At 61.3% G+C, this 40,986-nt stretch carries 30 protein-coding genes; 18 read left to right on the top strand and 12 right to left on the bottom strand.

Annotation, left to right across the window (positions count from 1 at the left end; translation table 11 throughout):
- The first annotated feature begins 524 nt into the window (after positions 1–524).
- The 3 genes from RIG82_09880 to RIG82_09870 all read left to right on the top strand — a co-directional run bounded on the left by RIG82_09880 (position 525) and on the right by RIG82_09870 (position 7,552).
- Positions 525–3,971 carry a transglutaminase family protein gene (locus tag RIG82_09880; protein ID MEQ9461247.1) on the top strand — a complete coding sequence of 1,149 codons (3,447 nt, stop codon included), beginning with the start codon at positions 525–527 and terminating at the stop codon, positions 3,969–3,971.
- 66 nt (positions 3,972–4,037) lie between these two features.
- Positions 4,038–6,677, top strand: coding sequence for a circularly permuted type 2 ATP-grasp protein (locus RIG82_09875; GenBank protein ID MEQ9461246.1), 2,640 nt, complete (start codon positions 4,038–4,040; stop codon positions 6,675–6,677).
- An 8-nt stretch (positions 6,678–6,685) separates the two neighbouring features.
- Complete coding sequence (locus RIG82_09870; GenBank protein ID MEQ9461245.1) at positions 6,686–7,552, top strand: transglutaminase family protein; 867 nt, start codon at positions 6,686–6,688, stop codon at positions 7,550–7,552.
- Between the two features lie 21 nt (positions 7,553–7,573).
- Here the strand turns inward: RIG82_09870 and RIG82_09865 are convergent, their stop codons facing one another.
- The 3 genes from RIG82_09865 to RIG82_09855 all read right to left on the bottom strand — a co-directional run bounded on the left by RIG82_09865 (position 7,574) and on the right by RIG82_09855 (position 9,815).
- Positions 7,574–8,170, bottom strand: a complete 597-nt coding sequence (locus RIG82_09865) for an exopolysaccharide biosynthesis protein (protein ID MEQ9461244.1) — start codon at positions 8,168–8,170, stop codon at positions 7,574–7,576.
- 100 nt (positions 8,171–8,270) lie between these two features.
- Complete coding sequence (locus RIG82_09860) at positions 8,271–9,110, bottom strand: alpha/beta hydrolase fold domain-containing protein (GenBank protein ID MEQ9461243.1); 840 nt, start codon at positions 9,108–9,110, stop codon at positions 8,271–8,273.
- Positions 9,111–9,167: 57 nt separating this feature from the next.
- Positions 9,168–9,815 (bottom strand): hypothetical protein, encoded by a 648-nt coding sequence (locus tag RIG82_09855; GenBank protein ID MEQ9461242.1) that lies wholly within the window; start codon positions 9,813–9,815, stop codon positions 9,168–9,170.
- A 305-nt stretch (positions 9,816–10,120) separates the two neighbouring features.
- Between RIG82_09855 and RIG82_09850 the strand changes: the two genes are divergently transcribed.
- Positions 10,121–10,987 carry a PEP-CTERM sorting domain-containing protein gene (locus RIG82_09850; GenBank protein ID MEQ9461241.1) on the top strand — a complete coding sequence of 289 codons (867 nt, stop codon included), beginning with the start codon at positions 10,121–10,123 and terminating at the stop codon, positions 10,985–10,987.
- Positions 10,988–11,175: 188 nt separating this feature from the next.
- Here RIG82_09850 and RIG82_09845 read toward each other — a convergent pair whose 3' ends face one another.
- The 6 genes from RIG82_09845 to RIG82_09820 form a co-directional block, all read right to left on the bottom strand.
- Entirely contained in the window at positions 11,176–12,999 is a 1,824-nt protein-coding gene (locus tag RIG82_09845) for a chondroitinase-B domain-containing protein (protein MEQ9461240.1), read from the bottom strand.
- Positions 13,000–13,019: 20 nt separating this feature from the next.
- Positions 13,020–14,519 (bottom strand): sialate O-acetylesterase, encoded by a 1,500-nt coding sequence (locus RIG82_09840; GenBank protein ID MEQ9461239.1) that lies wholly within the window; start codon positions 14,517–14,519, stop codon positions 13,020–13,022.
- Positions 14,516–16,279 carry a hypothetical protein gene (locus tag RIG82_09835; protein MEQ9461238.1) on the bottom strand — a complete coding sequence of 588 codons (1,764 nt, stop codon included), beginning with the start codon at positions 16,277–16,279 and terminating at the stop codon, positions 14,516–14,518. Before RIG82_09835 ends, RIG82_09840 begins: the two co-directional genes overlap by 4 nt.
- Before the next feature lie 90 nt (positions 16,280–16,369).
- On the bottom strand, positions 16,370–17,179 hold the full coding sequence (locus RIG82_09830) for a prepilin-type N-terminal cleavage/methylation domain-containing protein (GenBank protein MEQ9461237.1): 810 nt from the start codon (positions 17,177–17,179) through the stop codon (positions 16,370–16,372).
- Positions 17,180–17,288: 109 nt separating this feature from the next.
- Positions 17,289–18,656, bottom strand: a complete 1,368-nt coding sequence (locus RIG82_09825; protein MEQ9461236.1) for a hypothetical protein — start codon at positions 18,654–18,656, stop codon at positions 17,289–17,291.
- A 93-nt stretch (positions 18,657–18,749) separates the two neighbouring features.
- Complete coding sequence (locus tag RIG82_09820) at positions 18,750–19,865, bottom strand: LacI family DNA-binding transcriptional regulator (protein MEQ9461235.1); 1,116 nt, start codon at positions 19,863–19,865, stop codon at positions 18,750–18,752.
- A 259-nt stretch (positions 19,866–20,124) separates the two neighbouring features.
- Here RIG82_09820 and RIG82_09815 point away from each other — a divergent pair, with 259 nt between their 5' ends.
- The 6 genes from RIG82_09815 to RIG82_09790 all read left to right on the top strand — a co-directional run bounded on the left by RIG82_09815 (position 20,125) and on the right by RIG82_09790 (position 27,107).
- On the top strand, positions 20,125–21,363 hold the full coding sequence (locus tag RIG82_09815) for an alginate lyase family protein (GenBank protein MEQ9461234.1): 1,239 nt from the start codon (positions 20,125–20,127) through the stop codon (positions 21,361–21,363).
- A gap of 53 nt (positions 21,364–21,416) precedes the next feature.
- A complete protein-coding gene (locus tag RIG82_09810) occupies positions 21,417–22,409 on the top strand; it encodes an aldo/keto reductase (protein MEQ9461233.1) in 993 nt (330 codons plus the stop codon).
- 25 nt (positions 22,410–22,434) lie between these two features.
- Positions 22,435–23,496 carry a Gfo/Idh/MocA family oxidoreductase gene (locus RIG82_09805; GenBank protein ID MEQ9461232.1) on the top strand — a complete coding sequence of 354 codons (1,062 nt, stop codon included), beginning with the start codon at positions 22,435–22,437 and terminating at the stop codon, positions 23,494–23,496.
- A 103-nt stretch (positions 23,497–23,599) separates the two neighbouring features.
- Positions 23,600–24,457, top strand: a complete 858-nt coding sequence (locus RIG82_09800) for a sugar phosphate isomerase/epimerase family protein (protein ID MEQ9461231.1) — start codon at positions 23,600–23,602, stop codon at positions 24,455–24,457.
- A gap of 5 nt (positions 24,458–24,462) precedes the next feature.
- Complete coding sequence (locus tag RIG82_09795) at positions 24,463–25,707, top strand: enolase C-terminal domain-like protein (protein MEQ9461230.1); 1,245 nt, start codon at positions 24,463–24,465, stop codon at positions 25,705–25,707.
- A gap of 74 nt (positions 25,708–25,781) precedes the next feature.
- Positions 25,782–27,107 carry a radical SAM protein gene (locus tag RIG82_09790; GenBank protein ID MEQ9461229.1) on the top strand — a complete coding sequence of 442 codons (1,326 nt, stop codon included), beginning with the start codon at positions 25,782–25,784 and terminating at the stop codon, positions 27,105–27,107.
- Positions 27,108–27,114: 7 nt separating this feature from the next.
- On the opposite strand, the gene RIG82_09785 is transcribed toward RIG82_09790, so the two are convergent.
- The 3 genes from RIG82_09785 to RIG82_09775 all read right to left on the bottom strand — a co-directional run bounded on the left by RIG82_09785 (position 27,115) and on the right by RIG82_09775 (position 30,123).
- The gene (locus tag RIG82_09785) at positions 27,115–27,948 is read right to left on the bottom strand and encodes a sugar phosphate isomerase/epimerase family protein (GenBank protein MEQ9461228.1); all 834 of its coding nucleotides are present in this window, start codon (positions 27,946–27,948) and stop codon (positions 27,115–27,117) included.
- Positions 27,945–29,135, bottom strand: coding sequence for a Gfo/Idh/MocA family oxidoreductase (locus RIG82_09780; protein ID MEQ9461227.1), 1,191 nt, complete (start codon positions 29,133–29,135; stop codon positions 27,945–27,947). The genes RIG82_09785 and RIG82_09780 overlap by 4 nt, the downstream gene beginning before the upstream one ends.
- A gap of 121 nt (positions 29,136–29,256) precedes the next feature.
- Positions 29,257–30,123, bottom strand: coding sequence for an AraC family transcriptional regulator (locus tag RIG82_09775; protein MEQ9461226.1), 867 nt, complete (start codon positions 30,121–30,123; stop codon positions 29,257–29,259).
- A 136-nt stretch (positions 30,124–30,259) separates the two neighbouring features.
- On the opposite strand from RIG82_09775, the gene RIG82_09770 reads away from it, so the two are divergent.
- The 8 genes from RIG82_09770 (at position 30,260) to RIG82_09735 (ending at position 40,790) form a co-directional block, all read left to right on the top strand.
- Positions 30,260–31,681, top strand: coding sequence for a glycosyl hydrolase (locus RIG82_09770; GenBank protein MEQ9461225.1), 1,422 nt, complete (start codon positions 30,260–30,262; stop codon positions 31,679–31,681).
- Complete coding sequence (locus RIG82_09765; GenBank protein MEQ9461224.1) at positions 31,678–32,454, top strand: 3-ketoacyl-ACP reductase; 777 nt, start codon at positions 31,678–31,680, stop codon at positions 32,452–32,454. Before RIG82_09770 ends, RIG82_09765 begins: the two co-directional genes overlap by 4 nt.
- Positions 32,455–32,478: 24 nt before the next feature.
- On the top strand, positions 32,479–33,123 hold the full coding sequence (locus tag RIG82_09760; protein ID MEQ9461223.1) for a bifunctional 4-hydroxy-2-oxoglutarate aldolase/2-dehydro-3-deoxy-phosphogluconate aldolase: 645 nt from the start codon (positions 32,479–32,481) through the stop codon (positions 33,121–33,123).
- A gap of 12 nt (positions 33,124–33,135) precedes the next feature.
- On the top strand, positions 33,136–34,182 hold the full coding sequence (locus RIG82_09755; protein ID MEQ9461222.1) for a sugar kinase: 1,047 nt from the start codon (positions 33,136–33,138) through the stop codon (positions 34,180–34,182).
- Between the two features lie 74 nt (positions 34,183–34,256).
- Complete coding sequence (locus RIG82_09750) at positions 34,257–34,952, top strand: potassium channel family protein (GenBank protein ID MEQ9461221.1); 696 nt, start codon at positions 34,257–34,259, stop codon at positions 34,950–34,952.
- A 153-nt stretch (positions 34,953–35,105) separates the two neighbouring features.
- The gene (locus tag RIG82_09745) at positions 35,106–36,224 is read left to right on the top strand and encodes an efflux RND transporter periplasmic adaptor subunit (GenBank protein ID MEQ9461220.1); all 1,119 of its coding nucleotides are present in this window, start codon (positions 35,106–35,108) and stop codon (positions 36,222–36,224) included.
- Positions 36,221–39,355, top strand: coding sequence for a multidrug efflux RND transporter permease subunit (locus tag RIG82_09740; protein ID MEQ9461219.1), 3,135 nt, complete (start codon positions 36,221–36,223; stop codon positions 39,353–39,355). The genes RIG82_09745 and RIG82_09740 overlap by 4 nt, the downstream gene beginning before the upstream one ends.
- Positions 39,348–40,790 (top strand): efflux transporter outer membrane subunit, encoded by a 1,443-nt coding sequence (locus tag RIG82_09735; GenBank protein MEQ9461218.1) that lies wholly within the window; start codon positions 39,348–39,350, stop codon positions 40,788–40,790. Before RIG82_09740 ends, RIG82_09735 begins: the two co-directional genes overlap by 8 nt.
- Positions 40,791–40,986: the final 196 nt, after the last annotated feature.

The following is a 40,986-nucleotide window of genomic DNA, read 5'->3' as shown; positions in this document are numbered from 1 at the left end:
ACCGACCCCGCCGCCGACATCACCAACCTGGCCGAACCCTTCATCGCCACAGGACCCTCGCTCAAACCCAACCCCGACAACGCCAAAACCTACGCCAGCCTCTTGGATCGCTTCGTTGATGCACTGGAAGACCATTACGGGTCACGTGATTGACTGTCAGCAGGCCGTCCGTTGTGTGTGAAGGCGGCTTGGATCCTTTATTATTGATGACCACCGGGGGTGTATAATCCTCCTCATCCCTAGCGCATTCATAAGTAGAGGCGGAGGGGTTACTGGCTCGTTTGGTGAGTGCCGGACCCCATGCTTGTGGCGCATGGGGCTCGTAGTTGATGGCTTTTGGGTGGTTTTTGGGGTGGTTAACAGGTATCTGCTGGTGATTGGGCTGTGGCCCTGCTTCGCACGCTGCGCGGGCTTCGCAGGGTTCGGTGGGGCTAGGTTCGGGTAGGATGGGCGTGGCTTGTGTTGGGGTGGGGTTTGTGTGGTGATGGTTGTGGGGTGTGTTTTTTTGTGAGGCGGTTGCTTGGATGGCGATACGTGTTGGTTTGCATCATCGGACGGCTTATCGGTATGACCGGGCGGTGGCGTTGGGGGCGCAGGTGGTGCGGTTGCGGCCGGCGCCTCATTGTCGGACGCCTGTGGTGTCTTATGGGATGAAGGTTCGTGTTGGTGAGGGTGAGACGCAGCCATTTATCAACTGGCAGCAGGACCCGCAGAGCAACTATCTGGGGCGGCTGGTGTTTCCGAAGCCGGTGACTGCGTTTGGTGTGGACGTGGACCTGGTTGCGGATATGACGGTGATCAATCCGTTCGACTTTTTTCTTGAGCCTTATGCGGAGCAGTTTCCGTTTGTTTATGACGGGGCGCTGGAAAAGGAGCTTCGGCCTTATCTGGAGACGTTGGGGGATGTGGGGTGTGGGGCGCTGTTTGAGGGGATGCTGGCGGAGGTGGATCGGACGAAGCGGAACACGGTGGATTTTCTGGTTGATGTGAACCAGATGGTGGAGCGTCGGTTGAAGTATTCGCTGCGGTTTGATCCGGGGATTCAGACGCCTGAGGAGACGCTGGAGAAGGGTGTGGGGTCGTGTCGGGATTATGCGTGGCTGCTGGTGCAGTTGCTGCGGCGGAGCGGGTTGGCGGCGCGGTTTGTGTCGGGGTATTCGGTGCAGTTGGTGGCGGACCTGAAGCCGATTGAGGAGGGTGCGGCGGCTGGGGTGGGTGAGGATGTGGCGGACCTGCATGCTTGGGCGGAGGTATTTCTGCCTGGGGCTGGTTGGGTGGGGTTGGATGCGACGAGCGGGATGATGTGTGGTGAGGGGCATATTCCGCTTGCGTGTTCGCCTGATCCGGGGAGTGCGGCGCCGATCACGGGGAAGCTGGGTGAGTGTGAGGTGACGTTTGAGTATGGGATTGAGGTGACGCGGGTGCATGAGGACCCGCGCGTGACCAAGCCTTATACGGAGGTGCAGTGGTCGGCGATTGACGGGTTGGGGCGTGAGGTAGATCGGCGGTTGGAGGCGGGGGATGTGCGGCTGACGATGGGTGGCGAGCCGACGTTTGTGTCGATTGATGATCAGGAGGGGGCGACGTGGAACACGGCGGCGGTGGGCGGGGGCAAGCGGGGTTATGCGGAGAAGCTGGTGAGGCGGCTACGGGAGCGGTTTGCGCCGGGGAGTCTTTTGCATATTGGTCAGGGCAAGTGGTATCCGGGTGAGCCGCTTCCGCGTTGGGCGTTTGGGATGTATTGGCGTCGTGATGGGAAGGCGGTTTGGAAGCGGGACGATCTGATTGCGGATGAGACGAGGGATTACGGGTTTGGGCATGACGTAGCGAAGCGTTTTATGGATCGTTTGTCGCGGAAGCTGCGGGTCGAGGGTGGTTATATCCGGGCGGTTTATGAGGATGCGGAGCATTACAAGCGGGCGCGGGAGCGTTTGCCGGTGAACGTGACGGCGGAGGAGAACAAGCTTGAGAATCCTGAGGATCGTGAGCGATTGCGGAAGGTTTTTGAGCGGGGGTTGAATACGCCTGTGGGTTACGTGCTGCCGTTGTATCGGGTGCAAAAGGAGGGTGATGCGGCGTGGCAGAGCGGGATGTGGATGGTGCAGGCAGATGGATCGGGTCGAGGGGAGACTCAGCCGAAGGGTGAGAAGAAGCGGCTGGGTCGTTTGAAGCTGATTCCGGGTGATTCGCCGATTGGTTTGCGGCTGCCGTTGGAGTCGTTGCCGTGGGTGGAGGATGAGGATTATCCGTATGTGGTGGAGGCGGACCCGACGGCGACGGCGGGTGTTGCGCTGCCGGATGACTGGCGTCATGGGGGTCAGCGTCGGGCGGCGAGAAACGAGGAAGCGGAGGGGTTGCGTCAGGATGTGAATGAGCAGGAGGCGATTGGTGAAAACCCTGCGGATGCGGTTCCAGGTTTGGGTCAGTCGGCGAAGTGGGTGATTCGTGCGGCGATGTGCGTGGAGCCGAGGGAGGGTCGGTTGTATGTGTTCATGCCGCCTACTCGAAGGCTGGAGGATTATCTGGATCTGTTGGCGGCGGTGGAGGCGACGGCTGCGGCGTTGGAGGCGCCGGTGGTGATCGAGGGGTATACCCCGCCTACGGACTCGCGGGTGTTGAACATCAAGGTGACGCCTGACCCTGGTGTGATCGAGGTGAACATTCATCCGAGTGCGACGTGGGTGGAGTTGTCGGAGATCACAACGACGCTTTATGAGGTGGCGCGTTCGTGTCGTCTGGGGACGGAGAAGTTCCAGGTGGATGGTCGTCACACGGGGACGGGTGGGGGGAATCATGTGGTGGTGGGTGCGGCGAAGCCGTTGGACTCGCCGTTCTTGCGGCGGCCTGATCTGCTGCGGAGTCTGCTGGGTCACTGGCACAATCATCCTTCGCTGAGTTATCTGTTTAGCGGGATGTTTGTGGGTCCGACGAGTCAGGCCCCGCGGGTGGATGAGGGTCGTGCGGATGCGACTTATGAGTTGGAGATTGCGTTTGGTCAGATTCCTGATCGTGATGAGGAGCGTGTTCCGGCGTGGCTGGTGGACCGGGTGTTTCGGCATCTGCTGGCGGACCTGACGGGGAACACGCATCGGTCGGAGTTTTGTATTGACAAGATGTATTCGCCAGACTCGGCGACGGGGAGGTTGGGGCTGGTGGAGTTTCGAGGTTTTGAGATGCCGCCTCATCCTCGGATGGGGTTGACGCAGGCGTTGTTGTTGCGGGCACTGATTGCGCGGTTCTGGGAGACGCCTGGGAAGCACCGGCTGATTCGTTGGGGGACGATGCTGCACGATCGTTTTTTGCTGCCGCATTTTGTGGAGGAGGATTTCAAGGATGTGCTCGAGGATTTGCGGGAGCATGGTTTTGGGATCGAGGCGGATTGGTATGACGCGTTTTTCGAGTTTCGTTTTCCTCGGCACGGGACGTATACATGTGACGGGGTGACGATTGAGCTTCGGCAGGCGATCGAGCCGTGGCTGACGCTGGGCGAGGAGGCGACGGCGGTGGGGACGGCGCGTTATGTGGATTCGTCGTTGGAGCGGATGCAGGTGAAGGTGACGGGGTTGGTGGGGACGACGGCGGGTCGTCGTCATGCGGTGGCGGTGAACGGGGTGGAGCTGCCGTTGACGGCGACGGGTCGTCAGGGTGAGTTTGTGGCGGGGCTTCGGTATCGGGCGTGGCAGCCGCCGAGTTGTCTGCATCCGACGATTCCGGTGCATGCGCCGCTGGTGTTTGATCTGGTGGATACGTGGGCGGGTCGGTCGATCGGCGGGTGTACGTATCATGTGTCGCATCCGGGGGGTCGGAACTACGAGACGTTCCCGGTGAATGCTTTGGAGGCGGAGGCGAGGCGAGCGAATCGGTTTTTTGGTCACGGGCACACGCCTGGGGCGATGTCGATGCGGGCGACGGAGCGGAGCGAGGAGATGCCGGTGACTCTGGACCTGCGGCGGGCGGCTGGGTCCCGATAAGCGAAGCTGAGATGGGTGGGGTTGGGGGTGGTCTGTGGCCGATCGTTGGTGAGCTAGAATGGGCCGATGAGTATGTCGGATGCTGCTGCTGAGGTTGGGTTGTCGTTGGTGGGTGGCTATGGTGCGCTCGGTGCCGGGGTGTTTGATGAGATGAAGGATGGGGATGGGGTGGTGCGTGAGGGATGGCGGGGGTTTTCGGATCAGCTTGAGGGGATGGGTGGTGAGGTGTTGGATCGGCGTTGGCGTCAGGGTCAGCGGATGCTGGCTGATAACGGGGTGACGTACAACGTGTACGACGATCCACGGGGGATGGATCGGCCGTGGGAGTTGGATCCGGTCCCGATGATCTTGTCGGCTGGGGAGTGGGCGGGGATCGAGGCGGGGTTGATCCAGCGGGCGCGTTTGCTCAATGCGGTGTGCGGGGATCTTTATGGCCCGCAGCGGTTGCTGACGGAGAAGAAGATTCCGGCGGAGCTGATTCTAGGTCACCCGAACTTTCTGCGGCCGTGTCATGGGCTGGCGGTGCCGAGGGGTCAGTATGTGACGGTGTATGCGGCGGATTTGGCGCGGTCGCCTGATGGTCAGTGGTGGGTGCTCAATGATCGGGCGCAGGCACCTTCGGGTGCGGGGTATGCGATTGAGAATCGTCTGGTGGTGTCGCGGACGATGTCGGGGGCGTTTCGGGCGTGTCGGGTGACGCGGCTGGCGCGATTCTTCTCGCGGCTGCGGGACTCGTTGCGATCGATGTCGCCTCGGACGGGTGAGAACCCTCGGGTGGTGTTGCTGACGCCGGGGCCGTTTAACGAGACGTTTTTTGAGCACGCGTACTTTGCGCGTTACCTGGGGTTCACGCTGGCGCAGGGCGACGACCTGACGGTTCGTGATGACAAGGTTTTTTTGAAGACGCTGGGCGGGCTTCGTCGTGTGGACGTGATTCTGCGTCGATTGGATGACAGTTTCTGTGATCCGCTGGAGTTGCGTGGTGATTCGGCGATTGGTGTTCCTGGATTGTTGCAGGCGGTATGGGCGGGGCACGTGACGATCGCGAATGCGTTGGGTTCGGGTGTGCTGGAGACGCCCGGGCTGATGCCGTTTACGGCGGGTTTGTGCAAGTCGCTTCTGGGTGAGGAGCAGAAGCTGCCGAGCGTGGCGACGTGGTGGTGTGGTCAGCCGAAGGAGCTAGCGTATGTGGAAGAGCATCTGGATGAGCTGGTGATCAAGCCGGCTTATCCGGGTGCGCCGGCGCCGGGGCTTGGCGGGCTGGCGATTGATGCGGTGTTTGGTGACGCGTTAGGCGAGACGGAGCGTGCGGAGATGGTTGGTCGGCTGCGTGAGCGGCCGGAGGCGTATGTGGCTCAGGAGAGCGTGGACATCTCGACCGGTCCGGCGTGGCGTGACGGGAGGCTGGTGCCTCGGCATGTGATGGTGCGGGCGTATGTGGCGGCGACGGATGAGGGGTATATCGTGATGCCGGGCGGGCTGACGCGGGTGTCGAGCGGTGCGGATTCTCGTGTGACCTCGATGCAGAAGGGTGGCGGGAGTAAGGATACTTGGGTGTTGTCGGAGGGGCCGGTGTCGAGTTTCAGTCTGGTGCAGGCGGACGCGAGCGGTCGGGTGACGCTGCTGGCGAATGACAGTTTTGATCTGTCGAGCCGGATCGCGGACAACCTGTTCTGGCTGGGTCGCAATCTGGAGCGGAGCGAGGGGTTGGTGCGGTTGTTGCGGGCGATCGTGTCGCGGATGACGGATGAGACGGCGAGTGGAGAGAGCCCGGAGCTGTCGAAGCTGCTGGAGGCTCTGGATTCGGTCACTTACTACGAGCCGGAGGAGGGTGAGCTAGCGTCGAGTCCGGAGAGGCGGGTGATGGGGGTGTTGTTTGATGCGGAGGCGTCGTTTGGATTGCCCGAGGCGTTGTCGCGGGTGCGTCGTCTGGCGGCGATTGCGCGGGACCGGATTTCGGTGGATGCGTGGCGGATCCTGAGTCAACTGGTGCGTGAGTATCAGGAGGCGTCGCCGACCGATCTGGGCGGGGTGGTTTCGATGGATCGGCTGACGGAGGTGCTGGGGTTACTTAATCGGATGCTGATTACGCTGGCGGCGTTTACGGGGTTGGGTACGGAGTCGATGCTGCGGAATCAGGGGTGGCGTTTTCTGGACATGGGTCGTCGGCTTGAGCGAACGATGAGTACGGTTGGTTTGCTGAGGCTGCTGACGGTGAGTCCGGACAAGAATGAGGGTCCAGTGTTTGATGCGCTGCTGGAGGTGATGGCGAGCGCGATGAGTTACCGGCAGCGTTATCTGGCGGTGCCGACGGCGCTGCCGACGATCGACATGCTGCTGCTGGATGAGACGAACCCGCGGTCGGCTGCGTACCAGTTGGCGGCGATCGCGGAGCATCTGGATCAGCTGCCAAGGGAGCATCAGGTATGTGGGCGGCGGGGTGAGGATCAGTTGTTGGTGCTGCGGATGCTGACCGGTTTGCAGCTGGCGGACCCCGGGCGGCTGGCTGGGTTCAACGACGAGGATGTGCGGGATGCGCTGGCGTTCGAGCTGGCGGGTCTTTTTGCGCAGTTACCGGCGTTGTCGGACTCGATCACGCGGCAGTTCCTGAGTCATAACGTGATGGCTACGAGGCTGGGTCAGGTGGAGCAGGGTGTTTTGCCGGCGGAACCGGAGCAGGATGAGCATGAGGGGGATGGGCGATGAGGTATCGGGTGCGTCACGAGACGGAGTATCAATACGCTTCGCCGGTGGGTCTTGGGCACAGCCAGTTGTTTTTGCGGCCGAGGGACCTGCCGGGCCAGCGTTGTCTGTCGAACATGATCGTGCTGGACCCGGAGCCCGAGGTGATGCACACGCGGGTTGATTACTTCGGGAATACGACGGTGCTGTTCATGGTGGAGGAGCCTCATTCGCGGATGCTGATCACGGCGGAGAGCGAGGTGGAGGTCGCGGTGTTTGATGGCCTGGAGGGTGGGGGTGATCCGGCGTGGGAGACGGTTCGCGACGGGGTGCGTGGTGATGTGACACGGGCGGGGCTGCACGCGATGGAGTTTTTGTTTGATTCGCCGATGGTGCGCGAGCAGGCGGATGTCACGGCGTATGCGATGAGTTCGTTTACGCCTGGGCGTGGGGTGGTCGAGGCGACTCGGGAGCTAACGCATCGGATTTACACAGATTTCAAGTATGACCCGACGACGACGACGGTGACCACGGCGGTGTCGGAGGTTTTTGAGCATCGATCCGGGGTGTGTCAGGACTTTGCTCACCTGCAGCTTGCGATGCTGCGCGGGGTGGGTTTGCCAGCGCGGTATGTGTCGGGGTATCTGCGGACGTTTCGGGATCAGTCGGCGGGGGATCCGGAGCTGGTGGGCGCGGATGCTTCGCATGCGTGGCTGTCGGTGTATGCGGGTGGTGGTCGTTGGGTAGATTTTGACCCGACGAACGATCAGATTCCGGGTGAGTATCACGTGACGCTGGCGTGGGGGCGGGATTACGGTGATGTGACGCCTGTGAAGGGTGTGATTGTTGGGGGTGGTGAGCAGGTGATTGAGGTGCGGGTTGAGGTCTCCCCGGTGTGAGGCGTGGGTTTGCTGTGATTCTCAGAGGAGTGTGGTGTAGATCAGGTAGACGGAGGCTGCGATGCCTGTGATGGCTATGAGCACCAGCAAGCCGTCGTGAGCGGCGATGGCCAATCCCAGGAGTAGGAGCGTCGTTCCCGGTATGAATACGGCGAACGGGATCAGTTCGAGCGGTGGCATGCAGGTGGCGAGGGCGATCGCCATGAGGCTGATAACGTATTCAGCCCGGCCCTTTGCGAGCCAGATGAGGCGCGGGCTGATGAAGTGATCGATCCTAGTGGCCCAGGGTTTGATGGTGCTGTAAGCATTGTCCCACTTATCGGCGGGGACTTCGAGGTCACGGAGTTTTTCGGGTATCCAGGGGTATTTTCGGCCAAGGAGGTGCTGTGCGGCGATGAGGATGGTCAGGAGTGCAAAGGTGGTGGGTAGTCCGGGGATGAAGCCAAGTGGTGAGACCACCAGCAGGGCGGGAACGGCGAGGAGTGGTCCGAAGGCTCGGCTCCCGATCGCGTCGAGCAGATCATCGATGGAGATGGTTTTGTTGTCCGAGACCTGTTGGTTGATGTCATTGAGCAGGTCTTCGAGGTCCTGCGGGGTATCATTGACGTTGTTGGCCATGGCTCTCAAGCTCGCGGCGGTTTGGGTGACGGACGCGATTGTGCCATAGATCGGCTGGGGGGTCGGTGTTGTGCGTGGGGTGCTGGTCGATGATCGGGCGTTACGGGGAGGGGGTGCGCTCGCGCATGAAGCGGAGGATGAGGGGATAGGAGGGCGGGACCATTTCGCCGTGGTTGGTTCCGTCGATCTCGAAGAGGGTGGTGTCCTGGTGTCCGACGAGTTTCATCATGCGCCAGAGGTAGGCGGTTTCTTCATAGCGTCCGAGGAGTTCTCGTTCGCGGTCGCCGGTGATGAGCAGGAGGGGTGGTGCGTCAGAGCGGACGTGATAGAGGGGGGCGAGGTCGTCGATGATGGGTTGAGTGCCGGGGATTCCGCGTTCGGCGCGGACGGTGAAGTGGGTGATGGTGTGTCCAGAGAGGGGTGCGAGTCCGGCGAGTTGGTTGGCGTCAAGATCGTGGGCGGCGAGCCAGCGTTTGTCGAGGCCGATCATGGAGGCGAGGTACCCCCCTGCTGAGTGTCCGGAGACAAAGACGAGGTCGGGGTCTCCGCCGAGGTCTTCAATGTTGTTGAGCGTCCAGGCGACGGCGGCAGCGGCGTCTTCAATGTAGACGGGAGCTTTGACGTTGGGGCTGAGTCGGTAGTTGGGAGCGACGATGGCGATACCTTTGTCGCGGAGTTCCTTGGGGATGTAGCGGTTACCGGAGGTGAGGCCCCCACCATGGAACCAGACGAGGGTGGCGAATCCGGTGCGATCGTTCGGGTGGGCGATGTCGAGTCGGCAGCGCTGTGTCTGGTCGTCGTCGAGGTTGGCTTCGGTGCGGTAGAGGATGTCGGTCAGGAGGGTTTCGGTGGTGTGGGTCGCGGGATTGTGGGCGACAGCGACGAGTGACATGGTGAGGAGGGTGAGGGCTGTGAGGGTCAGGATGAGGGTGCGTGGCATGAATCAACCTCCTGTGGAGCGTTGGCTCGCTTGTCGGATTTCGGGTGACCGTGTTGATCAGCGGCTAAAGAGTTGGCCGAGGATATCGGTGAAGGAGATGTCATCGATCTCGGCGTTGGCGGTGGCGACGGGGTCGTAGTCGTGGACTTCGGGGGCGGTGGCCAGGTCCAGACTCTCGAGAGAGGCGTTGGTGGGTGCGGGACGTAGGGTGAGGGCGCCGTCGCCTGAGACAGAGAGTCGCCAGCGTCCGGGTGTGAGTGAGCGGTAGGCGGCTTTGCCGTGGTCGGCGTCGGGGTTGTTCCAGTCGATGTGGGCGAGATCGGGGTTGATGACGACGCCTTGGTTGGGGGGTGTGTGTTCGTCGAAAACGCGGCGGATCCAGAGGCGGCCGTCGAGGACGACGTAGTCGAGGAAGATCTCGCCTTGGGGGTTGTAGGGTGTGGGGAAAGACTGGAGGACGCCGGCGGGGGTGCGCACGGTCACGGTGACGGTGGTCGAGGTGACGTCGAGTTCGGTGACGGCGGAGCGTGTCACGGCTTGGTTGTATTGGTTCGCGAGGGCGTTGTAGTCGGTGTGGAGCTGTTCGAGGCGGTCTCGGTAGACGCTGACGGCGAGGCGGTCTTTGCCGGCGCGATAGGCGAGTCCGGAGGCGATGCCGAGGAACAGGAGGGTGATGAGGGTGGATGGTTTGATGAGGGTGAGCATGAGTTGAATCGTTATCGGCGAAGGGAGGTGTGGGGCCGTAGGCATGGGGTGTTAAGCAGTACGCCGCCTTGGGTGATCGCTATCTCGATCAAACATGCGGCGATACTGATTATTTTTCCTTTAAGTTATTGTTTTATAGATATTTATAATATTATTTTCATGCCTGATCTGGCCTCGTGCCGCAGGACCGAATTAACAGCTAAATTAACAGTGGGCTAGCTGATAAACAGGTGCCAAACTATGGTTGTACCTCGGTTTAATGTTCTGCACATTTCGTATCAACCCTTGAAGAGGAGAGACTTTCGATGACTAAGACGACGATGACTTTACTGGCCGCGAGTGCGGCGACGGCGTTGATGGCTTCGGCCAGTTCGGCGGCGATCATTCCGCTTTACACCGAGGCGGCGGTTGCTGACCTGGGTGACGTGTGGAACGCGACGGTGGACGCGGGCGATGGCTCGACGTTCGGGATTGAGTTGCTGGATGCCGGGACGGTGCCTGCGTCGCCATTTGGTACGGGCAATGCGCTGCGGTTGTATGACTTCAGCACGGAGGACAAGCCGGAGTTGCAGAAAGATCTGGACGCGCCGATTACGGGTGCGTTCCGCGTGGACTTTTCGAGTTTCGATAACTCGGTGAATGACAGTTCGAGTGCGATTCGTTTCCGGATGGCGAATACTGGCGACAGCATTTCGTCGGAGTCGCGTTCGGCGTTTTCGCTGTCGTGGCAGGCCGACGGCGAAGTGACGGCTAAGTCCGAGGGTGGTTTTGGCAGCGTGGCGACCAAGAGCAGTGATGCGTTGGTTGGCGTGCAGCAGATCACCATGGTTGGTAATGCGGCTGTCGCGGGCAACTACGATTACACTTTGTTTGGAGTGAGTCGTTCGCTGAATCCGCAAAGCTACGATGTTTACATCAACGGCGTGCTGTTCAACGATTCATCGGATGCGGATGAAATCAATGGTCTTGAGTTTACGCTGACGAAGTCGGCTGGTAACTACGATCCGGCTTTGGGTCTTGGTCGTCTGGGTCTGATTGGCTCGTCGAACAGCAATGTTGATCCTGACGTGTTTTACGACAACATCATCCTGCGGACTGGTGATGATGTGATCCCTGAGCCGGCGAGTGCGTTGTTGCTGGGTCTGGGTGCGATGGCATTGCGTCGTCGCTGAGGGTGTTAATTTGAGTTTTGATGAGCCCGGCTTGCTTTGGCGAGTCGGGCTTTTTTTGCGCTTGGGGTGTTGTTGAGCGTCGATTGTTGATGAGGGGATGGGCCCGTGAGGCTTGCGCCTCAGGCTCGTGTCGCGCTTGGATTGATTGTTGTGGGTGGTCGCGCTGGCCAACACTGGGGGTGTTGGTTTTAGCGGCGGAGGGTGAGGAGCAGGAGGAGGAGGGGCGAGGTGGTGGGTTCGGGGACGGTGGGGGACTGGCCGAAGCTTGTGGCGAGGATGGAGAGGTCGATGAGGTTGACGGCGAAGTCGAGGTTGAGGTCGCCCTGGGCGTAGCCATTGATGATGCTTTGTCCGAAGCTGGCCGCGAGGGCGGAGAGGTCGATGAGGTTCACGGCGCGGTCGAGGTTGGCGTCGCCAGGGAGGGTGCCGTAGAGGTCGGTAAGCCAGAGATTGAGGTCGGTGATGTCGACGATGCCGGAGTTGTTGAGGTCGAAGGCGGGGTCGGAGGTTGCCATGGCTTGTTGAATGAGTTGGATATCGCTGAAGTCGAGAGACCCGCTAGCGTCGAAGTCGCCGACGAGTGGCTGGATGGGTCCCACATCGGCGGCGGTGAGGGGTCGGATGAGGAAGGGGGTGCTGAGGGCTTCATCGGCGCCGATGTCGATGAGGCCCGTGCGTGTCTGTCCGTCCATGTCGGTGGTGACGATGGCGGAGCTGAAGGGAATCATGTTGAGCGCGGGGCTGTTGGTATCGGGCCGGAAGAGGCCGTCGGGGGCGAGGATGAGGTCGGGGTCGGCGATGGTGATGCCTGGGCGTGGTGTGATGCCGAGGGGGGCGCCGAAAACGAGGTTGTCTTGCCAGGTCCAGCCTGGGCCTTCCTGTCCTTCGAAGATGGAGTCGGAGACGCCGGTGATGAGGTTGCCGGCGATGGTGAGATTTTCGGCGAGGAGAGTGCGGTCGCGGTCGCCGAAGCCCCAATCGAAGGTGATGCCGGGCATGTCGGCGCTGACGATGGTGTTGTGGGCGATGATGGCGTTCTTGACCTGCTGGTATCCGGAAGGCTCAGTGTTGGGGATACCGGCGGTGATGGAGATGACGCCATCGGCGCGGTCGTCGAGATCGGCGAAGTAGTTGTTGGTGATGACGTGGTCTTCGCCGATGACGCGGATGCCGCCTGAGCCGTCTTTGTTGTTTCCGAGGAAGAAGTTTCCTTCGACGGTGGCGCGGTGGCCGTGTCGGAGGGTGAGAGTTCCTTTGGAGTCGCGGAAGGTGTTGTATCGGAAGGTGTTGTCGTTGGATTTGTTGGAGATGATCTCGATTTCGCCGTCGACTCTTTCGAAGAGGTTGTGTTCGACGATGATTTTGGCGTTGGTGTTTGAGACTTCGGAGGTTCCGAGTCGGATGGTTTCGAAGCCATTGTCGTTGCCTTCGGGTCGGTCGAGGAAGTGGTTGTTGTCGATGAGGTGTCGAGCTTCGATGTTGTTGTCGAGCCATGCGACGACGGTGACGCCGGAGTGGTTTTGCCCCTGGAATCGGGAGTGATCGACGCGATTGTCCTGTCCGTAGAGGGAGACCCAGAAGTAGCGGTCGTTGATGTCGGAGGGGTTGTAGTTGGTGATGGTGGTGTTGGTGAGTCTTGAGTTGGAGGCTTTTCCGAGAGGTCCGGTGAATCGGACGATGTGGCTGCCCTGGGGTGTTCCATCCTGGAAGGTGAGGCCGTCGACGACGAGGTGTCGGCCGGAGATGTCGAGGTTGGATGAGCCGGTGAGGATGACCCCGCCCTGGGTCTGAGCCTTGAGGGTGATGGGGTTGTCGGCGGTGCCGAAGCCGGCGAAGTCGATGTGCTGATTGTTCCAGACGCCATCGGTCATGATGAGGGTATCGCCGGGATTGGCGTTGGCCATGGCGGCGGCGATTTGCGACGCGGAGGAGACGAGGTGTTCAGCGGCCAGCGAGGGGTTGGCGGCGAGCAGCACCAGGAACAGCATGAGGTGGATGCGGGCGCGGCGCATAGTTTTGTCCTTTGTCTTTCTTAGCGGGCGTTGTCGGTGATGCCGGGCCATTTATCGGTGCGGAAGGGGGAGACGGGGAGTCCGTCGCCGGAGACCAGGTTGGCCCATGAGGGGTTGTCGTCCCAGGCGTAGCGGACGGCTCTTGGGTCGGTGACCTTGGCTTCTGAAACGTACACCGTGTCGCCTTCGATGCGAGCCTGAGCCCAACGAAATCTCATGTCGGGGCCTGCGATCACGAAGCCCCGTGGGGGCCCGCCATCGGAGGTGGTGAGCCCTGCGGCGGCGTTGGCGAACTTGAGCTCGACCTCGTTGGAGCCGGTGTCGAAGTTGACTTCCCAGAAGTGGGGTGCCTGTCCGTTGATGTCGTGGTTGTAGGCGGCTTCGAGGGCCCAGAGGGCGAGTCGTTTGCCGACGGTGTGTTTATCCAGGGGGTGTATGTCGGTGGGCTTGCCTACATCGATGGTGACGATGAGTCCGGTGTTGGGGAGTGACTGGGAGACACGGAGTTGTGACTCGCGGAGCTCTTCGAAGCTGCCGGTTGCTGGGGGGACGCGGGGTGCGTCGGAATAGTTGGGGAGTTGGACGATGCCGAAGGGGAGGGTCATGTCACCCCACTGGGTTCGCCAGTCGATGATCATTTCGGAGAGGAGGGTGTAGTACTGTCGTGAGCGCCAGACGTTGGACTCGCCTTGGTACCAGGCGAAGCCACGGATGGTGTAGGGGACGAGGGGGTGGATCATGCCGTTGTAGAGCCCGCCTACGGTGCGGCGGTCCTCGGGGGGTGTGGGCTCTGATCCTGTGGGGTTGTCTTTCCATGCGGCGAGGGCGTCGTTGTAGGTTTGCCAGTTGCGGTCGTGGCGGCGGACGACGGGTTGGAGGATGGGGTTGGCTTCGAGAACTTCGCGTCGTGTCCAGACTTCGGCACCGGTTCCGCCCCAGGCGGTGTGGATGAGTCCGATGGGTTGGTCGAGGTGTTGCTGGAGTTCGCGGCCCATGTAGTAGGCGGCGGCGGAGAAGTCACGGACGTTACGGGGTGTACAGAGTTCCCACTGTCCTTCGACGTCGTCGAGAGGTGTTTCGGAGGAGGAGCGTTCGACGCGGAAGAGTCGGATTTTGGGATGGTCGGCGGCGTCGATCTCGGCCTGGTCCATTTTGTACATCCGCATGTCCATGTTGGACTGTCCGGAGCAGACCCAGACTTCGCCGATGAGGATGTCGTCGATGACTTTCCAGTCGGGTCCGGCGTCGATGCGGAGGGTGTGCGGGCCGGGGTCGGCGAGTCTGGGGAGGTGGGCGAGCCAGTGGCCTTCGGCGTCGGCGGTGGTGGTGGCGCGTTGGTTGTCGATGGTGAGGGTGATGGTCTGGTTGGGGTTGGCTTTGCCCCAGATGGCGGGTTGTTTGTCAGCCTGGAGGACCATGTGGTCGCCGAAGATGGCGGGGAGCCAGAGTTCGGCGTGGGCGGCGGTGGTGCAGACGGTGGTGATGAGGAGAGCGATGAGTGTGTTGGTGATACGGCTCATGATGGTTCGCTTTCCGGGATCGGGTTGATGATGTCCGGCGTGGGCGTTGTTCTTGAGGCGGACCAGAGGAGGAAGAGTCCTGAGAGGAGGACGAACCCGCCTACGAAGAGGATGCCGAGTCGTCCGCCCAAGTCGTTGGGGAGGAGGAGGAGTGCTGTGATGAAGGTGCCCATGACGATGGCGAAGATGCCAATGACTTTTCGCTGGTGGTCATCGTTGTTGCTTCCGACTTCTTCTTCAAAGTTCACGGGGGTGTGCATGTTGGTGTAGAAGCGGTTGACGCGTTGTTTGTATTCGTCAGAGGCGAAGCGCCAGAAGGGCATGGTGGCGAAGAAGGCGATGGCTCCGACGGAGGTATTGGTGAAGATTTTTTCGGCGTAGGTCCAGTCGCCCTGGAGCCATGCGATGGTGGAAGGGATGAAGGCGGCGAGGATGGCGAAGATGGCGGACCACCATGGGACTTTGCGGATGAAGATGGCGAGGATCATGGGGACGAACATCGGTAGTGCGAGGAGTCCGCCGATATCGAGCATGACTTTGAAGACGCCTCTGCCGTCGGCCTGGGCGAAGTAGTAGGCGAGCGCGATGATGGCGATGCCAAAGGCAAGTGAGAAGCCCTGACCGATGCGTAGGAGGGGTGTTCCGTCGAGGGGTTTGACGTTGAAGAGTTTGCAGAAGGCGGGGTAGATATCGCGGGTGAAGATGGCGGCGTTGCGGTTGAGTCCGGAGTCCATGGAGGACATGGTGGCGGAGAACATGGCGACAACCATGACGCCTGTGAGTCCTGCGGGTAGGAGTGCCATGGAGATGACGGCGTAGGATCCTTCGGCTGAGTTATCGATGGGTAGTGCGTCGACCTGGTCGGCCATGAGGATGCGGGCGGCCATGGGTGGGATGAACCAGATGAAGACGCCGATGAGGGAGAGGATGCCAGCCATGAGGGCGGCTTTTCGAGCTTCGCGGCCGTCCTTGACGGCGAAGTATTTCTGAGAGCTTTCGAGGGCGGAGTGGTTGATCAGTTTGTAGACGATGACGGCGAAGACCCATGGCCAGGCGTAGTCTTCGAGAGGGAATCGGTCGGGGTCGTTGACCATGGCGTAGTCGGAGGCGAGTCCTGCGTCGTTGATTCCCTGGATGAGTCCTGTGATTCCGCCGACCTCGATGAGACAGAGGATGGCGATGAGGATGGTGATGGGCATGAGGATGAGGGTCTGGAGGAAGTCGGTGGCCATGACGGCCCATGACCCGCCAAAGAGTGAGTAGGTGAGGACGGCGGTTCCGGTGACGACGATGACGAGTCGGATGTCGTATTCGAAGACGCTGGAGGTGAAGGTGGCGAAGCCCCAGAGCCAGACGGCTGCGTAGCAGAGTTGGAGGGGTACGGTGATCCAGGCGTAGAACTGCTGGGTGGTGGTGCCGAAGCGGTTGAGGAGGACTTCGGGGAAGGTGACAGCGCGAAGTTGTCGGAACCAACCGGCGAGGAAAGCGGCCTGGATGAGGAATCCGGCGACGTTGGTGAGGAAGATGACGGTGATGGAGAGACCGGCGACGTAGGCGGCTCCTGCGCCGCCGGTGAAGGTCCATGCGGAGAAGGCGGTCATGAAGGCGGAGGACCCGACCATCCACCATTTGGCGCGGCAACCGGAGCGGAAGTAGTCGGAGGTGTCAGTGTTGAGGCGTTGGAGGACGAAGCCGATGGTGACGAGGATCACCATATAGACGGCGATGATGACGTGCTCGATGGTGATGTGCTGGAGCATAGGGATGTGATCTGTGATTTAGAAAAGCGGGCGCCCCGGAGGTTAAGAGGGCGCCCGCGCAATCCGGAGGGAGTCAGGTGGGTTGTGGGATCAGTTGCCGCCGAAGATGGTGGAGCCGTCGAGGTATTCCTCTTGACCGAGTGGGTCCGAGATGGTGAAGAGGGCTTCTTCGAGTCCAAGTGTTGAGGCGTGGCCGTCCATAAAGACGTAGTTGGCACGTTCAGCGCCCTGGCCCTGACTGTGGCGGTCAGGCTCGCCTGAGTTCCAGCGCCTTCGCTCATCGTTGAGCTTCTGGAAGTAGATGTAGTTGCTGGCGCGGTAGGTTTTCATGTGCTGTTCGTAGCTGTCGCCGTTGATAATCCAGCCGGAGGCGTTGGGGATGTTCTCGTACTTCTGCCACTCACCGGTCCCATTGCCACCCATGCTCTCGGCATTAGTTGGCGCTGGCAGGTAGCGTTTGAAGGGCTGTTCAAAGAGGTAGAGATTCATGCCTGTGCCGATCTTGGTCTGATTGCGAACACCGTTGGCCTCGATCGATCGGTCCAGGTCGTAGGCGGGGCATACGAAGGTGTCTGTGACGAACTCAGCCCGGTTGCCTGAGCTGTCTCGCTTGGTGCTGATCATGGTGTCGGCGAGGAGCTCGAACCAGAATAGTTCAAGTGTGGAGTTGGCGGCATAAGCGCCTGTGGGGATCTGTGCGTAGGGAACGATATAGCCGTTGTTGTCTACGCCATAGATCTGGTGAGCCAGGCCGAATGTTCGCATGTTGCTGAGGCAGCCCATGGTTCGGGCGGTCTGTCTTGCCGCTCCGAGCGCTGGCAGGAGGATACCGATGAGGAGGGCGATGATGGAGATGACCACCAGAAGTTCGATGAGGGTGAAGGCGTTACGGCGCGTCATGGTTTGATCCTTGCGCTGGTGAAACGAGGCATTTTAAGAGACACAGTGGGCGTTAGAGCCCAATCCCCCTGCTCGCGGTCAGGCGGGCAGGGAGTGGCGAGACAGCGGGTTAACGGCGGCGGGTGAGCCCGAGGGCGCCGAGGCCGAGGATTCCGGCGAGGGCGGGTTCGGGGACCGCGGCGGTGGTGCCGAAGTTGGTGGCGAGGAGTGAGAGGTCGATGAGATCGACGACGGTGTCGATGTTGGAGTTTCCGCCTGCCCATCCAGCGACTAGGTTGAAGTTGGTGGCGAGTGCGGAGAGGTCGATGAGGTCGACGTTGCCGTCGAGGTTGGCGTCGCCGGGGACGGTGCCGAGGACGGTGGCGATCATTTCGTCGAGGTCGCCTGCATCGACGCCGTTCTGGCCGTCGAGGTCAAAGTCGGTGTCGGTGGAGCCGGCGCGGATGGCGGCGGTTAGCAGGTCGATATCGGCCTGATCGACGACGGTGTCCTCGTTGAAGTCGCCGATGAGCCCTCCACCGGCGGGGACTTCCATCACCGAGATGTTGTCGACGATGTAGTCGAAGTTTCCGTTAACATTTTCGAAGACCATGTAATGAAAGGTTTCGCGGTCGAGTTGAGAGATGGGGTCTCGGCCGGACATGGTGGTGGTGCCGAGTGCGTTGGTGACGGAGAGGGTTCCGCGGTACGCGTCTTCGGGATCGATGCCATCGGGGACGACCTCGAAGGTTCGCTCGATAGTCATGGTGATGGTGTTGGCGCTGCCATCGCGGAGCGCGCCCCAGTTGTTTCCGCCTTCGGTGATGCCGTTCTCACTCTCGGAGAGGACTGGCGGGGAGCCCGGCGAGGCGATGGTGTCGCCTGAGCCGGAGAGGACGCCGGTGTCACCCTCGGTCTCGTTGCGGACGCGGGCGTTGAGGAGGGCGAGCGGCTCGTTGGGGTTGGGTACATTGAGGTTAAGAGACATCCGTGAGTGGATGCCGAAGTCGGGGGCGATAGGTCCAGTTGTGGTATCGAAGTGTCCGTCATCGACGCCAAAGATCGCGGGAGTTAAGCCATCGATTTGGGTGCCGAAGGCCTGGCCCAGGGAACCGTCGTTGTCGTTGAAGATGCCAAAGTGCAGATCAGAAGTGGCGGTGGCGATGGTGTCTTCGGAGAGATCGACACGGAAGTCGAGGGAGACGACGATCTTGTCGCCGACGTTGGGTCCGAGGGTGACGCTGGAATCGAAGGGGATGTACCACTCGGACCCGCCGCCTGCGGACTCGATTCGCAGGGCGTTCCCGCCGCCGAGGATGGCATCGTCGATGATGGTCATCTGGGGCTTGAAGTCGGAAGCGTCGCCGAAGATCTCGGCTTTGCGTGCTGGTCCGCGGGTGCCGTCGGAGAAGTCGAGGTTGAGTCCTGCCGAGGCGGGTACGGCGATGAGCAGGGTTGCGATGGCAGTTTTGGTTGTGATGTTGACGCTGGCTTTCATGGTGTTTCCTCCTGGTTGAACCGATGTGACGGTGATTTAGATGAGATCCACAAAGTGATTTGATTCTGACGATTCAGTGAAACGCGTCGTGATTCAGTTGCTTGACGCGAGGACGGTCATGGTAGATGTTGTGTTTGAAGTCAGGGGAGACTCGGCGAAGTTGTCGTCGAGGTCGGTCTCGATGGGTGGCGTCACGAGCGAGGGCTCGACGAGAACGACGGTACGGGCATAGGGTGAGGGCTTGTCCATGCGGAGCAGGAGCTGCTCGACGGCGAGCTGGCCGATGCGGTCGGGCCGGACATCGACGGTCGCGATCATGGGGTTGAGGCCGGCGAGGGTCGGGTCGTTGTCGCAGGCGACGACGGTGATTTGGTTGCCGGGCTCGATACCGCGGGCGCGGAGGCCTTCGTAGACGGTGAGGGTGGCCTGACCGAGGGGGACGAAGAGTCCTGAGGGTCGGTCGGGGATGTGGGTGAAGTTATCGATGAGTCGGTGTATGTGGGTTCGTCGTGCGGCGAAGGTGGCGGCGGCGGGATGATCGTTGCGGGGCAGTGCGGTGACGATCTCGATGTGGGCGCCGTGTTCTTCGGCGGTTTCTTTGAAGGAGGCGGCGCGCTCGGAGAAGCCGAGGTGTCCGGCTTCGATCTCGAGCATGGCGATGGATTCGTGTCCTCTGCCGACGAGGTATTCGGCGGCGAGACGGCCGATGGCGTCGTTGTCGGTGCAGACGCGGTCGCCCCAGTAGCCGGTGCGGCTGCGGGGTGACATGATCCAGACGGTGGGGAATCGGCGGAGCTTGGCGGCGATGGCGGGGTCGGGGGGGTGGCCGTGGAGGATGAGTCCGTCGACGCGGCCGTTGGCGACGGCGGAGGGGATGCGGCCGTCGGCGTTGATCTGAGCGATGGAGAGGGTGAGGTCGTGGCGAGCGAGTTGTTGTTCGATAGCGTGGATGGCGGCGGCGGCGACGGGTGCGGCCATGGGGGCGGGGTCGGTGCCGAACATCAGGAGGGCGATGGTGCCGGTGCGGATGTTGCGGCGGGCGCGAGGCTGGGGTCCGCGGCGTCGAGCGGGGGGCGTGTAGCCGAGCTGACGCATGGCCTGCTGGACTTTGCGGGCCGTGTCGGCGGCGACGCCTGGCTGGTGGTTGATGACCCGTGACACGGTGGTGTGCGAGAGTCCTGCGAGTTTGGCGACATCCACGATCGACATGATGTCTGAAGCTTACCGCCTGGGCTGTGGTGGTGCAAGGGAAAATTAACGGTGATTGATCAGAGTATAAGATTTACATTTTATATTGTATAACATAGATTTATATTTATTAACATATTTAATTAACAGGATTATCACCGTAAAAATCTTGAACATTGGGGGAATGTGCGTTAATCTTCCATCTGCCCTAACCGGTCCAACCGGACGGGCTGAGTGGCCTCGATTTCATCTTCATTCCTATCTTCACAGAGGATTCGACATGACCCGTTCTCACGTTCTAGCGGCCCTGCTGGTGGTCGTTTCTTGCTTTGGCTTGACGACTGCGGCGGTCGGTCAGGAGGTTCCGGAGGTTTACCTGACGGATGGGGAACGATTGGCTGGGACGCGGGCGCGGGTGATGGCGGGTGATCCGTCACTAAAGCCTGCGGTGGACGCGTTGGTGGCGTTGGCGGAGGAGGCGATGACCAAGCCGATGCGTTCGGTGGTGGACAAGCCGACGGTTCCGCCTTCGGGGGACAAGAATGATTATGTGAGTTTGTCGCCTTACTGGTGGCCGAATCCGGACACGGCGGACGGGCTTCCTTATGTGAGACGTGACGGGGAGATCAACCCGGAGCGTTATGAGTACGACGTGGACAAACTGGGGACGTTTGGCAACTGCGTGCAGTGGTTGGGTTTTGCCTACTACTACACGGGTGATGAGCGTTATGCGGAGGAGGCGGTGAAGCGGGTGCGTCATTTTCTGCTGGACCCTGAGACGCGGATGAACCCGCGGATGCTTTTTGGTCAGTTTGTTCCGGGTCGCAGTGACGGGCGGAAGTACGGGATCATCGAGACGCTTCGGCTGCGTTGGGTTCCGGACGCGATCAGCCTGCTGGAGGGGTCGGACGCGATGACCGCTGAGGACCTGGCGGGGGCGAAGGCGTGGTTTGGCGCGTACGCGAAGTGGCTCAACAGCAGCGAGTTCGGGGTTGGTGAGCGAGACGGGCCGAACAATCACGGGACGTGGTGCGAGGCGCAGATTGCTTATTTCTCCTTGTTTGCGGGGGACGAGGCGACGGTGAAGGAGATGGCGGAGCGGGTTCCGGCGCGAGTGGATCAGCAGATCGAAGCGGATGGTCGTCAGCCGCATGAGTTGACGCGGACACGGGCGTTGGATTACTCGGAGTTCAACCTGCGGGGTCACACGGAGCTGGCGGTTCTGGCGGAGAAGGTTGGCGTGAATCTGTGGGACTACGAAGCTGAGGACGGGAGCTCGATCCGAGCGGCGGCCGATTTTGTGCTGCCTTATCTGACGGGTTCGAAGCCCTGGCCTTATCAGCAGATCAGCCCGCCTCGGCATGATTTTTATGCTCAGACGCTTCGGCGGCTGGCGGTTGGGTTGGAGGATCCGAGGTTTGAGATGGAGGGTGTTCGTAAGTTGGACAACTTGTCGGGGTCGGGTCGGGTGTATATCGATCTGATCATGCCGCTACCGGCGGATTTCCCAGTACGCTGAGTTGTTGTTGATGTTGTTTTTTTACTGAGCGTTGAGACGTAGGAGTTTTATTGATGGATCGTATTCGGCTGGGTCAGACTGACCTTGAGGTGTCGCGGATTGCTTTCGGGAGCATGTCGATCGTTGAGAACCCGACGTATCCGGGTGTGGCGGAGCAGCAGGCGATCGATTCGATTCATGCGGCGATTGATGGGGGGATCAACTTCTTTGATACGGCGCCGGGATACGGCAATGGTGCGGCGGAGGTCGTGCTGGGTCGTGCGCTAGCGGGTGGGTTGCGTGAGAAGGTGATTGTCGCGGACAAGGTGAATACGCCTACGTTGTCAGCGGCGGATGTTGAGAGCGAGTTCACCAAGGCATTGGAGCGTTTGAATACGGATTACATCGATCTGTATCAAATCCACTGGCCGAAGGGTGTGGTTCCGATTGAGGAGACGCTACGGGCAATGGAGGACTTGGTGACCTCGGGCAAGGCGCGGGCGCTGGGGGTGTGTAACTTTGGCCCGGCGGACCTGACGGAGGCGTTGGGGGTGTCGTCGCTGGTGTCGAATCAGATCTGCTATAGCCTGCTGGCGCGAGCGCCTGAGTTTGAGGTGGTCGAGGTGATGAAGAAGGCGGGGATGGGGATGCTGTGTTATTCGCCGGTGGCCCAGGGGTTGCTGGCAGGCAAGTATCGGTCGGCGGACGAGGTGCCTGATGAGCGGGCTCGGACGCGGCTGTTCTCTTCGGATCGCCCGCAGGCTCGGCACACGGAGCCGGGGTGTGAGGCGGAGGCTTTTGAGGCGATTGCCGGGGTGCGGGCGATCGCGGAACGGGTGGGTCATTCGATGACGGATGTTTCGATTGCGTGGCTGCTGGCTCAGCCGACGGTGGCGTCGGTGCTGGTGGGTGCGAGCAGCCCGGATCAGGTGAAGAAGAACGCGGCGGCTGTCGAGGTCAAGCTGAGTCAGGCTGATCTGGATGAGCTGAGTCGGTTGACGGAGCCGGTGAAGCAGGCGTTGGGTGCGAACATGGACCCGTGGGAGAGTACGTCACGCATCCGCTAGCTAGTGGGTGCGAAGGAGTCTACGGATGATTAAGCACAACTACGGTCGGCATCGTCGCGAGGCGATCCGTGTAGGGATTGTGGGGTTGGGGCGGAGCGGTTTTAACATTCACGCGCGGTGGTTGGGGACGCTGGGCGGGACTTATCAGGTGGCGGCGGTAAGTGATCCGAATACGGATCGTTGTCGAGAGGCGGCGCAGCAGTACGGGTGTGCTGTGTATGCGGATTTTGAGAGTCTCAACGCGGACAAGACGTTGGACGTAGTGGTGATCGCTTCGCCGAATCTGTTTCATGAGGAGCAGGCTTGCGCGGCGATGGCGGCGGGGCATCATGTGGTGGTGGAGAAGCCGTTGGCGCTGAGCGTGGCGGGTGCGGACAAGATGATCGAGGCGTCGGAGCGGACGGGTCGATTGTTGGCACCGTTCCAGAATCGTCGGTTTGAGCCGCATTTCCGGAAGGTTCGAGAGTTGCTGGCTTCGGGTCGGCTGGGGCGGATCATTCAGATTCGGATCGAGTGGAGTCAGTTCACAAGGCGGTGGGACTGGCAGACGCTGAAGTCTCAGGGCGGGGGTTCGTTGCACAATCACTGCGCTCATCTGCTGGATCATGCACTGGAGCTTTTTGGTCCTGGTGAGCCTGAGGTGTTTGTGGATATGCAGCGGGCGTTGTCGGTGGGTGATGCAGAGGATCACATCAAGATCGTGCTGCACGGTGCGGGCCATCCGACGATTGATGTGGAGTCATCGAGTTGTTGTGTTTATCCGGAGGATCGTTGGCATGTGTGGGGGACGGCAGGTGGCTTGCGGGGGACGACGGAGCACCTGGAGTGGCGATGGATGGATGCGGACAAGCTGCCGCATCGTGATGCGGATGAGGGGCCTGCGGCGGATCGGGTGTACCAGCGCGAGGAGTATGACTGGCATGTGGAGCGGTGGGATCATCCTGAGGAGACGCCAGCGACGGCGGTGCTCTTTTATCGCGATCTGGAGTCGGCGTTGCGTGACGGGACGCCTTTGATGGTGACGCCTGAGAGCGTGCGTCGTCAGATCGCGGTGCTGGATCGTTGTCATGAGGCCTCGGCGTGTTAAGCCGGAGCCCGTTGGTTCATGCTGTTTCTGGATGCCTGCGTGTAAGCGTTTCCGGACCCCCCTGCTGATGTCATCGACACCTGGTCAACCTTACCCTTCGCTGATGGCTGATTTGATCGGCGCGGACGCTGATCCTGAGCAGGCGGCGGTGTTGGCGGCGCGGCACGGTTTTGAGGGGTTGGACCTGCGGCTGAATCGGTATGACCTTTGGATAGCAGATTACGGGGTTGAGCGGCTGGCGGACCGGATGGGGGAGCTGGGGTTGCGGCCGGGGTACGTGTCGCTTATGACCCGGACGTTGTCGGGTGAGGAGGAGGAGTGGCGAGAGGCGATGGGTGTGCTGGCAGAGCGGGCGGCACTGGCGCAGCGGCTTGGGTTTACGCGGGCGGGTGTGGTGGTGTTGCCTTTTAATGATGAGCGGGACACGGCGGCGAACTACCGGCGGCATTTGTTGCGGCTGCGGGAGGCGATGCCGGTTCTGGAGGATCACGGGGTGCGACTGGGGATGGAGTATGTGAGCCCGAAGACGCGGCGAGCAGGACATGTGCACTCGTTCATTCACACAATGAAGGGGATGTTGCAACTGATCCGGGAGGCGGGGTATGACGGGCTGGGTTTGATGGTGGATACGCTTCACTGGCACTGTGCTGGAGAAGGGGTTGAGGATCTGGAGGCGTTGGAGGCGAAGGATGTGGTGGTGGTGCATCTGTGCGACGGGATCGAGGGTCGGTCGGCGGCGGAACAGACGGTGACGGAGCGGATGCTGCCGGGCGAGACGGGGGTGTTTGACAACGAGGGTTTTGTGCGGGGTTTGCGGTCGATTGGTTATGACGGTCCGATGACGGCGGAGCCAACGAGCCCGCGATGGAAGGGGATGGGTGCGGATGAGGCGGTGGGGCTAACGGGGGCGGCGGTTCGTCGTAGTCTGGGGCTGGGTGTGGTCTCGACGCAAGAGGGCTGAATATCATGATTACGATCCGAGATGTGCGTGTGGTGTTGACGTCGCCTATGGGTCGGAACCTGGTGGTGGCGAAGATCGAGACGTCGGAGCCGGAGTTGTATGGGCTGGGGTGTGGGACGTTTGCGCAGCGTTATCTGTTGGTGGCGAGTGCGATCACGGATTATCTCAAGCCGCTGGTGGTGGGTCGTGACGTAGCGCGGATCGAGGAGATGTGGCGGCTGATGATGGTCAACAGCTACTGGCGGAACGGGCCGGTGCTGAATAACGCGGTGTCGGCGATCGACATGGCGTTGTGGGACATCAAGGGGAAGCTGGCGGGGATGCCGGTTTATGATCTGCTGGGCGGTCGGATGCGCGAGGGCGCAGCGGTGTACCAGCACGCGGATGGGCGGGACTTTGGGGAGTTGGATGATCATGTTCGAGCGCAGCTGGATCAGGGGATGCGGCATGTGCGGATTCGTTTTGGGGGCGGGGCTGCGGCGACGCGGGCTTCGGGTGAGGCGGGCGGGATGGCTTATGGCGGGTCGATAGATCGCCCGCTGAACAAGCCGGAGGGTGCGATTGGCGGGGCGTATTACGATCCGACGCAGTACACGCGGAGCACGCTGAAGGCGATCGAGCACGTGCGCTCTGAGTTTGGTGATGGGGTGGAGTTGTTGCACGATGTACATTGTCGATTGTCGCCTGTGGAGGCGATGGCGTTCTCGAAGGACCTGCAGCCGCTGCGGTTGTACTTTCTGGAGGACCTGCTGCCTCCCGAGCATCTGGCGTGGTACGAGAAGGTTCGGGCAACGAGTACGACGGCGCAGGCAGTGGGCGAGTTGTTCAGCAATCCGAATGAGTGGACCCCGCTCATTGCGAACCGGTGGATTGATTTCATCCGGATGCACATGAGTCAGATGGGTGGGATCACGCCAGCGAAGAAGGTGATGGCGTTGGCGGAGGCATTTGGGGTTCGGTTGGCGTGGCACGGTCCGGGCGATGTGTCGCCTGTGGGCCACGCGGCGAATCTGCACCTGAATCTGGCGGCACCAAACTTTGGGATTCAGGAGTTGCAGCCGTTCACGGGCGCGACCGGGGACGTGTTTCCAGGTTGTCCTGAGTTTCGTGCGGGCTACTTCTATCCGAACGATCGTCCAGGGCTGGGTGTTGATCTAGATGAGGGATTGGCGGCAAAGTACCCGTGTGATCCAGCGGTGGTTCAGTGGACGCAGGCGCGGCTGCCGGATGGGACGATCACCTGGCCGTGAGCAGGTTTTTGGGGGTGATAGGGGGTGGTCTGGAGGGGCTTTGGGGATTATCTTAAGACTATATGGTCTTGACTATGCCACGAGCTGAGGGGCTGGCTGCCCGGCGGGTGACGTTGATGCTCAAGCCGGTGGGGGCGGGGTGCAATCTTCGTTGTCATTACTGTTATTACCTACCGACGGCTGGGGACGGTGGTGTTCGGCGGATGGGTGAGGGGACTTTGGAGGCGATGTTGGCGGGGTATCTGCCGAGGGCGGGGGATGCGGTGACGTTGTCGTGGCAGGGAGGCGAGCCGACGCTGGCGGGGCTGGCGTGGTTTGAGCGGATGGTTGAGTTGGTCGAGCGTCATCGGCGGCCGACGCAGCGAGTGGTGCATGCGCTGCAGACCAACGGGACGTTGCTGGATGAGCGGTGGTGTCGGTTTCTTCGGGAGCAGAAGGTGCTGGTGGGGATTTCGATGGACGGGCTGGGTGAGGATCACGATCACTACCGGACGATGGCGGATGGGTCGGGTAGTTACGAGCGGGTGGAGTGGGGGTTGAGGTTGCTGCGGCGGCACGGGGTGGAGCACAACGTGCTGGTGGTGTTGAGCGATCGGAATGTGGTGCGGCCGTTGGCGGTGTGGCGTGAGTTGATGAGGTTGGGTGTGGACTGGGTGCAGTTCATACCGGCGGTGGAGTGGTTATCGCCTGAGGAGTCGGAGCGGGCGGGTCGGCATGATGCAGGGTGGTCTGGCGGGGCGAGGCTAGATGACTGGCGGGGATGGCAGTTGGCGAGTTTCTCGCCGGACGCGGAGGCTTATGGTGCGTTTTTGTGTGCAGTGTTTGATGAGTGGTTCGTCAAGCATCGGACGCGAGTGTCGGTGCGTGTGTTTGACAGCGTGTTGCAGACGCTGGTGCACGGCGTGGCGGCGGAGTGCACCTACTCGGATTCGTGTTCGAGTCAGTTGACGGTGGAGCATGACGGAACGGTTTATGGGTGTGATCACTACGTCGAGCCGCGCTGGCGATTGGGGGACGTCGGCGAGCCAGTGGCGTTGACGGTCGATGGAGAGGAGGCGGAGCGCGATGAGGGCGAGAACTGGTGGGACCGGCTGGATGGTGAGCGGTTGGCGGGGTTTGGGATGCGCAAGTTAGCACTGGGAGCTGAGTGTCGGTCGTGTCGTTGGTTGCGGCTGTGTTACGGGGGTTGTCCGAAGCATCGTCCGGCGCGAGGGGGGATCACGGGGCCGACGGTGTTGTGTGCAGGGTACCGGCGGTTATTTGAGCACACGATGGAGCGTTTTGAGTGGTTGGCGGGTTATTTGAAGGAGGGTCAGCTTCCGCCAGCGCAGCGCCCGGCGCGGATCGAGCGGGTGCGGGCGAGTAAGCCCGTGAAGCGTCGGAAGAAGCGGTCGCGGTAGGTCCAGATCAGGTGTGGTTGAGGCAGGCGTGGGCGATGCGGTCGAGGTAGGTGCTCTGGTCGGTGGCCCAGTGTTCTTCGGAGAAGATTTCGACTTCGTTGAGTCCGGTGAAGCCGGCTTCTTCGACCATGCCGCGGATGGCGCGGATGTCGATGCAGCCGTCGCCCATGAGGGCGCGGTCCGTGAGGAGGTGTCGGGTTACGATGCGCCAGTCGCAGACGTGGAAGCCGGCGAGATAACCGCCTTTGCCGAGTTTTTCGATTTCCTGTTCGAGGTCGGGGTCCCACCAGACGTGGTAGACATCGACGGCAACGCCTACGGCGGGATGGTTGAGTTGTTCGCAGACGTGCCGCGCTTCGGCGATGCGGTTGATGCAGGACTTGTCGGCGGCGTACATGGGGTGGAGAGGTTCGATGGCGAGCTTGACGCCTGTGGATTGAGCATGATCGAGGCAGGCGGCGATGCCGTCGGTGACTTGCTGTCGAGCCATAGCAAGGGGCGTGCCCGGTTCGGCCCCGACGACAAGGACGACCATGTCGGCACCGATGGCGGCGGCTTCGTCGAGGCAGGTTCTGTTGGTGTCGATCGCGGCTTGTCGCTGGGTGGGGTCGGTTGCGACAAAGAACCCACCTCGGACGAGAGCGGGGACCTTGAGGCCGGAGCCTTTGACGATGCGAGCGGCTTCTTTGATGCCGATGGGTTCGATGACGTTGCGCCAGACGGAGAGCCCGCCGAAGCCGGCTTTGGTGTAGTTTGTGCAGCACTCGGCCAGTGACCATGGTTTGTTGGTCATGGTGTGGACGGCAACGGTTGAGAGGTCGGTGAGAGGTGTGGCGGTCATGCGTTGGCGGTGACAGGTTCGAGGGCGGGGACGTCGAGCCAGGTTCGGTTCTTCCAGCTCTGGAGACCGAGTTCGGCGAGTTGAACGCCCTTGGCGGCTTCGCGGAGGTCCCAACGGAAAGGTTCATCGAGGGCGATGTGTCGGAGGAACATCTCCCACTGGATCTTGAAGGCATTATCGTAGTGAGTGGCGTTGGGGACCTGCTGCCAGTTCTCGAAGAACTTGATGGGCTGCTCGATGTCAGGGTTCCAGACGGGCTTGGGAGTTTCGGCGATGGACTGGACCCAGCATTCGCGTAGCCCGGCGACGGCGGAGCCGTGGGTGCCGTCGACCTGAATGGTCAGGAGGTCATCACGGCGGACACGGGTGCACCAGGTGGAGTTGAACTGGCAGGTGGTGCCGTCTTCGAGAACGAAGATGCCGTAGGCGGAGTCATCGGCGGTGGCTTTGTAGGGCTTGCCGTTTTCGTCGATGCGTTTATCGAGGTCGACCGAGGCGTGGGCGACAAGGGAAGTGACGGGTCCGAAGACGTTGTCGATGACGTAGCGCCAGTGGCAGAACATATCGACCATGATTCCGCCGCCGTCTTCTTCGCGGTAGTTCCAGCTTGGTCGCTGCGCGGGCTGGTCGGCGATCTCACCTGAGAAGACCCAGTAGCCGAAGTCGCCTTTGACGGAGAGGATTTTTCCGAAGAAGCCTTGTTCGATGAGCATCTTGAGTTTGCGGATGCCGGGGAGCCAGAGCTTGTCCTGGACAACGCCGTTCTTGACACCAGCGGCCTCGGCCTTTTCGGCGAGGGCGAGTGCTTCGGCGGTGTTGGTGGCGGTGGGCTTCTCGCAGTAGATGGCTTTGCCGGCTTCGATGGCTTTGCTGACGAACTTGGTGCGGAGTTGGGTGAGCGAGGCGTCGAAGAAGATGTGTTCGTTGTCGTCGGCGAGGACGGCGTCGAGGTTGGTGGTGTAGCGGAGCGGTTTGCCGATGGCGTCGGGTCCGAGGGACTCGGCGAGGTCGCGGAGTTTGTTCTCGTTGCGGCCGACGAGGATGGGGTCGGGCATGAGGGTGAGTTCGGGTGAGACTTTGACCCCGCCCTGCTTGATGATGGCGAGGATGGATCGGATGAGGTGCTGATTGGTGCCCATGCGTCCGGTGACGCCTGACATAATCACGCCGATTCGTTGCTGAGCCATCGCGGTTCTCCTTGAAGGGTCTGTATGAAAGAAGGTTACGCGGAAGGCGAAGGAGGCGGGCTAGATATTGCGACCACCTTCTATGCCGATCTGGTCATTCATGGCAGATTTGGACAGGGCATCAGAGGACCATTGGGTCGGAGCGGTATTGCATGGGGGTTTTGCCTGTGTGCTGTCGGAACCAGCGGGTAAAGGTGGCCTGCGAGGAGAAACCGACAGCGCGGGCGACCTGTTCGCCGGTGTGTCGTTCGTCGAAGAGGAGGGCTTTGGCGCGTTCGAGGCGGCGCTGGCTCACGTATTCGTGAGGCGTGCGGCCGACGGCTCGTTCGAAGCGGCGGGCGAACTGGCGGGGCGAGAGGTGCGCAGCGGCTGCCATCTGTTCGAGGGTGGGCGGCTCGGCGGGGTGCTCTTCGATGAGACTGAGCGCGGCCTGGATGGCGGGGTCGGATTCTTCGGAGGCGGGCACGGGTGTGCCGGGTTCGTCATCTCGGACCCAGGCGCAGAGGACGACGGCGGCATCGGCGACCCAGGAGGGAACGGAGGCACCAACGGGGCGTACATCTCGGCGGAGACGGTCGATGGCTTCGGTGAGGCGCGGTGGTTCGGTGATGCCGGTGAGTACTGCGGGCCAAGGCCGGGCTCGGGAAGCGGGCCATGCGGGGGTCATGGCGAGTTTGATGACAATCATCTCGGCGGCGGCGGCGGAGGGGCGAAGTTCATAGCCGTGGCGGTCGCCGGGATAGGAGGCCATGAGGGTGGTTCCGGAGACGCCGACCCAGACGCCGGCGGCCATGGTGCGTCCGGCGCAGCGGCGGAGAACGACGAGCTGGAGACCTTCGCGGTGGGCGTGGGGCTGGACGTCAATGGGTCCGGAGAGTCGGCGTGCGATGACATCGACGACGGGGTGTTCGTGGCGAAAGAGCCGGGCGCAGATGTCGAGGACGGCCTGCTCGGGTGGCATGGGCGGGATGGTGCGGGCTCGTTCCATGAGGTGATCCGGTCGCATGGGGCGACACCCCATTATGCCGAACAAGACGTTTTGTGTCCAGATCCGGCAATTCTTTTCTCTGGGTGTGGTCGGGGGTGTCGGGTGGGGCTATTCTCGCGGCAGGAGGCTCAAGCCCATGATTCGGATTGATGACACACTGACGCCTGCTGACCTGCTCGATCCGATCGCCCGGATGTGGGCGTTGTCGGGTGAGAAGATTCGTTCGATCGAGACGAGTTTTCCGCCTGGATCGTCTACGCCTGTGTTCACGGTGGCGGGGAAGTACACCGCTCAGGGGTGGACAGAGTGGACGCAGGGTTTTCAGTTTGGTTCGGCGGCGTTGCAGTTTGATGCGACGGGGGATGAGTTCTTTCTGGAGCTAGCGAGGGAGCGGACTCGTGAGGTGATGGCGCCACACCTGACGCATACCGGGGTGCATGACCACGGGTTCAACAACGTGTCGACGTATGGGAATTTGTGGCGGCTGGCGCGAGAAGGTCGGTTTGCCGCTGGCGCGGGGGAGATGGACTTTTATGAACTCGCGCTGAAGGTGACCGGTGCGGTGCAGGCCTCGCGGTGGGCGAAGACGGCGGATGGGACGGGGTACATTTATTCGTTCAATGGCCCGCAGTCGTTGTTTGTAGACACAATCCGGAGTTGTCGGGCGTTGGCGGTCAGCCACCAGTTGGGGCATGTGCTGCAGGGGGAGCGGGATGAACGGATCAATCTGCTGGGCCGGATCATCGAGCATGCACGGAACACGGCGCGGTTTAACATCTGGTACGGGGCAGACAGCAAGAATGGTCTGCGAGATATCTATGACATCCGGGGACGAGCCTCGCACGAGGCGGTGTTCAATGCGAACAACGGGGATTACCGGTGTCCTTCGACGCAGCAGGGTTACTCGCCGTTTTCGACGTGGACGCGCGGCTTATCGTGGGCGGTGGTGGGTTATCCGGAGCAGCTTGAGTTTCTTGAAACGGTGGGCGATGAGGAGCTTGAGCCTCATGGCGGGCGGGCTGAGGTGACTGGGTTCATGCTAGAGGCGGCGCGGGCGACATGTGATTTCTTTATTGAGCATACGCCGGTCGATGGCGTGCCTTACTGGGACACGGGCGCGCCTGGCCTGGCGATGATGGGTGATTACCTGGACCGCCCTGCTGAGCCGTTTAATGACTACGAACCGGTGGATTCTTCGGCGGGCGCGATCTGTTGCCAAGGGCTTGTTCGGCTGGGGCTGTATCTGAAGCGACATGGCGATGCGGCGGCGGGCGATCGCTATCTCAAGGCGGGGTTGACCTCGCTGCGGACGTTGCTGACGGACACCTATCTTGGCGTGGACCCTGAGCATCAGGGGTTGTCGCTGCACACGGTGTATCACCGGCCGAATGGCTGGGATTATGTGCCGGAGGGTCGGAAGATCCCGTGCGGCGAGGCGGCAATGTGGGGTGATTATCACCTGCGGGAGGCCGCGTTGACGGTGCAACGGCTGGCGAATGATGAGCCGGCGTACCGGTTCTTCGGTCCGATCGAGAATGACGTGGAGGCGGTGCGATGAGTGATCGACCGGTTGCGATGGTCACGGGGGGATCGCGTGGGATCGGATTGGGGATCGCTCACAAGCTGGCGGCGGATGGTTTTGATGTGGTGATCAACGGCCGGCGGGCGGCGGCGGATGTTAAGGGTGTGCTGGAAGAACTGGGTACTCATGGCGTCGAGACGCAGTATGTGCGGGGGGATGTGGCGAATCTTGAAGAACACGAGGTGATGATCGAGGCAATCCGCGAGCGGTTTGGTCGGCTTGATGCGCTGGTGAACAATGCGGGGGTGGCTCCGGAGCGGCGAGAGGACATCCTGGATGCGTCGGCTGAGAGCTTTGATCGGTTGATGTCGATTAATCTACGAGGACCGTATTTCCTGACACAGCGTGTGGCTCGGTGGATGATCGAGCAGAAAAAGGCCGATGCGCAGCGGCAGCCGTCGATTGTTTTTGTGACGTCGGTCAGTGCGACGGTGGTGTCGGTGAATCGTGGGGACTACTGCATCACGAAGGCGGGGCTGGCGATGGCGTCGCAGTTGTGGGCGGCACGTCTGGGGGAGTTTGGCATTCCTTGTTACGAGGTGCGGCCAGGGATCATTAAAACGGACATGACGGCGGGAGTGACGGAGAAATACGACAAGCTGTTTGCGGAGGGGATCGCGGTTGATCGGCGGTGGGGGACGCCGGAGGATGTGGGGGCGGTGGTCGCGGCGCTGGTCGGCGGCGACCTTCCCTACGGGACGGGTCAGGCGATCATGGTCGATGGCGGGTTGACGGTTCAGAGGCTCTAGCCAACAGAAACAGGAACATCAGGCATGGATCGTGGAGCGATTCTTGATCGACTAAAGCGTGAACGAGTGATCGCGGTGATTCGGCTTGGGTCGTCCGAAGACCTGCCAGCATTGGCGGAAGCGCTCGCGGCGGGTGGTGTGCGGGGTATTGAGGTGACGTTGTCGACGCCGAATGCGATCGAGGGCATTCGTGATCTGGCCAAGCGATATGGGGACGAGCTATTTCTGGGCGTGGGTTCGGTGCTGGACGGAGACACAGCCCGGGCGGCGGCCGCGGCGGGGGCGCGGTATGTAGTGAGCCCCATTTTTGATCCGGCGATTGTGGAGGCGGCGCACGCTTCGGGGGCGGCGGCCATGCCGGGATGTTTTACGCCGACAGAGATTCATCGTGCGATGCAGGTGGGGGCGGATGTGGCCAAGGTGTTTCCTGCGGACAGTCTGGGCATACCGTTTTTCAAAGCGGTGCTGGCGCCGATGCCGCATCTGAGGCTCATGCCGACGGGCGGGGTGACGCTGGACAATGCGGGTGACTGGATTAAGGCGGGCGCTGTGGCGGTGGGTGCTGGCGGAGCGCTATGCCCCAAGGATAAGTTGGAGGCACGAGACTGGGCTGCGATCACGGCGAACGCGGCGCGGATTCGAGCTTCGGCGGACTCCGCTTCTTCATAACTGAGGTGCAAGATGGCTGCGATTGATTCGGGTCGTGTCGTGACGTTCGGTGAGATCATGCTCAGGCTGTCGACGCCTGGCTTCTCGCGTTTTCTGCAGGCGAGTCAGTTTGATGTGACCTATGGTGGGGGCGAGGCGAATGTGGCTTCTTCGTTGGCGCAGTTTGGTCTTGACGCGAGTTTTGTGAGCAAGCTGCCGAAGCACGAGATCGGGCAGGCTGCGGTGAACCATCTGCGTCGATTCGGCGTGGACACATCGTTTGTGGTTCGTGGCGGGGAGCGGGTTGGGGTCTACTTTCTGGAGACGGGTGCGAGCCAACGGGCGAGCAAGGTGGTGTATGACCGGGCGGGTGCTGCGGTGGCGTCGCTTGGGGTTGATGAGTTGGATGTTGATGCGGTGTTTGCGGGGGCTTCGTGGTTTCACTGGACGGGGATCACGCCAGCGTTGGGCGAGGTCCCGCGAGAGACGTTGGGCGTGCTGCTGGCTGCGGCGAAACGGGTGGGGTGCACGGTGTCCTGCGACCTGAACTTTCGCAAGAAGCTGTGGACGACGGCAGAAGCGCAGGTGGTGATGCGGCCGTTGATGGAGCATGTCGATGTCTGCATTGCTAATGAGGAAGATGCGGAAAAATCCCTGGGCGTGTCGCCTGAGGACACGGATGTGACGGCGGGGTATCTTGATGAGGCGGGGTATGGCAAGCTCGCGAGGAAACTGCGCGAGCAGTTTGGTTTCAAGGCGGTGGCGATCACGCTGCGTGAGAGTCACTCGGCGTCGCGGAATGGCTGGTCGGCGCTGATGCTCGATGATCGAGAGTGCTCGACGGCGACACGGTCACGAGCGTATGACGTGCAGTTGGTGGATCGCGTGGGGGGAGGGGACAGTTTCGCAGCGGGTTTGATCTACGGGCTGACTCGGCTGGGGGATACGCGGAAGGCGTTGGAGTTTGCGGTAGCGGCCTCGTGTCTGAAGCAGACGATTCCCGGTGACTTTAACATCGTGTCGGTTGATGAAGTGCTGAAGCTGGCGGAGGGTGATGCCTCGGGGCGCGTGGATCGGTGAATAGCTGGATCATCTTTAATCAGCCTGCGGCGGCGTCGATACCGTTAGGATGTTCGCTGCTGTGAGAGATGATCATGCAAACGATTTTTCGTCATTACCTGGATTGGTGTCGTGCGAGACGAGGGCTGAGTTATGCGCTGCTTACGGTGCTGTTGTTTTTGGTGACCTCACTTTCACAACTCGGGGAAGCCACAGGACTGCTGCTGTTTATGAAGCTGGCTCTGACGTGTGTAACAGGACTGGCACTGATTACTGTCAGCAATGGTGCGATTCTGGCGATTCTGGCGCTGTTGCTGGCGTCGATCAATCTGATCAGTCTGTGGTGGCCAGCATCGACTGAGTTCGAGAGCATCAGGTTGCCTGTTGATCTCGCGGGGTCGTTGTTTTTTGTGCTGGTGGTGATCGGCATGATCCGGTTCATGGTTGAGGACGGGCATGGGGTGTGGGCGAGGCTGTCGGCGGCGGTGGCTGGGTATCTTGTGGCAATCTGGTTTTTCGCGGGGTTGTATGGCCAGGTCCTGTCGGGTAATCCGATGGCGTGGTCGCCGAATCATGAGGCTGCGGCGGCTGGGTCAAGTGCGGCGGCGGTTTTTTTTAGCGTCGTGACTCAGACGACGGTGGGGTATGGCGATTATGTTCCGATCTCAGGTGGGATGCGGGCGATCGCGATGGCACAGGCGATGTTTGGAGTACTTTACCTGGCGGTGGCGATCGCACGGTTGGTGGGTTTGCCTGCGAGCGAGAGATCCATCGGGCGTGAGGGGGATTGAGATACGGGGATCGGCTAGACTCCCAAGGTTGAGTTAGTCAGTGTGTGTTCTGAGGGCTGAACGTCGCTTGAAGGGAACGTGATGGATTCGAGCTTGTCTGAGTGGATGGCCCCTGACAGATGGTTGGTGCGCGTGGGCTGTCTCAGCTTGACGATGTTCTTGAGTGGGTGTGGTGATCAAGAGGCGGCTGCTCCTGATGCTCCGCCACGGGAGGTGGAGGTTGTTCAGTTGCGGCCGGTGGATCTGCCGGTGGTGACTGAGTTTGTCGGGCGGACGGCGAGTTCTCAGCGGGTGGAGATCCGGACGCGTGTGTCGGGGTTTCTCGACAGCATTGACTATCGCGAGGGTGGTGCCGTTGAGGAGGGCGACGTGCTGTTCCAGATCGATCCGGCGCCGTTCGAGGCACAGCTTCGCGCGGCAAAGGCTGAGTTGTCACAGCAGCAGGCGCGGCTAGACAACGCTCAGGCCTTGCTGGCGCGGGTGAAGCCGCTGGCGGAGATCGAGGCGGTGGCTCAGAAGGAGTTGGATGACGCGAACAGCCGGGTGAATGAGGCAGCTGCGGCGGTGGAGGGGGCTTCGGCTCGGGTTTTTCAGGCTGAACTGGATCTGGGGTATACGACGATCACGTCGCCCTTGTCAGGGATGACGGGGGAGGCGTCGGAGCGTGTGGGGGCCTATCTGAGCTTTGGCGCCGCACCGCTGACCTATGTGGCTCGGATGGACCCGATGTGGGTGGAGTTTAGTGTCTCGGAGGCGCAGTATCTCACCAGCGAGCGTCGGCGGGCTGATGGTGAGTTGTCGTTTCCTGATTCGGATGAGGGTTACGAGGTAGAGGTGGTGAGATCGGATGGGCTGGTACATCCAAGCAGGGGGAAGATCTCGTTTGCGGATGCTTCGGTGGATGCGCGGACCGGGACGATTCTGGTGCGAGCAGAGCTGCCTAATGCTGGTGATTCTCCGCTGCATCCGGGGCAGTATGTGAGTGTGCGGGTATTGGGGGTGACCCGGCCCAATGCGATCACGGTGCCCAGGGAGGCTGTGCTTCAGAGCCCCAAGGGTCCATATGTCTGGCTGGTAGATCAGGATGGCAACGCCGAGCAGCGGCCGGTGTTGACCGGGCCGTGGACCGACGAGGGCTGGGTGATCCGTAAGGGCCTGGCGTCGGGGGATCGGGTGATCACGGCTGGGAGTGTTGGTTTGCGACCTGGGGCGGCGTTGTCGATCGTGAGTCTGGGTGAGCACAAGGGCTCAGGTGTGGGGCCATCCCGATGATCACCACTCTTTTTGTTCAGCGGCCGATTCTCGCATCGGTGTTGTCGATCATCGTTGTGATCGCTGGTGCCGTGGCGGGCTTGGGACTGCCGATCACGCAGTACCCGGACATTGCGCCGGTGCAGGTCACCGTGTCGGCGACGTACCCGGGAGCCGATGCGGAGACGGTGGCGAACTCAGTGGCGTCGCCGATCGAGAGCCAGATCAACGGCGTGGACGGGCTGCTGTACTACCAGTCGACGAGCGCGGCCAGCGGGCAGATGTCGATGACCGTGTTCTTTGAGTTGGGGACGGACCCTGACACGGCAGAGGTTCAGGTCCAGAACCGGGTCAATCTGGCGTTACCGAATCTCCCTGCGGCGGTGCAGTCCACGGGGGTGAAGGTCCAGAAACGATCATCGAGCATCCTGATGCTGATCGCGCTCTACTCGCCAGACAGCAGTTTTGATGAGGAGTACATCGGCAACTACGCGAACTTGTACGTGCTGGATCCCCTTAAGCGTGTGCCGGGTGCGAATCAGGCGCAGATCATGGGGCTGCCGGATCAGGCGATGCGGATCTGGCTTGATCCCGAGCGGATGGCGGCTCTGGAGATCACGGTGGGCGACGTGACACAGGCGATCTCGCGGCAGAACCAGCAGTTCAGCGCCGGGACGATCGCGCAGGCACCGATGCACGAGTCGACAGCAATCACGGTGCCGGTTGTTACCGAGGGTCGATACGACGAACCGGAAGAGTTCGAATCGATCATCGTCCGAGCCGAGTCCGATGGCTCTGCGGTGGTGCGGGTCGGTGATGTAGCCCGTGCTGAGGTGGGCATTCAGCAGTATCTATTGCGATCATCGTTTAATGGCCAGCCTGCGACGTTCCTCGCGGTTTATCAGCAGCCCGGATCGAATGCACTCGAGGTTGCGGGTTCTGTTCGCGCGATGATGGATGAGCTGGCAGTAGCATTCCCGCAAGGGATGACTTACGAGGTGTCGTACGACACGACGAAAGTCGTAGCGGCGTCGATCGAGGAAGTGGTGATCACGCTGGTGATCGCGATCGTGCTGGTGGTTCTGGTGACGTACCTGTTTCTTCAGAACGTCCGGGCAACCCTGATCCCGACGGTGGCGATCATCGTGTCGATCATCGGGACGTTCATCGGGATGACGATGCTGGGTTTTAGTCTGAATCTACTGACGCTTTTTGGACTGGTGTTGGCGATCGGCATTGTTTGTGATGACGCGATCGTGGTGGTTGAGAACGTGGAGCGGAACATCGCGGAACTGGGATTGAATGCCAAGGAGGCAACGATCCGTGCGATGAAAGAAGTGATCGGGCCGGTGATCGCGACGACCCTGGTGCTGATCGCGGTGTTTGTGCCGGTTGCTTTTCTGGGCGGGACGACGGGGGTGCTCTATCAGCAGTTTGCGGTGACGATCGCGGTGTCGGTGGCGATATCGAGTTTTGTGGCATTGACGCTGACGCCTGCACTGGCGGGGTTGCTCCTGCGGCCACGGACGTCGGTGGCGGGGGTGTTTCGAGTGTTCAATAGCTCGCTTGACTGGATCACGGGTTTGTACGCGATCGGCGTGCGTTGGACGATCCGGGCGTGGGCACTCAGTCTGCTGATCGTGGCGGGGATGTTCATGGGCATTGTGGTTCTGTTTGGCACAGTGCCGGCGAGTTTTGTCCCGCTGGAGGATCAGGGTTTCTTTCTGACCGCGGTGATCATGCCTGACGGGGCCAGCCTTGATCGGAGCGAGAAGGTGTCTCGTGCGACGGCGGATATTTTTCTCGAGCACCCGGCGGTAGCGCGAGCGTCCACGTTGGCGGGGTACAGCATTCTCGATGGTCAATTCAAGGCAAACAGCGGGACCTTGTTCGTGGAGTTGAAGGACTTTGGCGAGCGGCAGGACCCTTCGTTGTCGATCGACGCGGTGTTTGCCACCTCGATGCCTAAACTCAGGAAGCTGCGTGACGGGATGGTGATCCCGATCAACCCGCCTTCGATCCCGGGCCTGGGTAGCCAAGGCGGGTTTGAGTACTGGGTTCAGAATCGAGGGGCGGACGACCCCCTGCTGCTCGGTTCGTCGGTCCGAGAGTTGATCGCCAAGGCGGGGGAGTCGCCCGTGCTGTCCCGGCTGAACAGCACGTTCAACCCGTCGACACGCCAGCTCCAGGTGCAGGTGGATCGGACACGGGCCGAGACGCTGGGGATGCCGGTGGACGGGATCTACGAGGCGATGCAGTCGCTGTTCGGTTCGGCGTATGTGAGTCAGTACAACAAGTTTGGTCGGGTCTGGAATGTGATCGTTCAGGCGGACGCTGAGTTTCGGGATGATCCTGATGACCTTGGTCGGATTTATGTTCGACAGCGTGAGGGCGCGATGCTGCCGTTGTCCGCGGTGGTGACCTCGTCGTATCGGGCGGGACCTGACCTGGTGTCCCGGTTCAATGGATTTCCTGCGGCGAAGGTCACGGGGGATGCGGCGAGCGGGTTCAGCTCGGGCGAGTCGATCGCTGAGATGGAGCGTCTAGGTCATGAGGTGCTGCCTGAGACCATGGCGTATGCGTGGTCGGGCCAGGCCTACGAGGAGAAGAACGCGGGGTCCACTTCGGCGATCGCGTTTGGCTTTGGGCTGGTGATGGTGTTCCTGATCCTGGCCGGCCAGTACGAACGCTGGGGGCTTCCGCTGGCGATCATCATGGCGGTCCCGTTTGGGTTGTTTGGTGCGTTGGTTTCGGTGTGGCTGCGTGGGATGGAGAACGACATCTATTTTCAGGTTGGCTTGCTGACGCTGATCGGACTGTCGGCGAAGAACGCGATCCTGATCGTGGAGTTCGCCCAGGTGAAGTATGCAGAGGGGCTCAAGCCCCTGGAAGCGGCGGTCGAGGCGGCCCGGCTTCGGTTGAGGCCGATCCTGATGACGTCGCTGTCCTTCATTCTCGGGGCGATGCCATTGGTGCTGGCCTCGGGTGCGGGGGCGGAGGCACGTCACTCGATCGGCACCGGCGTCCTGGGCGGCATGATCTCGGCGACGACGCTAGCTTTGTTCTTCGTGCCACTTTTCTACTACCTGATCGTGAGCCTGACCGAGCGATCCGCTCCCACGAGTGCCGGAGGGGAGACGAGCCATGCATAAGCGACGAGCGACCACGATCTGCACGTTGGTGCTGCCAGCTCTGGGTTTTCTGACGGCGTGCACGGTCGGACCCGACTACGAGCCACCTGAAGTGACCATCCCCGAGTCGTTCCGGTATGCGGCAGAGGATGTTGTGGATGCCGAGGGTGAGGAGGTGTTGTGGTGGAGGCTGTTCGGTGATGCTCAACTGGAGGGGTATATCGACGAGGCGCTGCATCAGAATCAGGACCTGCTGATTGCGATCGCGCGGGTCCAGGAGTTCGAGTCGCGGCTGGGCATCAGTCGTTCGCAGCGTATGCCTTCGGTCGATTTTGGTGCAACAGGCGGCTATCAGCAGGTCTCGGGCGAGACGGGGCTGGTTCCGATTCGAGGGGATGATCGGCGGTCGGAGTTCTATCAGCTCGACCTATCGGCTCGATGGGAACTGGACGTGTGGGGGCGAATCAGCAGGTCGAACGAGGCGGCGATGGCGGACCTGCTGGCCTCGGTTGAGAATCGCCGTGCCATCGTGCTGTCGCTGATCACAGCGGTCGCAGAGTCATACATCACGCTGTTGAGTCTTGACGAGCAGTTGGCGATCGCCAAGCGGAGTCTCAAGGCCCGTGAGCAAAGCCTGACACTCTTTGAACGGCAGCGTGAAGAAGGTGTGATCTCCAGACTTGAGGTGTCACAGCTTCGTTCCGAATACGAGCGTACCGCCGCAACGCTCCCGGCACTGCAAAGAGAGATCGCACGGCTCGAGCACGCATTGTCAGTGCTGCTTGGTCGAGTGCCGGGTCCTATCGAGCGTGTAGAGGGGCTGGATCAGGTTGATCTACCGCGTGTTCCGGGTGGGTTGCCTTCGGACCTGCTCCAAAGGCGGCCTGATGTGCAACTGGCCGAGCAGCAGATGATCTCTGCGAATGCTCAGATCGGCGTCGCCGTAGCTGAGTACTACCCACGGGTCTCGTTGACCGGCCTGCTCGGGGTAGCGAGTAATGAACTGCAGAATCTGCCGACGGGCCAGGCAGTGCTCTATCAGATCGCGGCCGGGGCAGCCGGGCCGATCTTCTCGGGCGGGCGGATCCGGTCGGGCGTGGAGTTGGCTGAGGCCGTGAAGGAGCAGGCGGTCCAGCAGTATGCGCAGGTGGTGCTGTTCTCGCTACGCGAGGTCGAGAATGCACTGGTGACGCTGGAGACGATTGAGCAGGAGTCCGGGGCGATTGGGCGTCAGGTCGATGCGCTTCGGACGTACTCAGAGCTGGCGGGCAAGCGATACGACAACGGCTACGTCAGCTTCATCGAGGTCCTGGACGCTGAGCGTGACCTGTTCGACTCAGAGCTGCGCGAGGCCCAGCTCGATGCTCAGGTATTTTTGTCGGTGATTCAGCTCTATTCGGCGTTTGGGGGTGGCTGGGTCGATGCCGCAGATGAGATGGTGGTTGATTCTCGCTGAAATGAGCCGCGCGGGTCCGTTGAAACGGGCGTCATCGTGACTCGTCTTTGCCGATCCCGTAATGGTCTTCCAGTGCATCAACGAAGCGATCCAAGAGGCTGGCGTAGGTTTTGGCGTTGTCGGGGTTGGGTTTGAGCGAGGGTCCTGTGGCGATGAAGGGTTCGGCCAGGTTGGTGATGTCGGCGGCGGGGTCGGT

The sequence above is a fragment of the Phycisphaeraceae bacterium genome, from assembly GCA_040222855.1.
Lineage (GTDB): Bacteria > Planctomycetota > Phycisphaerae > Phycisphaerales > Phycisphaeraceae > Mucisphaera.
The sequence above is the reverse complement of the archived record's forward strand: the minus strand, read 5'-3'. Positions and strand labels throughout refer to the sequence as shown.

Excerpts from the sequence above, each read along its gene's own strand:
- RIG82_09835 (MEQ9461238.1), bottom strand. The coding sequence starts at position 16,279 with ATGCTCCAGCACATCACCATCGAGCACGTCATCATCGCCGTCTATATG.
- RIG82_09775 (MEQ9461226.1), bottom strand. The coding sequence starts at position 30,123 with ATGGAACGAGCCCGCACCATCCCGCCCATGCCACCCGAGCAGGCCGTC.
- RIG82_09840 (MEQ9461239.1), bottom strand. The coding sequence starts at position 14,519 with ATGAGCCGTATCACCAACACACTCATCGCTCTCCTCATCACCACCGTC.
- RIG82_09800 (MEQ9461231.1), top strand. The coding sequence starts at position 23,600 with ATGGCTGATTTGATCGGCGCGGACGCTGATCCTGAGCAGGCGGCGGTG.
- RIG82_09740 (MEQ9461219.1), top strand. The coding sequence starts at position 36,221 with ATGATCACCACTCTTTTTGTTCAGCGGCCGATTCTCGCATCGGTGTTG.
- RIG82_09735 (MEQ9461218.1), top strand. The coding sequence starts at position 39,348 with ATGCATAAGCGACGAGCGACCACGATCTGCACGTTGGTGCTGCCAGCT.
- RIG82_09770 (MEQ9461225.1), top strand. The coding sequence starts at position 30,260 with ATGATTCGGATTGATGACACACTGACGCCTGCTGACCTGCTCGATCCG.
- RIG82_09760 (MEQ9461223.1), top strand. The coding sequence starts at position 32,479 with ATGGATCGTGGAGCGATTCTTGATCGACTAAAGCGTGAACGAGTGATC.
- RIG82_09820 (MEQ9461235.1), bottom strand. The coding sequence starts at position 19,865 with ATGTCGATCGTGGATGTCGCCAAACTCGCAGGACTCTCGCACACCACC.
- RIG82_09785 (MEQ9461228.1), bottom strand. The coding sequence starts at position 27,948 with ATGACCGCCACACCTCTCACCGACCTCTCAACCGTTGCCGTCCACACC.
- RIG82_09860 (MEQ9461243.1), bottom strand. The coding sequence starts at position 9,110 with ATGCCACGCACCCTCATCCTGACCCTCACAGCCCTCACCCTCCTCACC.
- RIG82_09755 (MEQ9461222.1), top strand. The coding sequence starts at position 33,136 with ATGGCTGCGATTGATTCGGGTCGTGTCGTGACGTTCGGTGAGATCATG.
- RIG82_09790 (MEQ9461229.1), top strand. The coding sequence starts at position 25,782 with ATGCCACGAGCTGAGGGGCTGGCTGCCCGGCGGGTGACGTTGATGCTC.
- RIG82_09815 (MEQ9461234.1), top strand. The coding sequence starts at position 20,125 with ATGACCCGTTCTCACGTTCTAGCGGCCCTGCTGGTGGTCGTTTCTTGC.
- RIG82_09810 (MEQ9461233.1), top strand. The coding sequence starts at position 21,417 with ATGGATCGTATTCGGCTGGGTCAGACTGACCTTGAGGTGTCGCGGATT.
- RIG82_09765 (MEQ9461224.1), top strand. The coding sequence starts at position 31,678 with ATGAGTGATCGACCGGTTGCGATGGTCACGGGGGGATCGCGTGGGATC.
- RIG82_09805 (MEQ9461232.1), top strand. The coding sequence starts at position 22,435 with ATGATTAAGCACAACTACGGTCGGCATCGTCGCGAGGCGATCCGTGTA.
- RIG82_09850 (MEQ9461241.1), top strand. The coding sequence starts at position 10,121 with ATGACTAAGACGACGATGACTTTACTGGCCGCGAGTGCGGCGACGGCG.
- RIG82_09865 (MEQ9461244.1), bottom strand. The coding sequence starts at position 8,170 with ATGGCCAACAACGTCAATGATACCCCGCAGGACCTCGAAGACCTGCTC.
- RIG82_09845 (MEQ9461240.1), bottom strand. The coding sequence starts at position 12,999 with ATGCGCCGCGCCCGCATCCACCTCATGCTGTTCCTGGTGCTGCTCGCC.
- RIG82_09855 (MEQ9461242.1), bottom strand. The coding sequence starts at position 9,815 with ATGCTCACCCTCATCAAACCATCCACCCTCATCACCCTCCTGTTCCTC.
- RIG82_09830 (MEQ9461237.1), bottom strand. The coding sequence starts at position 17,179 with ATGACGCGCCGTAACGCCTTCACCCTCATCGAACTTCTGGTGGTCATC.
- RIG82_09880 (MEQ9461247.1), top strand. The coding sequence starts at position 525 with ATGGCGATACGTGTTGGTTTGCATCATCGGACGGCTTATCGGTATGAC.
- RIG82_09875 (MEQ9461246.1), top strand. The coding sequence starts at position 4,038 with ATGAGTATGTCGGATGCTGCTGCTGAGGTTGGGTTGTCGTTGGTGGGT.
- RIG82_09825 (MEQ9461236.1), bottom strand. The coding sequence starts at position 18,656 with ATGAAAGCCAGCGTCAACATCACAACCAAAACTGCCATCGCAACCCTG.
- RIG82_09745 (MEQ9461220.1), top strand. The coding sequence starts at position 35,106 with ATGTTCTTGAGTGGGTGTGGTGATCAAGAGGCGGCTGCTCCTGATGCT.
- RIG82_09750 (MEQ9461221.1), top strand. The coding sequence starts at position 34,257 with ATGCAAACGATTTTTCGTCATTACCTGGATTGGTGTCGTGCGAGACGA.
- RIG82_09795 (MEQ9461230.1), top strand. The coding sequence starts at position 24,463 with ATGATTACGATCCGAGATGTGCGTGTGGTGTTGACGTCGCCTATGGGT.
- RIG82_09780 (MEQ9461227.1), bottom strand. The coding sequence starts at position 29,135 with ATGGCTCAGCAACGAATCGGCGTGATTATGTCAGGCGTCACCGGACGC.